This window comes from Kiloniella sp. (assembly GCF_048259265.1).
Lineage (GTDB): Bacteria > Pseudomonadota > Alphaproteobacteria > Kiloniellales > Kiloniellaceae > Kiloniella.
Map to the genome: position 1 here is coordinate 1 of NZ_JBLXHT010000013.1, position 57,671 is coordinate 57,671.

Genomic DNA, 57,671 nt, shown 5'->3' on the forward strand with positions numbered 1-57,671 from the left:
ATGTGTAGTAGTCGCGACTTGATCTGACAGTTAGCCGTTTTGTGGTGGTATCTGTCAGGTCAAATTCAATTCACGAATTTTTCCTTCCAGATTTTTTTACCCTCGATCATTGTCTCGAAGGGTGTTCTTCCGCAACACATTTTTCCCTGATGCGTACGTTGAGTATTGTAGTGATGGAGCCATTGGTCGAGATCAGTTTGCAACTCTTCTATGGACTGATAAACCTTCTTGCGGAATGTAATCTGGTAAAATTCCTGCAGAATTGTCTTGTGAAAGCGTTCGCAGATGCCATTGGTCTGCGGATGTTTGACTTTAGTTTTAGTGTGATCAATATCATTAATAGCGAGGAATAGCTGGTAATCATGCTTGTCAGGTCGACCAGAATATTCCGTGCCTCTATCCGTCAGAATACGGAGTACAGGAAGTTCATGCTCTTCCATAAAGGGTAACACTTGATCATTGAGTAAGTCAGCAGCTGTAATGGGTGTTTTGGTGGTGTAGAGCTTGGCATGAGCCACTTTACAATAGGTATCAATATATGTCTGTTGATATACGCGCCCCACACCTTTGAGTGTGCCGACATAGAAAGTGTCTTGAGACCCCAAATAGCCAGGGTGTACGGTTTCTATTTCCCCACAGGCCTCATCATCGTGTTTCTTCCTCTCAAGCGCCTGTACCTGGGTCTCTGTGAGAATAATACCTTCTTCTGCAACTTTGGCTTCCAGTGCTTTCAATCGGTTCTTAAAGTTGGCCAAATTATGACGCAACCAGATCGAACGCACGCCCGAAGGTGAGACAAATACACCCTGCTTGCGTAATTCATTGGAGGTTCGTGCTTGACCATAAGCAGGGAATTCAAGAGCAAAATCCCTTACTGCCTGTTCCGTTGTCTCATCCACTCGATTGGCTATATTCGGCTTGCGTCGAGTGCGCTCAAGTAAAGCGGTTACACCGCCTTCATCAACGGCTGACTTGTAGCGATAAAATGTATCTCGCGAATAACCCATCACCTGACAGGCTTTAGAAACGTTACCCAGTTCCTCGGCCAGGTTAAGCAGCCCTGCTTTGTGTTTGATGATCTTATCTGTAGTATTCAACATTGTGGTTTCCTTCTTTGATAGTTTGGTTCGCACCACCATCAAAACGGATAACCACACTCTCTTTCAAGAGATGCACCACCCTTAATTCACTCTGGTGAAAAGAGGGTGGTGTCAGATTAAGTCGGAACTAATTCATATTAGGTTAGTTAGAACGTGAAAGCTTTAAGGCAAGAAGATAATGAAAGTCCTTCAACTCAGGCTGTAAAACCGGCTTTACGTCTTCCTGAATTTGCTCAAGAAGTTGTTGTTCCTCCAAGTCATCAACCAGCTTTATTGTAGAGACGACATGCTGTGCTTCAACGACCCTTCATACTTCGTCAGGCTTGAGCTCTTCTGAAGTCCAGGTAATTAATGACATCCATCAAGCCTGTTATTGTTTTCATTAATTCAAGAGGGACCTGATTTAAATAGGCATTATGGCTTCTAATCCAGCTCGTTGTAGCTTTAGGATCTCCTCCGACAATCGCATCCAAACTTGTAACCAACCGAATCAATAGAGCTGCGATCTCAAAGTCTTTCTTTTCTTCTGATAGAAAGTATTCGCCCTTTTTCATGCGAGAAATAGTCGCTTCAGAAAGACCAAGAATATCGGAAATTTCTTTTTGCTTAAGACCGAGTTGATCACCGACGCGAATTACAGCTTTTGTGAGTACAGCCGACCTGTCGCTTGATTGTATCTTTACTCGTTGCATTATTTTGTCCCTTCAGCTCGTTTATATAATAGGGGTATATAATAGGGGCGGATCCATAATGCGGCTATTGTAAAAGTACTAGAGGGTTCAAGGCCGGCATTTGTTCAACGTCGACTGAAATATATCAAATTAAATAGTTCACCTTGCTAAGGGGTGCCATCCAGACATGACAACGCCATAAACAGTGTGTTAACAGTCAAGGTTTAATGGTTCTGTGAAGAATTTTTCAAGAAACTCTATATATTTATACTATAATTCATCAATAACTATATAAATGCATATAAATTCATTTTTTGTAATCGTTTTTCATGCAAAACTGAAGTTTGAATTTATAAAAACAAAATAGAATTTCATGGAAATGATGAATAATAAGCAATTTTCAGATCAAGTAAGTGTTTTTCAGGAAAGCAGGCTGCCAGAGCCTGCGCTGCCGGTTGGTTATGCCGCGTTGATTGAAGCGTATGATCTGAAAGTTCCATTGCCTTTGACGCTCTGTGCTATCGGTACTCGGCATAAAGTTTATGAAGAAGACGGATGGAGCATTTATACGCCGCGTCACGAACCGAACGCGACGCTTGAAGGGCACCTTATTTTTGCCCTTAAATATGAAGGGCTCGATTTGGCAATTTTAAAGCGCCTTTTCGAAGCTCTAGATCCATCCGATTTAGAAGTCATTATTGCCGCCAAGCCAACAAGTGCCTATATGCGCCGTGTTTGGTTTCTATATGAGTGGCTTCTAGAACAGCCACTGGCATTGAACGATGCCAAAACGGGTACTTACGCAGATATTGTAGATAATAAATTACAATGGGGCGTGAGAGGTGAGACTTCTAAACGACACAGGGTTAGAAATAACCTGCCAGGCTCTCGTAAATTTTGTCCTCTGGTTCGCCGCACTGAAAAGCTAGAACAATTTGTAGGTGCCAAACTTGATGAACAAGCCCGTAATGTTATTGGGAATATTTCAGCAGGCATTTTGGCACGCACCGCAGCATTCCTCCTTCTAAAAGACTCAAAATCCAGCTATGCCATCGAAGGAGAATCCCCCCCACATGATCGCATTCAACGATGGGGTAAGACGATAGGTGAGGCGGGCAAGCATCCTCTGGATCAAGAGGAGTTTTTGCGATTGCAGCGTATTGTTCTCGGTAAAACGCGGTTTATCAAACTTGGCTTTAGGAATGAAGGTGGATTTGTAGGGGAGCATGAACAAGGCACGCGCATGCCTTTGCCAGATCATATCAGTGCTCGGCATGAGGACTTACCTGATCTTGTTCAAGGAATGATTGATTTCGATAGCGGTTATGCAGGCGAAACTGACCCAGTAATAGCTGCTGCAATTTTAGCTTTTGGGTTTATTTATATTCATCCGTTCGAAGATGGAAATGGCAGGCTTCATCGTTATCTAATTCACCATATTTTAACAGCGCGACAATTTAATCCGACAGGGATCGTGTTCCCCGTATCCTTTGCCATTCTGGAACGGATTAATGATTATCGCCGCGTTCTTGAAAGCTATTCTTCTCGGGTTTTGCCGCTTGTTGAATGGCGACCTACAGAAAAGATGAATGTTGAAGTTCTGAATGATACCGGAGATTTTTACCGTTATTTTGACGCAACCCTACATGCAGAATTTTTGTTTGAGTGCGTTCAAAAAACTATTGAAGAAGATCTTCCAGAAGAGGCAATGTTTCTTGAACGCTATGATCATTTTAAATCGCGTGTTGAGGTAATCGAAGATATGACAGCTTCGACCATCGACTTGATGTTTAATTTCCTGAAGCAAAATGACGGAAAATTTTCAATACGTGCGCGTCAAAAAGAATTTGAATTGCTGTCTGATGATGAAGCCAGGAAGTACGAAACGCTCTATCAAGAGGTCTTTAATACTGAAGAACAATAAATTGTAGTGTGATGCGGAGAGGGGAAAGGGAGGAGTTTGGAAAAGCAATTAATGTGTTAACCTAATCTCTTTTGTATTGAATTAGTTAATCTTTCTATAAACGATCTGTAATTCTGTAATCCTTCGGGAGAAGTTATCTCAACTCATTTTGTCGGCTATTCTGAAAACCATAGAACCGTGTGGATGACATCCATCGTCGTAAAAACCGATTTAGCTACTGGAATCATTAAAACCAAAATTCATACTATTTTAGTGATAGAGCCAGCTCTAGAAGCTCCAAGATCTTCAATTGCAAACCACATTTCTACCCGTTGAATACGTGGATGCCTAAATAGAAAGCCTTTTCGAAAGAGCGGGATCGGACAAGACCAAATATTACAGCAACAACCTGGCTTTCGTCCATGGATGATTTTCAGGAAATGAATAAAGTATGGGATACCTAAGTGGATAAAGGAAATTCACCGACACGCGCGTGCGATGAATCAAAGCTTGCTACACCAGATTACACGGTTGAAATTATTGTGGTTGCAGCCATTTGAAAGAATTCTCAATCTGAAAGTTTTGGTTAGTAAATACGGAGAAAATTTTGGTGATTGGATACTCCGCAACCAATAGAAACCCGGTAACTCATTCGAGCTTCCGGGTTTCTGTGTGTGGGTATTTCGAAGTCACTATGAGGCTATTCTCTCAATAAAATTATCCAATTCTGTTTGTAATGACAGGCAATCTTGTTTTAAGGAGCTTACGGAGACAAGAACGGTGTCAGAAGATTGGTTTGTGGCTGTAGCCTGTTGCGAGACAGTTGACATATTAGACATAATTTCTCTAATCGTACTCGAAACTTGGTCTGTTCCGGCGGCAATGCCTCGGGTTGAATCGGATTGTTCTGTAACAGTACTTGATAGCAATGTTGAAAATTCTTGTATTTGATCAATTGTTTGGCCAATTCGATGTACTGAACGAGAGGCTTCTTCTGCTTGGTTTCTCATTTCACAAAGTTCTGTTTCAATCTCAGCTGTTGCTTCTCTTGTTTTTGCTGCAAGCGCTTTAACTTCGCCAGCTACAATAGCAAAACCACTACCGTGCTCTCCTGCTCGTGATGCTTCTATCGTTGCGTTCAAAGCCAACAATCTTGTCTGATCTGCAACTCCGTCAACCAGACTAAAAACAATCTCGATTTTTTTACAGACTTCGGACAGCATCAGCATATTGTTTTGAACAATATTGACTTCATCTACAGCACTCTTCGAAATTGCAGCCGCTTTGCTTGCCTGTACAGAAATTTCATCTACTGCAGTACTCAGTTTATTTGTAGAGTTGGACATGCCACTAATTCTGGTTGAAGCTTCTTGCATGTGTACAGAAGCCGTTTGGCCCAGCTGACTGGTCTTCTGGGCCGCAGAATTCATAATATTTGCGGCGCTGTGAAGTGTTTCTACTGTATTAATAATATTACCAGCAGCGGATAGAATATCGGTACGGAGCTGCTCGGCTAATTTAATCATGTCTTTACGACGTTTAGTTTCAGCTTCTCGCTCTGACTTTGCTTTGTCTTTTTCTAGGGATTGTCGTTCCCGGTTATTTTCTTTGAATACTTCTAGTGCCCTTGCCATCCCACCTAATTCATCTGTTCTGTGAGTGTGGGGGATTTCTTGTTCGTCATTACCGTCCTTCATTTCTTCCATAACACTGGTGAGGTTTTGGATTGGTTTTGTGATTGCACGGTAAATTACAAATGTGAACATACAAACCATAAAGAAAATACTGACACCGATCCCGACAAGAAGGTATAGGTTGTAGGTAACTTCTTCTTTTATCTCATTAGCACGAGAGAGAATGTTTTCACTAAACGTGGCCTCAAGACCATTTAATTTATCAAGGTAGAGAGAGGCAGTGCTATACCAAGATTGGGGGGTAATACCCATATTGTCTTCGGTAACAAAAATTTCCAACAGCGTATTTTGCATTAGCCGGAAAGCTTCAGTCTGTTGATTGGCGATTAGATCAGAAAAGGCGTCTTTAACGGTTGAGTAGGAATTAAAAGTCTGGAAATTTTTTAATTGAACAGTCTCTGCTGACATATGGCTTACAAATTGACGATGTAACGCTCCATCATAAGAAAAACTGGAGCTATATAGCGTAAATGCCAGGGGTTGTGCCTGGCTGGCGCGTTCTTTCGCGGCTATAAGGTTCTTGTATGAAAAGAGTGCAACGGCTAATTCGGCATTATTATTAAGGAGAACCATTTTTTCAACAACAGTGGTTAAGCTTCGTATTAAACGAGAGTAATGCTGATCGATAGTTGGTGCGTCTGCTTCAAAAGCAATAGTCTTGTTCCTTAAACCAGATAACTGAACAAATAATTCCTGAGCGATATCAAATTGTTTGTTAAGTTCCTGGTCGTTTAAATTGGGACTTGTCTGGCTAACTAATTCTTTAAATTTAATTTGCTGTTGATTCGTAACGGTATGAAAATTTGGGAGTTCATTTTCAAAAGCAGCACCTAAACTTGAAATGTAAACCAGACTAGCTGATCGTTCCTTTTGGAGTTCATGTACAAGTTGTCCTGCACCTTTTGCCAATTCTGCTAGTGTAACAATAGATGTAACATCATTAACTTTTTGTCGTTCATTTAAAACCTGTTCTCCTGTTTTTGTTGCTAATACAAGAAGGGGTATGGCTGCGATTAAGAAAATTAGCTTTTTTAAACTCCACATAACGAACTCCACAAGATGCTAATTCATTCCAGAAAATGTTTTATATTTGGAAATTAAAGGGTCTCTACCCGGATGAGATTAGTGCCTCCTGGTGTCCCAAATGGAACCCCGGCCGTGACGATAACCATTTCGCCAAGCTGAACTAAGTCTCTTTCTAGAAGGGTATCTTTTACAATTGTTACCATATCTGAAAAATTAGATGCATCTGGTGTCGTTAGGGGGTGAACGCCCCATACCAAATTCAAAAAACGGGCTGTATCATGGTTTGCAGTCAGCCCAAGTATTTTTGCATCAGGACGCCCCCGTGACATGGAAGTAGCCGTTAAACCACTGGTGGTAAAGGTAGCAATTGTCGCGCAATTGAGTGATTCACTCAGTTCTTTTACTGCGCGTCCTATTGCAAAAGGAACATGATTTTCCTGCGTATCAAACATAAGGCTTTTTGATGGCACGCCGTGGTTATGAATATCATCTTCTACGCATCTAATGATATTATTCATAACGGTGACTGCTTCTGTAGGGTAACGACCCGTTGCAGTTTCAGCACTTAACATGACAGCATCGACACGGGCATAAACTGAATTTGCAACATCTGATGCTTCTGCTCTGGTTGGGGTCGGTGCTGAAATCATTGATTCTAACATTTGAGTAGCCACAATTACGGGCTTACCAATCTTTCGGCAGGTGGCGATAATCTTTCTTTGGGCTATGGGAACCTGATCGGGGCTTAGCTCTACACCCAGATCCCCCCTTGCAACCATCACGGCATCAGATGCTGCGACAATCGTTTCCAAGTGATCAAGTGCGGAAGGTTTCTCTAATTTTGAGATAACAGATATTGGAACTTTAGCTAAAGTTCTTAGTACTTGAATATCTACGGCTGTTTGTACGAAGCTTAAGGCAATAATTTTGATGTCTTGCGCTAGTGCAAATTCAAGGTCGGCTTTGTCTTTTACTGTTATGGATCCTATGGACAGGGGAACATCCGGTACATTTACACCTTTGCAGCTACTGAGTTTTCCACCGACTTCGACCGTTGTCGATATTTGGCGGCTCGATGCACCCGTAACTTTTAAAGACAAGCGCCCATCGTCCAATAACAACCTGCTGCCGGGTTTTACTGACGTATAAATTTCAGGGTGAGGCAAGGTGACTTGTTTTTCAGTACCAACAATTTCACCAGGAATAAGATCAAAGCTTGTTCCTGTTCTCAATACGACATTTTCGCGAACCTTACCGATACGTAATTTGGGGCCCTGTAGGTCAGCTAACAGGGAGATTGGCCGTCCTATTTCAGCCTCAATCTCACGGATTAGAGAAATTGTTTTTCTGTGATCATTATGAGTGCCGTGACTAAAGTTGAGGCGAAAGACATCGACCCCAGCCTCTAAAAGGGCATAGATTTTGGATCGATTATGACTAGCAGGACCCAATGTTGAAATTATTTTTGTCGAACGGGCTTTGGGTGTCGTCATCGGATGGGGTGTGGCCCCATCCTCCTGACGTAATGAGTTCGTAGATATATTGTCGCTCATAAGATCAGCCCCGAACGACAACTGGGTCATTAACGGGTATCGCTAACTCGACTGCTGCGCCTTCTACATAGTGATCCTTACCACGTTGGTGAACTTCGTCGACCAGTAAATCGTGACCAGAGACATTCACATTATAGCGAACAATACCTCCCAAAAATTCACGCTCGGAGACGAAACCTTTTACGATGACCTCACCATTTTTAGGTGCTGTGTCAGTGCTGTAAAGCCTCACACTCTGTGGCCGAAAAACGATACTTGCATCCCCTGTGATCTCGGTTGTTAGGGGGAACTCAAAGTTATTGTTGCTTATGAAAATGGGGGTTCCGTTTTCAATCTTACACTTACCATCAAGAATATTTGCGGTTCCGAGGAAAGAAGCTACAAAACGGTTGTGTGGGTTGTCATATAACTCTTGAGGTGTTCCTACCTGTTGAATGATCCCATCGTTCAGTACAGCAATTCTATCTGACGTCGTATTTGCTTCTTCCTGATCGTGTGTAACAAATATGGTGGTTAACCCTAGTTTGCGTTGAAGCGTCAAGATGTCTCGACGCATTTGAACGCGAAGATTTGCATCAAGATTTGATAGGGGCTCATCCAAGAGTAAAATACGTGGTTCCACTACGATTGTTCTTGCCAAGGCAATACGTTGCTGTTGTCCTCCTGAAAGCTGGGAAGGGCGCCGGTCTGCCAGGTGTTTTAAATCCACAAGATCAAGTGCTTCTTCGACACGTCCATCGATTTCTGTCTTAGGAACTTTTCTTTCTTCTAGTCCAAAGGCAATATTTTTGCGAACGGACATGTGCGGCCAAAGAGCGTAGCTTTGGAAAACCATGCCAACATTTCGCTTCCAGGGCGGCAGTGTTGTTATGTTATCACCGCCGATCAAAATACGACCTTCTGGCGTTGGACCAAATCCAGCTATAGCACGTAGAAGTGTTGATTTTCCGGACCCAGAAGGTCCTAAAAAAGCAAAAAACTCTCCGGGGTTAATGTCTAGGTTGATGTCTTTGAGAACGTTAACATCCCCAAAACTGAGACCAACATTTTCAATTTTAATCCCAACGGATTTTGTTTCCTTTAAAGACATTTATTTTGTCCTTCATACATATCTTTTGCCCGATTAAGCAGGCTGTTTATTTATCTGGGGAAATGGCGTGTTCGCGTTTGGTCCGCTCGATAATGCGATGGGATGCATATGTCCCCAACGCAACAATCAGTACAGCAAGAATACCAAGCGCAGCACCGGGACCACGGCCAGCAGCGGATTGCATGAATACGTAGATGCCATAAGCAAGGGGGGCATCTGATTCACTTGAGACCAACATAATTGTCGCAGAGAGTTCAACGGCAGCTGTTGCAAAGCTCGTTACAAATCCTGCAAGAATACCGCCCCCCATAAGAGGGATAACAACACGTCGCACCGTACTCCATTTGGTAGCACCCAAATTCTCTGCTGCTTCTTCCAGAGAGACCGAAACCTGTTGAAGAGCCGCGACACATGCACGTAGCGCATAAGGAAGTCTGCGAACAGCAAGAGCGATGACAATTATTAGCCAAAAATTAGCCAAGGATGTATCTGTCAATGGGACGTCGACTTCGTAAAAAGTACGAAGATAACCAATACCAAGAACAACACCAGGCACCGCCAGTGCAGACATTGCCAGAAAGTCCAACGCCTTTCTTCCGGCAATCCCGGTCCGCCAAACAACATAGGCAATAGCTGTTCCAAATATCACATCGACGAGGCCGGCGATACCTGCGTACAGCAAGGTATTATTGATGTATTGACCCGCAGAATTAAAGACTTCTACGTAGTGGCTGAAAGTATAGGCATCTGGAAGAACACTGAACGACCAGATTGTGCCAAACGAAAGCAATAACAGACCAATATGCGGTGAGAGTACAATGCCTAGAATGAAAAGAATAACAGCATAACACCCTGCTTTTTCAAGAGGTCGCAGGTCGCGTTTCATCAAGCCACCGCCGCCCTTTTGGGTTGTTGCGTAATCTTTACCTTTCATTGCAAGAAAGGAAACCCAAAGTGAGAAGAGGGAGAACACAACCAGTATGACCGAAATCACATATCCCATCGGGTCAGAAATACCAACCGAGGAAATTCGGAGGTAGGCCTGTGGTGCGAGCATGTTATTTACATTTAACAGTAATGGTGTGCCAAGATCGTCAAACACCTTGAGGAAAACCAATGATGCGCCTGCGATATAGCCGGGCATGCCTAGTGGAAACACAATCCTGCGAAAAAGCCGCATGCCTGATGAACCAAGGGACAGCGCAGCTTCTTCCATTGAACGGTCAATGTTTGACAGGCTTGCTGACAGGTTGATTAGAATAAAGGGAAAATAATGGATCGATTGGACAAAAATAACGCCATTTAATCCCTCCATAAAAGGAATGGTAAATCCGAAATTTTCTTCTAACAGCAGATTAACACTACCATTTCCTCCGAACAAAAGTTGCATAGCAACTGCGCCAACAAATGGTGGCATGATCAGAGGAACAATACCCAGTGTTTGTATCAGGGCTGTGCCACCAAAATTAAATCTGGTTGTAAAGTAGGATAGAGGTAGTGCGATGCAGGTCGCAACGACAACTGAAACGGAAGCCACGTAAAAAGAGTTAAAGAAGGATTCCTGAAATAAAGAGGTATTAAAGAAATCCATAAAGTTAACGAGGGTAAAAGACCCTGTGCTTGGGTCTTGGAAGGCAACGAAAATCACCTTTGCAACAGGAACACCAAGAAAGGTTAGCAGAAAGAGGCCAATAAATGCAGCCACAATTCCGGGGCCCCATTGGCCACGCATAGCTGTAGCACGGGCCCAAGTTACCGTAGACATAAAATTCTCCTGGATAGGAAAGCTCGAGAACAAAAAGGGGCACGGGTGTTTTCACAATTAGATGGAACACCCGTGCCAGACAGGGAGACGTTTTAGTTCTTAGAGTTTAGAAAGAGCTTCTTCCGCCAACTCAATTGCCTTTGCATAGTTTGCTACGGCAAAGGCATCCCACTCTTGTTCAACTTCTGCCTGACGGCCTGTTACTTTATCAGTGGCTTTTTTGCGTTTCTTTTTGAAAATTGATGCAAAGTCGGCATCCATCGATTTTGCTTCATCTATTGGTAACGCTGCGACAAGCGCACGGGCTTCATCCACCAGTTTTTGCGCTTCTGCGTTTGGTGCCTTCGCCAAAACAATCTCAGCTTCTTGAATCGCTTTAGTTGCTTCGCGAAGATCGTCCAGACGGTAAGTAATCATTACATCAAATAATGAATTTACCAAATTGTAGCGATCTTTAGATTTAGCTAGATCAAATTTGACCGCTGCGCCGATAGAGCTGTCTTTAAAAGGATTAGGGAAATTTTCTGGTGCTTTTGCATAGGTCGCAGGGTTGACCGGAAGGCGTCTGATTTTGGGGTCTAAAAGAAGTTCTTGTCCTGATGAACTCAAAAGAAAATCAATGAACTTGCCTGCGGCTTCGGCGTTAGGCGCGTTCTTGACAATACCAATATTAGCAGGAACCAGCGTTGTCATAGATGGATATCTAAAATCGACAGGGAAGCCTGATCCTTTTGATGATAAACCAAAGAAATCGATGACAATACCAACACCGAAATTACCACTGTTAACGCCATCAGGTACACCAAAACTACGTTCCGTAACGGTTTTGAAATTCCCGGCCATTTCCTTCATCAGACCCCAACCCTGGTTCCAACCTTCACCTTGAAGTAAAGTTTCGACTGTTAGGTGAGTTGTCCCTGAACGTGACGGGGCAGACATCCCGACATGGCCATGATAAATGGGTTTGCGAAGATCACCCCATTCCTCTGGGGCTGGCAGCTTTTTGGCTTGGATATAACGAGTGTTCCACATGATACCATATCCGGCAGCCGCAAAACCTTTGTAATAACCATCTGGATCATTAATAGGGAAAGCCCCTACTTTGTCTGGAATGCCTGTGACGGAGCTTTCATACTTCTGTAAAAGTCCATCGTCTTTTAAAACTTCAAAAGCATCAGGTGCTGAAGCCCAAAACAAATCAGTTTGGTTTTTTGCCTGTGTCTCTTGAATATACTTGATGCCGGCTGTGGTCTTTTTCTTTAAGATTTCTAATTTAACGCCGGGGTTTTCTTGCTCGAACGCTGTTTTAAAAACTTTTGTAAGGTCCGATGGAAAGGATGTAACGATCGTAAGGGTGCCGTCGCTCGCCATTACAGCGAATGGTGACAGTGCGATACCTGCTGCAAGTGTCACACCTGATAGCACTTTTGAAAAATGAAGCCTCATACTCTGTTTCCTCCAATTATTTTTCTTGTTAAAGGAAGCAATTGTTTTTCAATTGCTCACCCCTTGTTTAGCAAGGAGGGTGCCAAGTTTGATTTTGATTTTATCTAGTTGATATTTAAGGGGTATTTATTTTTAATCTGAGGTTGGTATAAATGTTCGGGTCACCTTTAACTCATATGCCAGAGGGCTTTCGGGTCAAAAGGTCATCACTCGTTTGGTGCTTTAAAGTTTGTTTTATCAATGCCAAATCGTTTCATTCGCAAGTAAAGTTTTTTTCTGGGAATTCCAAGCTCTATAGCCGTTTCTGCAACCCTTCCATTGTTTCGTGCTAGTGCTGATTCAACAATCCTTTGTTCGTAGATAGCAAGCTGTTCATCCAGGCTTGACCCATTTTCTGGTGCATTTGTGCTGGTTTGGATTACATCAGTTAGGCGACGTGATATTCCAAGAACAAATCGTTCGGCAACATTCCGTAATTCCCTTACATTTCCTTCCCATTTTCGGCTTATTAAATCATCCATGTGCCGATTTTCTATTATTGGAACTTCTTTATTCAGTCGATCAGAGGCAAGCTGTACAAAGTGTGAAAAGAGAATGGGAATATCGTTGATGCGCTCTCTAAGAGGTGGAATTTCTATTTGTGCAACACTTAGTCGATAGTAAAAGTCATCACGGAATTCACCCTGTTTCGAGAGTTCAAGTAAATCACATTTAGTTGCTGCAATTACCCTTATATCGACAGGGATTGTTGCATTTCCGCCTAGTCTTTCAACAACACGCTCTTGTAAAACGCGAAGTAATTTAACTTGTAAGTGCATGGGCATACTCTCTATCTCATCAAGAAAAAGCGTGCCACTTGCAGAAAATTCAATTTTACCAATTCTTCGTTTTGTTGCCCCTGTAAAGGCGCCTGCTTCGTGTCCAAATAGTTCGCTTTCGATAACACTCTCTGGTAACGCCCCACAGTTTAACGCGACAAACTGACCGCTTTTTCTTTCGCTAAAATCATGCAGTGCACGGGCAATGAGCTCTTTTCCTGTTCCTGTTTCCCCATGAATTAAAACATCAACGTCAGCTTCTGCTAAATTATGAAGGAGCTTCCTGAGCTCGACTATTGATCCGCATGATCCGATTATGCGTCCTTCAAGTTTGCTCATAGAGGCCAAACGATCACGCAAATCCTTATTTTCCAAAATAAGGTTCTGTGTTTGCATTGCTCTTTGAACAACATCAATCAGTAGTTCTGGCGCTACGGGTTTTTCGATGAAATCATAGGCACCAGAACGAACGGCACTTAAAGCCATTGAAACATCGCCATGGCCTGTGACAAGAATAACAGGCAGGTCCGGATACCGTTTTTTCAACTTAGATAAAAGTTCCATACCATTCATACCTGGCATACGAACATCTGTAACGATAACGCCTTTCCATTCGTCATCCAGAAAAGCAATAGCAGCATCTCCGCTGCTCGCTTCGGTTACATCAAACCCTTCTAATTCCAAGGTAACTTTAGCTGCTTCTCTGACATCTTTTTCATCTTCAACAAGAAGAACTCTTTTACAAACCATCATTTCTTAACTCTTCCTGTTCAACCGCCCTAAGAGTGACACGCATAGAGCAGCCGTTATTTTCTTTACTGTCGACTTCTAATGTACCCCCAAAATCATTGGCGATTTTTTGTGTAATAGATAACCCCAAGCCGAGGCCTTCGCCGACTTCTTTGGTGGTGAAAAAGGGATCGAAAATTCTGGACTTGACCTCTGGTTTCAGGCCGGGGCCATTATCTCTGACTTCAATGGTGCACTTATCTTTCTGCCTTGACGTTTTGATGTGTAACTTTGGTTCAGGTTTCTCTTTCAGGGCATCCAATGCGTTAGAAACCAAATTCACAATCACCTGCTCTAGTCTGACGAGTTCGGCTTGTGCCCAGAGGTTATTGCTTTCTTTGTCTCTAATTATTTCAATGTCGTCCAAGCGAATACGTTCTTCAAATAAGGACAGAGCCTGATCAATGCACAAATCAATGGAAACCGGTTCAATATCTTGTGACGGTCGCCGAGCGAATACCTTTAGGTGATTTACGGTTTTCCCCATTCTCTCGGCAATCTTCCCGATTTTTTCAATAAAACGTTCGGCGTCTTCTGGTTGCCCCCTTTGTAAAAGAGTTTTTGCGTTATGTGCATTATAGGTTATGGCTGCAAGTGTCTGATTTGATTCATGGGCAATGCCCGCAGACATTTGTCCCAGAATAGCCAGTTTTGCTGCTTGAAGTAATTCTTCTTGCGCGGAAATTCGCTCTTGGATTTCATTTTTTAGTTTTATATTCGTTTCGTTTAACTCTGCAGTTCGTTCTTGAATTCGTTGCTCAAGAAACTTTCTGGCTCCACGTCTTTCTGTGGCATCTTCTAGTGTTATTAAATACTTTTTCGCTTTTCGCAGGCTGTAACTTCTCACTGCTACATCCAGAAAAAATTCTCGTCCATCACTTCGCTTACCCTTGATTTCTTTTAGGTTGGTGTCGTTGTTTTTCAGCAGGTCAGTCCAGGTTCCCTCTTGCCCAACTGCCAGGAATGCATCCACAAAAAGCAAGCCGGCAACGTCTTTTTGCTGCGTATTAAAAAGTACTTCAGCACTTGGGTTAACAAATTCGACGGAACCATTCTCATCTGTACTGATCAGACCAACGAGTGAATTGTTAATGATGGATTTTGCATTAGAGTTTTCTACTTCCTGTGCTGTATTCCGGAATACGAGCAGTGCTTCGGCCATTTCCGATATTTCATCTTTACCGGACACCTTAATGGTTACATCCAGATCTCCAGTCGCAATCGCCGCCATATTTTTACGAAGATCACTCAGCCGAGAAACAATGCGCTTGCCTACATACCCCCAACCAACAAATATGAAAATCAAGACAGATACACCGGCTGAAATAATCAGAATAAAACGTTCCTGGGATATACGATTTTCCGCTTCGAGTGTTGCCAAGACAGCTCTTTGTTCGGCAGCTAAAATTTGAGTAGATACAATCTGCTCTAGCCGTAAAAACAGATCATTATTTTCTTCAATCAAATTACGTCCTTTATTTTCAAAAAGAAGTTCTTTTTTTCTTAAGGCGAGGACATCATTACCGCCACGTGAATAGCCCAGAACCTGATTAATGGCCTGCCTGAGCGAGACACTTGAGGCGTCTGTTTCAATTAGTTCGACGGAAATTTCCAGAGTATCTGCAACTTCAGCAAGAAATTGTCGTGTAACTTCGATGTCTTCCAGGGTTCCTTGTGTCGCGCCCCGCATGATGAGGCCAACAGCCAGGTTTGTAGATGCGTTGACCCGCATAACTGCTTCGCGCATTTGGGTCATATCATTAATAGCGACCAGTTCGCTGTTCAGGTCTCGGTCCCAATTTTTTTGTACCAATCTGTCAAGGGCGCTGGCCATATTAAAGCTGGCGTCTTCAACGATAGGGTCGATTTCAGCAAGGAAATCAGCATGAGCCCATCTTAGCCGTTCAATAAGGCGTTCATTTACATTTTTTAACTTAAATCGTTGATGAACATTGTTATCGACCTGACGGAGACTTGTCGTGATTTCAGGTAAAACGGTCAGAATTTGATCGCGGTTTTTACTGTCGATCAGGTTCGGGTTTTCATCTAACAGTGCCTTTAGACGTCCAATCTGTGTTTCGATATCTTGACGAATTTTAAGACGTTCTTTTTCCGATATCGCTGTAAGTAAGCTGGGCATGTCTGCCCTGATGTCGCCCCCGATCTCGGCTATGCGCGCTGCTAAGGATGTTGCTGGCAATTGTGTGTTGGTTAAACGGGATAGGTCATCACTTAGGCGCTCGAAGGCTAAGCCAGCGATAATTGCAGAGAGAACCGTTGCACCAGCAACAACCCCGAATGCAAGAAAAAGTCGCACTCCGATTTTTCGGACTCTGTCTTTGATCCACGAAAAAAAGCCAAAGGCATCGTTTTGATCTTTAGTCATCGCGATTTTTGCCACTCTGGGCCACTTTCGTTTTTCAATTCCAGTTCATGAAGTAACAACATGGCTTTTTGAAAGGACCGTTCACTTTCATCCTGCCAGTCCTGTTCTAATCTGGTTTGTAAAATTGACTTAGAGGTGCCCGGAAAGGAATGAGAAAACTGTTTAAGAAAGGTTTGTTCCGTTGACATCATTTCACCCACAGGAACGGATACGAGTAATTTCCGAGCTTTGTCTATTGTTAGACGGTCTGATAGTTTTGAGGAGGACGCTTCTAATTTATGGAGTAGTCTCCAAGCTCTGTTTAGGGGCCTAAGACGGTAGGTAATTAATTGGTCAAACATTGAATTGACCAGCTGATATCGTTGTGAAGACAGGTTTTTATTAAAAACAACAGGGTCAATGAAATTTGATTGATCAAAAGGCCTTGGGAAGTCAGTGGGAAAGACTTCGTATGCGTCTTGCCGTATAGGTAGTCGCATTATGTCTTTGTGAGCAAGCAGCTTTTGCCCTTCGAGGGAGATGAGAAAGTCAATAAAGGTTTTTGCTTCACGAGGTGCTGAGGCTTCAGCAAGAATGGCAGCACTGGCAGGCATCAGTGTTGTATTTGGATAGTAGGCAAAATCTATTGGTTGTCCTCTTTTCTCTGCTCCCAAAGCAAAAAAATCGACAACGAGGCCTATCCCAAAACGGCCCTTTACAACACCATCACGTACCCCGTAACTTCGCGCCGTAATTGTTGATAGGTTTCCTGCCAATTCTAGTAGGTATTCCCATCCTTTTTCCCATCCATATGCTTGTAATATTGTCTCAACAATCACATGTGTTGTCCCAGATCTCATTGGGGAAGTAATTGCGATATGGCGCGAATATTCTGGTTTTAACAGATCGTTCCAATCTTTAGGAACGGTGAGATTATGGCGGGTAAGATAGTCGTTATTCCACATCGCCCCATAACCAGCTAGGGCGACGCCGAAATAATACCCATCTTTATCATCAAGAAACAGGTTATCTAGCTTGTTGGGCTTTCCTGACGCGATGCGCTTTAATTTTCCTGCTTTCTTTAAGCTTTCAAATGCGTCAACTGCGCTGGCCATAAAAATGTCTGGCATTGGTTGTCTGCCATTTAGGATGTGCGCGACCGCTGCGGGCGTTTTCTTGAATAAAAAGCGTAGACGTGTGTTAGGATATTTTTCTCGAAAGGCCTTCTCTAGGGGGTTGACGTACTGTTCTGCGTAGGAGGTCAATATGATGATTGATTGAGTATCTTCGAGTGAGTTTTTTTCTGCTGCCAATGAGTTTATAGGGCAGACAAACACAAAAAGAACAATCAAAATTCGAGCAAGATTAATCATAGGTTCTAGAGTAGGTGCCATTTGTATTTTTCAGCCTTTTAATCACTCAATATTAAAAATGGGTCAATATTGTCTGGTTATTTTTAATTAAGTGTCGTTTTTGACGCATTTTTACCAAGGTTTACGCGAACATTAATACATGTTTTTTCTTTAAAGCCCTAATCAACGGGACTCAGGCATTGGTAAGCAAACTTTTTATAGAGCTACTCTCGTCTTATTTCGCAATCATTGTGCCAACCTGATCAACAATCTTTATCTTGAGCGTTGAGTAACTCGGAGGATTTGACCTTGCAAGAAAATCTAAAAAGTACATCAGCCTTGAATCGCCTGAAGGCGGAAGAAATATTAGACTCAAAGGAATTTTTATAATGAATACTTCAACACTGGAAAATCTTACATGAAGAAATTGGAACAAGAGAACCGAATAACCCAGACCTACAACGAGGAAAGCTTGGAGAACTTAGGCAGGCCTATGACAGAGCACAATATCAACGTGTGAAAGTAATAGAAGACGCTACGGAAGAAAACAGAAGAGGAATAAAACTCTTGAAGACAAGAGCATGGAAAGGGGGAATTACAAACATGGTGGTCTTGGTGATTACATTAATCGGCACTTGGAGTTGGATGGAATATTAGACTTACAGAGCCTTAAGGCGTAAAGAGATCTTGCTCTGACACCTGATTTTACCCCATTCCGTATTAGAGTTTTTGCTCATTATCCAAAGACCGGGAGAAGACGTTAGACACGATGAAAGCCTCACGTTTAACGGACGCTCAAAAAGCGTTTATTATTAAGCAAGGAGAAAATGGCAAAGTGATTTATAACATTGAAAAAAAAGATGTTGTAAGATATGTAATGTTTAAACTTTTAAAAATCGGCTTGTTATTGAAATCGAATTATCGGTGGTTGCGTGCCCCCGCAACCAATAAAAACGCCTTAGATTGAAAAGTCTGAGGCGTTTTTTTGTCTCCGTGAAAGAGAAAAACGGAGATAAAGTAAATAATAGTCTAATTCATCATGCTTTCTGGAAAGATATAGGCTCATGGAAATCACTGTAAATTTTTTGGATAACCTTCGTCTTGAGGCTAAGTTTGATGACTTTACCGTAATAACCGACCAGCCTATTCGCTATAAAGGGGATGGAACTGCACCAAGTCCATTTGATTATTTTCTAGCATCTTCTGCGCTCTGTGCCGCTTATTTTGTAAAGGTTTATTGCCTGTCACGTGATATCCCCACTGATGATATCAGGGTTTCGCAAAATAATATTATCGATCCGGAAAACAGGTATAATCAAACCTTTCAAATTCAAATTGAATTGCCTGACGGTATTTCCGAACGAGATCGGGCTGGTATCTTAAGGTCAGCAGACCGTTGCACCGTGAAAAAAGTTATCCAGGAAGGTCCAAAGTTTAAAATTGACCCCGTGGAAAATTTGGATGATTCGTCGCTGTTAGAAAGTTATGAGAGCGAAGGAAATACGGTTATTCTGGGTAAAGACCTACCTTTGGAACAGACCATTGCCAATATGACGGCGATTTTGTCCAATATTGGTATTAAAATTGAAGCTGCGTCTTGGCGAAATATTGTTCCGAATGTCTGGTCCCTTCATATCCGCGAAGCTGCGTCGCCGATGTGTTATACCAATGGGAAAGGGGCCACGAAAGAAAGCGCCCTTTGTTCCGCATTGGGTGAATATATTGAAAGGATTAGCTGTAATTTCTTTTATAATGACTATTACTTTGGCGAAGAAATCGCGCATAGCGAGTTTGTCCATTATCCCAATGAAAAATGGTTTAAAGCCGGACCTGATGATGCTTTGCCGAAAGGTTTGATGGATGAAGTATGTCTGCAGCTTTATAACCCTGACGGTGAATTAAGATCGTCGCATTTAATTGATACAAACTCCGGGCTTGTTGATCGCGGTATTTGTGCTTTGCCCTTTATACGCAGTTCAGATCAAAAAACAGTCTATTTTCCGTCAAATCTGATTGAAAATCTATTTGTTAGTAATGGTATGAGTGCCGGCAATACGCTGTATGAAGCGCAAGTTCAATGCCTATCCGAAATATTCGAACGTGCGGTTAAACGAGAAATCATTGAGGAAGAGATTGTTCTTCCGGATGTACCAAAGGAAGTTCTTGCAAAATATCCGCATATTCTGGCCGGCATTGAAGAGCTAGAAGATAAAGGCTTCCCTATTCTGGTAAAAGATGCATCCTTGGGTGGGCGGTTCCCCGTTATGAATGTCACGTTGATGAACCCGAAAACAGGGGGTGTTTTTGCATCCTTTGGTGCACATCCCAGTTTTGAAGTGGCTTTGGAACGTTCTCTCACTGAGTTATTACAAGGCCGCAGTTTTGAAGGCTTGAATGACGTTCCACTTCCGACATTTAGCAGTCATGCGGTGAAAGAACCTGGGAACTTTGTTGAGCATTTTATTGATTCAACAGGTGTTATATCGTGGAAATTCTTTAGTAAAAAACAAGACTATGATTTCTGTGAATGGGACTTTAGTGGCACGACAGAGCAAGAAAATGAGTGCTTGATGAACATCCTCAAAGATCTGGGGAAAGAAGTTTATATTGCGACATACAATGACTTTGGTGCAACGGCATGCAGGATTTTGGTGCCAGATTACTCTGAAGTATATCCAGCAGAAGATTTGATTTGGGATAATACCAATAAAGCCCTGATATTCCGGGAAGATATTTTAAATATTCATTCCTTAACTCATTCTGAATTAGAAAGTTTGCTCGAGCGATTAGATGATTCTGAGCTGGACCCCTATACGATAATATCCAGCATGATAGGCATTGAATTTGATGAAAATACAGTTTGGGGCAAGCTGGATATACGTGAACTGAAGATATTGATTTATTTAGCTCTAAAAGAATATGAAGAAGCAAAAGACGGTATTGGTGACTTCTTAAATTTTAATGAAAACACCGTGGAGCGGGTTTTGTTTTACCGGGCAATGGATGCGGTACTTGATATTACGCTTGATGATGACTTGAATATTGATGATTTTCTTCCGAACCTGACGAGAATGTATGGCGCTGAGCTCATGGATAATGCTGTGGGTTCTGTAACCGGTGATGTAAAATTTTATGGCTTAACAAAGACAAGTATGAAGCTTGAAGGTTTGGACAAGCACCTTAGGTTAATTGAGAGCTATAAAAAGCTGCATAAAGCGCGACAAGGTAAAGTAAATTAACAGGTTTACTGGATTAATAAAAACTAACTTCACTTTTTCAAAAAAGATAGGAGGGTAGGGGGGAGGTTAATTTTGCTTTAAGGTGTGTTTTTCTAACAAGTGTTTATTTTTAAAGCTTTATATTCATAGAATAGCTTGTCTTTCGTTGACTAGCCTTGTGACATTTGTATGATCGTTTCTACCTTCCTGCCTTTTGCGCGTAATACAATCAATAAACGGTCAAATAATGAAAATTTCGCGAGCTTATTCGAAACTGCGTTATCGTACGTTCCTTTGCACTATCTGTTGCGGACTTACGGTATCACCCGTTTATAGCGCGACTATTACAACCAATTTTTCTGGTAATCTGGACGGTAGTCAAGCTTATGATCGCCCTACTCAAGTTAATGGCGTTCCGCCTTGGACGGCGAGTGGTAATACCTATAACTATTTTTCGGAAACGTTTACACCTAGTGGAAGTGGTAACTTCGATATTGAGGTTCTTGGTTCCAGTACATTAAACGATCCCGTTCTCTACCTTTATGTAGGCAGTTTTGACCCGGCTAATCCAACGGTGAACGGCGTTATCGCGAATGATGACGGTGGTGTGGGGCTATTGTCACTGATTAGTGGACAGTCTTTGGTTGGGGGCACGCAATATTTTATTGTGGCAACGTCATATAATGCTGGGGACACAGGGGTTTTTGATTTTCAATTAAGAGGACCATTCGGGGCCGCTATCGGAAGTGCATCAACGAATTATGTCGATACGGCAACAACAGTTGGTTTGGGTGGGTTTGCAAGATACTTTGACGATAATGATGGATCTGGTGAACGACAGACAGTTGCCGTGCACCTCAATAGTTTGAGCTCTGGTCAATTGGAGAGCGCATTAAAAACTCTCTATCCGCACAGTTCTACTGTTACAACTGGAGTTGCTGCTTCTGTAAATGATAAGGTGACAGTTACTCTACTTGATAAAATCGGAACTGTATTAGGTAGCTCAACGTCAACAGTTCAAGCGTTAAGTTTTGGGGATGGGTCTGCCGACCTAGGGAATTGGATTTTTGAACACAAAGAATCTGATACTGCTGAATCACAGGATATTTCGTACTCCTTAGCTTCCTCTTCTTATGAGAGCTTTACACCGGGTGATCAAGGAGCCTGGGGAGAAGTTATTGTCTCTAGAACAGATGGTGATTCTACAGATAATGCTTTGGGGTATACTGGAACGGGGCGTGGCCTGGTTACAGGTTACGAGGCAGTGTTAAGTGATGATCTATTGGTTGGTGTTCTTGGTGGTTTTTATCGGGCTGAGACAGAGTTGGATGACAATGCCGGCGAAACTGTTGCCAACATCTATAATCTAGGTATTTACGGGCAAAAGCTATATGACGGTATCAAACTCAGCGGTGTTGCTTTGTACGGATATGGCGATTATGACAGTAATCGTAACGTTGATTTAGCTGGCGTAAAGCAAACGCCGCAAGCCGATTTTGATAGCCATAGCTTAAGTGGAACTCTTGGACTTAGTAAGCTCTATCAACATGGTGACTATAATATCGAACCTTTTGTCACAGCGAGTGGTACCGTTATCAGAGTTTCCGGTTATACGGAAAGCGGTGGTGGTGAATTCAACATGTCCGTAGAAGAAGATACGGTTTCTTTTGTTGGGGCTAAAGCGGGGGTGACTTTCCAGAAAAACTGGAATTTTAAAGATGAAACAGCATTGAATTTCAAACTAAAGCCATATGTTGGACACGACTGGGAGATTGATAGCGCAGGGAGCTCTGTCAGTTTTGTAAATAGTACTGGCAGTACGATGATTGAAGGTAGAGATCTTTCTGTGTTTCAGGCCGGATTAAGCGGCGAAGTCGCTTATGACTTGTCATCAGCCACATCTTTTAAGGCTGGTTTTGATGTTTCGCACAAGGAAGATGAAGATCAGTATGTGGGTTTCTTAGGGTTAGGTGTGAAATTCTAACGGTACAAACAACTTACAAGGAAATTGACCATCCGTTTTAGATGATTGGTAAAAGAAGGACGAAGGGCTGGTTATAATCGTAAAAGCCAAGCGCCTTCTCTTATCTTGGCTTTCTTTTGCTTGCATCAACGAGCTGGCAGTGCCGCTTCATATGTGACGTTGAATATAAAATATTCATATAATCTATTCTACTCACGCTTTAAAAAGTTAAGTCTTAAAACCGTATAACCAATAGATAAAAGTGTACTGGGAGATCTAAGATTTTAATACTCTCCCAGATGCCAGCTCATGATCGAACAGGCATCCTTCGGGCACGGCTAGGCAGATAAATTTACAGAATTTTTTAGTTTGAAAGAGCCAGCGTGATGTTATGTGCTGTCTGACAAACAATGGGTGCTAATTTTTCTTCGACACTTTCCATTGTCCATGCCGGGCGCGTCACGCAAATGTTTACAGAACCAATTCCTTTGTGATCGGGGCCTAGAATAGGTGCTGCAATAGTTAACTCGCCAACAATACATTCCTGATTTGCCATGGCGTAGCCTTTGTTGAGGACGTCATCAATTTTGCGAAGGATTTCTTGCTTATCTATAATTGTGTGGCGCGTGATTGGTGTAAGATCAGAGCCATCAAGTAGGTCAGAGATTTCGTCTTGTGACAGGGTAGATAAGTAAGCGCGACCACTGGACGTACAGAACATTGGGGCGCGTCCGCCGACAATTGGATGTGCTATGTGAGAATTTGTACTGGCCAAGCGGGCGATATAAATCACATCCTGATCCATTGGTATACCAAGGTTAACGGCTTCTCCACTATTTTCCCTAGCTTGTAATAGATAGGGTGCCGCAATAGAGCTTATGGGATTTGACGCAAGATAAGAGTGAGAGAGGCCCAGTAATCGTGCTGCGGGTCGCATCCGACGACTGCTATCATCTCTTTCTAAAAAACCAAGTTCTACAAGGGTATAGCAAAAACGTTGAGCTGCTGATTTGCCGATTCCAGTAATTTCTGAAATTTCCTTGAGGCTTAAGGATTTTTTGTGCTGCCCAAAAGCCTGAAGAACAGAGAAAGCCTTTTCTACTGACCCCACAAAAAGAGGGTTATCGGTTTTTGGGTTGGCTTTTTGCATTAAAGAGCCGGGTTTTTTACTGGTGTTTTTTGCCTGAATTAATGGGCCACTGATGTTTGTCATTTTTTTTCTTTTTATAATTTTCTTTTGTTTAACTGGTAATCAAAAGAATGTCTTTGGTGCATTTAGCTATTGTTTTTCAGCTTCTTTGTACAACAAAAAAAATAAAAAACTTAATAACTTTCTTGTTCATTTCTCATTCTTTAACAAATGCTGCGACGTAATTTTCTCAAAGTACGCCATAAAAATCTTTGCAGGGATGTCATTTCTTGATACATAAGTAGTGGTATGAAGTAAATAGTATTGTTATTCAATACTTATGTGATTATCTTTGATGGCGTACAAGCCTTTGTTCTATCGGGGTTGAAGGCTGACTGAAATCAAAGGGTGAGCATTATTTTGTACATCGGTTTCGCCTTTTTAGGGCAACTGGACAGGAAGAATAAAAAAGGCCACGAAAACTGTGGACAAATTTAGAGGCTAGGGAGAAGTAGCTCATGAGAACAAAATTATTATTATCCGCTGCCCTCAGCGCGATGTTGGTGTTCCCCATTGTTTCTAGTGCAAAGACAATCAATGGCGAAAAACTAGCTGATGAACAGGTTTTTACTTATCGTTTGTTGGATGACATCAAATCATTTGATCCTCAAATTAATACCGATATAGAGGGGTCTGGTGTCATCCGTGATCTCTTTGAGGGATTAATGAATGAAGACGCCAAAGGCGAGCTTGTTCCCGGAACAGCAGAAGGTTACAGCGTCAGTGAAGATAAACTGACCTATACCTTTAACTTACGGGATGCCAAATGGTCTAACGGCGAAGCGTTAACGGCCCATGATTTTGTCTATGCCTGGCGTCGTTTGGTTGATCCAAGCACAGCATCTGAATATGCATGGTATATGGAATTGATGGGTGTCAAGAATGCGACTAAAGTCGTCAAAGGTGAGATTGCCCCAGATCAACTGGGTGTACGAGCGGTAGATGGCAAAACCTTTGAAGTGACGTTGGAAAAAGCAATTCCATATTTTGCTTCTATGACAGTGCACACATCAACTTTTCCTGTGTTGAAATCAGTTGTTGAAAAACATGGTGCAAGCTGGACCAAGCCAGAAAATATTGTTGGTAATGGCGCTTATGTTCTCAGCGAATATCGTTCTGGTGAGAAAGTCGTCCGCGAACGTAATACCAATTATTGGAATAATGAAAACACAATTATAGATAAGACCGTTGCCCTTGTTATCAATGATGAAAATCAGGCTTTGACCCGTTATCTTGCGGGAGAAGTGGACAAAACAAATATTCCGTCCGGTCAATATCCGCGTCTATCAAAAGAGTATCCAAAGCAAGCTGTATCCAATCCTTACTCCTGTTCATATATCTATTGGTTTAATGTTGGCGAGAAGGGACCTGAATCTCTAAAGGATGTTCGTGTTCGTAAGGCTTTGTCCTATGCAATTAACCGTGAAGTGATTACGGATCGTATTTTACAAGGTGGACAGTACCAGTCCTATAACTTTGCCCACCAAAAAACCGCAGGGTTCGACTTACCTGAAATCGATTATGCTGGCTGGACGCAAAAAGAGCGTGATGCAAAAGCAAAAGCCTTACTTGCCGAAGCTGGGTATGGTAAAGATAATCCCTTGAAACTGACTTTGAATTACAATACTTCAGAAACCCATAAAAAGGTGGCTATTGGGGTATCTCAGTTCTGGAAAAAGACCCTGGGTGTTGACTTGACCCTGTCAAATAACGAGTGGAAAATTCATACCACAAAACAACAGGCGGGTGAGTTTGAGGTAAGTCGCTATGCGTGGTGTGGTGATTATAACGAAGCCTCAACCTATTTGGATCTTTTGACTTCCTATTCAGGACATAATGTTTCTGGTTATTCGAACCCAGAGTACGATGAACTTATGGCGGAATCCAAAACCATGGAAAACCCAAACCCGAACTATGCCAAAGCTGAAAAGATTTTGGCCCGGGACATGCCATTCGCCCCAATTTACCAGTATACAGGTGCGATTATGCTTCAGCCAACACTGCGCGGCTGGCCTGTCGATAACTTGATGCAGACTTATTATTCCCGCAATCTTTATATTGTCGAGAAGTAATGCAATCGGGGTTCCTCATTCGGGGAACCCCTTTGTTACACCTGTCTCTGGTAACTAGTGATCATGTTGAATTTAGTACTTAAAAGGCTCGCGCTTGCGGTTCCGACGATCCTTATTCTAATCGTTTGTTCCTTCTTGCTGATGCACGCGGCACCGGGTGGCCCCTTTACAGCTGAACGGGCATTAACCCCTGAAATACTGGCAAACCTAGAAGCTAAGTATGGTTTAGACCAGCCGATCTACAAACAAATCCTTATTTATATACGGAATATCGTCTTTGACTTCGATTTCGGGCCATCCTTTATTTACAAAGATCGTACAGTAAATGAAGTCTTGGCACAGGGCTTTCCGATAACGCTTACCTATGGTTCTATTGCCTTTTTCTTTGCGGTAACAATCGGAGTTTCCCTTGGTGTTACTGCTGCGATCTACCAAAACTCACTTTTGGATTATTTTGCTGTGGGGATCACAATTGGGGCACAGGTTCTCCCGAATTTTGTGATGGCCCCCATACTTGTTTTGGTCTTTACGCTTTGGCTTGGCTGGCTGCCCGGTGGGGGATGGGATTATAGTGATCCTTCTTATCTGATAATGCCGGTAATCGCATTGGCGACAAGTTTTATGGCTTCGATTGCCCGTATAACACGCTCCTCCATGCTTGAGGTAATGAATGCCAACCACATTCGTACAGCGCGTTCCAAGGGGCTTCCCACATATCACATTGTATTGCGACATGCTTTAAAGCCAGCGATGCTTCCTGTTATTTCATATCTTGGGCCGACTTTTGTCACCATGATCACTGGGTCTGTTGTGGTGGACATGTTTTTCTCTACAGGAGGAATGGGGTTGTTCTTTGTGAACGCGGCCTTGAACAGAGATTACTCTGTGATGATGGGAATTACTATCCTTGTCGGAATTTTAACCATTTTCTTTAACTTGGTGGTCGACTTGCTTTACGCATGGATTGATCCAAAGATCCGGTTGTAGTGTGATGTTAATCAGAAAAGAAAAAATGGAAATGTTGGCCGAGACCTTGTCTGAGCAAGATGTGAAAGGCAGGTCTCTTTGGGCTGATGCACGTAAACGGTTTTTCCAGAATAAAGCGGCAGTCGCAGGGATGATTACCCTCGTTCTGGTGTTTCTTTTTGCATTTCTCGGTACTTATTTTACTAAGTTTACCAATGATGAGATTGATTTTATGGTCATTGGGCAAGTGCTCGAACTCGGTGGGCCATCCATTGAAAGTGGGCATTATTTTGGTACAGATGACCTTGGGCGTGATCTCTTTGCCCGGGTTGTTCAGGGAACGCAGATTTCGTTAATGGTCGGTGTGGTCGGGGCAGCTATCGCTGTTATTGCTGGAACGCTTTACGGTGCCACGGCTGGTTATGTCGGGGGTAAAGTAGATAACATCATGATGCGGATCGTCGATATTCTTATGGCGGTACCGTACATGTTTGTGATTATCCTGTTGTTGGTCATATTTGGCCGTTCGATCTCAATGCTTTTTGTCGGGATTGGTCTTTTATCCTGGCTGGAAATGTCCCGCATTGTGCGGGGCCAGACACTGTCTATTAAAAACAAAGAATTCATCGAAGCAGCACAGGCAACCGGTGTTCCGGGTTTCTTGATTATTGTTCGGCATATTGTTCCTAATCTCATGGGGGTTGTCGCCGTATATGCCACGCTTCTTGTACCATTAATGATTTTGACGGAAAGTTTCATATCGTTCCTTGGTCTCGGTGTTCAGGAACCTGATACATCTTGGGGAGCGTTGATTTTTGAAGGTGCAGGGACCATGCAATATGGAACCCTCTGGCAGCTTGCTTTTCCCCTGTTTTTCTTCGTTATAACGCTTTTTGCTTTCTTCTTTGTGGGCGATGGTTTGCGTGATGCTCTGGATCCAAAGGATAGATAAATGTCGTTATTAGAAGTTGAAAATCTATCCGTTAAGTTTAAGACAAATGACGGAATTGTTAGTGCTGTTAATGATGTCAGTTTCTCTATGGATGCCGGTAAAACATTGGCCATTGTTGGTGAAAGTGGCTCGGGAAAAAGCCAGACAGCCTTTTCTATATTAGGTCTGCTTGCGCCAAATGGTATATCTACTGGATCTGTAAAGTTTGCTGGCAAGCAAATTCTCAATGCGCCCCTTAAAGAATTGAATAAGGTTCGCGCAGAAGAGATTGCGATTGTCTTTCAAGATCCCATGACCTCTTTAAATCCTTATATGCGGGTTTCAGAGCAAATGGCCGAGGTATTGATCTATCATCAAGGGCTGTCAAAGGCAGAGGCTTTTAAGCAATCTGTTGCCATGCTAGATGCGGTGAAAATTCCAGATGCTAAACGTCGAGCTAGGTTGTACCCGCACGAATTTTCCGGGGGGATGCGTCAAAGGGTTATGATCGCGATGTCGCTGTTGTGTCGCCCTAAGCTTTTGATTGCGGATGAACCAACAACAGCATTAGATGTGACGGTTCAGGCCCAGATTATGGATCTTTTTGCTGATATCCAAAAAGAATTTGGGATGGGGGTCGTTCTTATTACCCATGATCTTGGTGTTGTGGCAGGTTTTTGCGAAGAAGTACTTGTTCTTTACGGAGGACGCGTAATGGAGCAGGGACCTGTCGATCCCGTCTTTGAAGAGCCATCACACCCTTATACCCAGGGGTTATTGAGGGCTATTCCAAGGATCGATAAAAAAAGTGACGCTCTGGATACCATACCTGGCAGCCCTCCAAACATGTTATTGCCACCAAAGGGGTGTCCCTTTGTCGCCCGTTGTAAACACGCGGATGATATCTGCGGAGCAATACTGCCTGACTTGTGTGAATTCACGACGGACCGCCTAAGGGCGTGCCATCAACCGATGGAGAAATTGGTATGACGGCACCATTGTTAAAAGTCGAAGATCTACGGGTAACTTTTAGGTTAAAATCAGAAGGTGATATGCCGTGGATCAAGCAAAAACGACTTCATGCTGTTGGTGGGGTAGATTTTGAGCTTAAACAAGGCGAAACATTAGGGATTGTTGGTGAGTCCGGGTGTGGGAAATCAACATTGGCACGTGCCTTAATCCGTATGGTGAATGCCCAAGGCCGTGTTGTTTGGATGGGAAAAGAAGAACTTCTGGGGTTAAGTAAGCGCCAGATGATGAAGTATCGCTCTGAAATTCAGATGGTTTTTCAAGATCCCTTGGCTTCCCTTAATCCCCGGAAAACAGTTGGAGAAATTATTGCAGAGCCTCTTAGAACTCATAATCCTTCTTTGTCAAAGAAAGAGATTGTTGCCGATGTTAAAGCGATGATGGAAAAGGTTAGTCTGTTGCCTAACCAGATCAATCGTTATCCTCATGAGTTTTCTGGTGGGCAGTGTCAAAGAATTGGAATTGCCCGGGCCCTAATCGTTAAACCTAAAATGATTATCTGTGACGAACCTGTTTCGGCACTGGATGTTTCCATTCAGGCACAGGTGATTAACCTGTTAATGGATCTACAAAAGGAAATGGGTCTATCACTGGTATTTATTGCGCATGATTTGAGCGTGGTAAAACACATCTCAAACAGAGTGATGGTACTTTATCTCGGTAAGGTAATGGAAATTGCTGATAGAGATGATTTATATGATAACCCTAAACACCCATATACACAGGCATTGATTTCAGCCGTTCCTGTTCCTGACCCCAAAATTGAACGTAACAAAGAGACGATTTTGTTGGAAGGGGACTTGCCTAGTCCGTTGGACCCACCTTCGGGTTGTGTTTTTAGGACCCGTTGTCCAAAGGCCACTGATCTCTGTGCACAAGAAATCCCGTTACTAAAGCAGGATACCGAGGGTAATTCCCATATGGTGGCGTGCCATTTCAGTGATTGAAGTTCGGGTTGTTGGTGACAAAAGATCTTTGTGTGAAGGCCTCTGGTGATGGGGAGATATCCTTATCACCAGAGCCATCAATAATAATGAATAATCTTATACTTTTTACAGATAATCTATGAGCTTGTGAGTTTCTTTATGATCTCTTCGTAAGTATCCAGCATATTCTGTAAATCCAGAGCTACCTCATTGTCTTCAACTCTAGGTAGAATGTCTTGAAGCATTTGTACGCTTTGATGATGAATGCTTTTAAGGTGAACGAGGGCTTGATCTGGGCTGGCAAGATGGGGAGAAACCTTTGCCTTGGTCATAGGTTTGTCTGAACTTTGATCCTGTCCTAGCCTGTTTATATGCTGTGAGAGCATCTGGCTGATCTTGTTTTTAGCATCAGAAATCTGTGTCAGCGAGTGATTGGACAATTGGCCGTCAGATTGCTTGGAAAGATAGGTAATGATTTTTAATCCTTCCAGTTCGTATTCTAGAAAATCATTCAAGAGAACGATTAATTCAGATTGGCTTTTATACCCTAGATACACAGGATCAACTTCGTGCATAAAGCAGGGGGGGGATGAATAGTTATCGAGGTTGTCTGTGTCAGTTGGTATTCGTTGATTTGGTTTTTTGAATATAGAGCAGCCCTTTTCTGTCACGATAGCGTCCAGGGGAATATCATGTGGTTGGGGATAGATCGTCTCTAGATGCCCAGACGAATAGCCTACGCCGATGGACAAGGGGCGTGTGCTAAGGGATGCTAGTGTACGGTCAAAGTAACCACCTCCATAGCCTAGGCGATAGCCTTCGTTATCGAACCCTACCAATGGTACAAGCGCAATTGTTGGGGTGACAAGAATACGTTCTTCGGGCATTGGAATATCCCAAATGCCACGTACCATTTTCATTCCAGGGTGCCACGCCCAAAATTCTAATGGCTGGTTTTTCTCTACAACAACGGGTAGGGCCGCTGTAGCTCCGTTTTCGAGAGAATCCCTAACCAAATCCAAAAAGTTGATTTCGCCTTCAAAGGGCCAGCAGAAACAAATACAGGCTTTCTTTAATAGTTCTGGTTTTTGTAATTCAGGGAAATTATGACGAAGGTGATCACTAACTATTTTTCTTGTGTTTGTTCTTTGGGAAACCGAGAGCTCTTTGCGTAGCGATCGCAACTCTAATCGCTTGGTTTTTCGCCAATTTTGAACTGTTTTCCAGTCATTCGTCATGATGTGTTCTCCTTTGGTTACTGAAAACGTCCGGATTTAAGGATTTACCTAAATTTTTTCACTCAGAGTCAAATCTTATTGTATCGAATGAGCGCCTTTTGATTTTACTGAAAGAGCAGCTTTTCAGATCAATCTGCGACCTATTGAAATGTTTTGTTCTATGAGAGCTTCGTATTATGATTTATTAACGTTAGGAAGACCAGATAACAGGGGGGTATCAAAGGGTTCTTGAGGAATGGGGGAGACACAATCTTCTTTTGTTTTAAATAATTTTACCTATATTACTTTTATAAGTTTTTTGTGGTTGGTTTTGGCTATGGCTCATTCATCAATAACATCAGGTAATTCAAAAGCTTTTATTGTTACTTCCGTTGATAAGCTTTATCGTTCTGAGAGCTTTCGACAAGGCTACGATGATTATCGACGCGGTCTTCCCTTTCTTTATCCAAAGAAGGGAAAAGGGCCCAACGCTGGACAAAAAAGTTCTGAACAAGCTTATGAGACCGGGCGTCAGTTTGCGGCCTGGTTGGGAGAGAGCTTTTATCAATCTAATTTAATCTGTTTGAGGACTAAATTCTCAGAAGCGATAAAGTCAAAAACTGTTGTTTTATAATTACATAAACAAAATTTCTTTTGTCTTTCATTAAGAGAGTTTAGTCCGTTTAATCTCAATTTTTTAAGTTAAAATGAACAGGGATTTGACGGGTCATTTGTGGCTCTGTAATACTCGCAGGAAATTGTGGAAAGGGAGCTGACTTTTCGATCATTTTTATCGCAGCTTGATCCAAAAGAGGAAATCCTGAACTTTTTAGTACTTGATAGCTTTCGACTTTTCCAGAGGCAAGCAAAGTAAGTTCTACGAGGGTTACGCCCTGCATTTGCCGACGTTTTGCTTTCCGTGGGTAACGTTTGTTCCGTGCCAGTCGTATTTGTACCGCTTTCCAATAATCACCCGTGGCTTTTTGTCCTGCACCACTATTACGATTTTGTTGGCTGCTGCTACCTGTATTTGCACTTTTTGTCGAAGTAATGCCTTTTTGCCCGGATGATCGTTGATTATCATTCGTGAGGCCGCTATTCGTAGCCTCGACAGCTTCTTTATCGCTTCCTGTGTCCGCCTGTTCTTTCGGCTGTGGTGTCGATGTCTTTTGGGGGGCGGGCTTTTCCTTTACTTTCTGCTTTTGTTGTGTCTGTTCTGGTTGCTTATAGACAGGGGGCTTTGGTTTAGGTTTTGGCTTTTGAGCCTTTGCAGTAATGGGGGTGGGTTCTGCTTTAGATTTCTGATCAATAACGGTCTCGGCGACGTCAGTTTGTGAAGGTACTGGTTCAGGTGGTGTTTTCGGTTCCGGTATCGTATTTGTTATCGTGTCTTTTGGTATCTCTGGTGCTTCTTTGGGCACAGGAACGATGGTTTCTGTTTGTGGTTCGGGAACGTAATCTTCTTCAACAACCTCTGTTTCTTTGGGAATATCCGGGATAAGGTCATTATGTTCAACCTTTTCGACTGGTTGCGTTATCTCTGGTGTTGTTTGAGCTTCTTTCTGATTGGTTGCTTCTGGATTATTTTTCGAGATAGTCTCTCCGAAAGCGGCGGCTTCTGCACCCGGTGCTGAAGATAGGGAGACAACGATACTGCCCCCGTCGTTACCGTCTTCGAAACCTGCGTGTTGTGTGTGGTTAACTATCAAGCCCGTAATAGTTAGCCCACATAGAAGAAATAGGCCAAAGGTGGTAAGAAGCTTTTCAAACAAGCCATTGCGTATGGTTAGCTCCACGATCGTACCTTCTTAACGTATAGTTGCCAGTGCAACCTGTTCGATTTTCATTTCTTTCAACAGGGAAAGTATTTTAATGACGTCCGTTGTGTTTGTTGATTGATCTGAACGAATGGTTATCGGACGGATGCGAGGGTGCTGCGGCGTTGTGATTTGGCCATCGTTGCGATTGTATTTTTTTTGAATAACCGTTTTCAGTTTCTCGAATTTAACTTCTTGATCCTCAACCATAATTTGGCCGAGTGCTGATATGTGGATAATTAATGGCGTTTCCTGTTTAGGGATATCGGCCTGTGCCTTTAACGGTGTGATGTTAAAAGGTAGTGTTTTTTGAAGTGAACCTGCGATCATGAAAAATATCAGCAACAGAAATACAACATTGATCATTGGCAATGTGCTTTCCGTTAATTCAGATGTATTTTCGTTTTGCCTTATTTTCATGGTTTTGCATGCTCAACCAAGGTTAGATCAAGCAGCCCCAATGCCTTGAGATCCTGAAGAAAGTCGAGAGTGTCCTGCATTTCTACCCCATCGTCGACAGAGATAAATACTTTGATTACATCTAGGGGAGAGGTTTGTGTTGTGACTAACTGATCCAAATCACTTTGGCTGATTGTTTTCGCGCCATGCTTGATCGTACCATTTTGAAGAAGAGATAGTCGGATTGTTTCTTTCGGTGCTGAAGAAGGTGGTGCTGTACTTGTTTTGTGTTCTTGGCCTTGAACACTAAGTTCTCGCCAATCCAGAAAACTGGACGCGAGCATAAAAAAGATCAGCAGGATAAAGACTACGTCAATCAAGGGGGTCAAACTGATCGCAGGCAATTTATCTGTGTTTTCAGCACTCAGGCGCATAACGTTTATTCGGCCGCAAGGTTAACAGTATTGTTAATAGTATTTGGCTTTAGACTGTGAATATGTAACCCGGTCATAACAGCTGTACCTGTTTCTTCCAGCCGACGTGTTGTTTTCTGGATAACACTGTTGAGCCAGATTTGTGCTGCAGTTGTCGGAATAGCGACCACCAGACCAATGGCAGTTGTCAATAAAGCCAACCATATACCCCCGGATAGAATAGCGGGGTCAACCTGATTACCTGCAGCTTCCATCTGCCGGAAAGCATCTATCATGCCCAATACAGTCCCAAGTAACCCCATGAGAGGGCTGAGAGCTGCAACAGCACCAATAAAGCGAATACCGGATTTAAGGCGTTCTAGGACGCCAAGAGAGAGTTGTTCCATCTCTGTTTCAAGGGTTTTGTCATTCAAACCCACAGTTTGGGCACGTTCCAGTCCCAATGTAACCAGTTGAACCGCTGGGTGGTGTAAGTTTTCCAATGTACGAATGGCTTCGGGAATTTCTCCTTCCCTTAGGTGAACACGTGCCTGTTTCAATGATTTGGTCTGCCAAAGTCCTGAGCGCCAAAAAACAATAACCTTATAGAAAGTTACAACTGCAGCTGATACTGCCATACAGGCAAGAACCCAACCCACAGCACCGGCTGCATCAATTACTTCTATTAGAGACCAAAGGGCCTCAGTTTCCGTAGTTTGCAACATGGATTTCACTCGGTTTTAAGGTTAAAAGAACTTTTGCGACTCTAAATAATAGTGATACTCATTATCACACAAGTTAATTAAAGCAATAGAATTCCTTGTTTTTCGGGAGTAAATTTTATTTTTTTTATGTCGTATGTATATGAGATAATTTCTGTAAGGCATTGATAAAGTTAACTTTAAGTGAGAAATGAAAATAATATAATAATTCTTATTTTGAAAATTTTCAAACCACAGAAAAATAAACTACAACCTCAGAGTGTTTGACATTGATATGTATTTTTTTGTAATTGAAAGTCATTCGCAATTAATGTGTGTTTTCGCTTCAGGTTAAATTTATGAGTTCTATTGTCCACCAACATGACCTGTTGCAGCTTTTTATGCTTCATCGAAAAGAATTGCTTGGTTATGCAAATTCGATTGTTGGGGAACGGCATGCTGCAGAAGATGTGGTGCAAGATGCTTATTTTCGTGTGATTGGGGTGGAAAAAAGAAAACAGGATGATGTGATACGGAAAGAGCCGGTTGGGTACCTTTATCAAATTATCCGAAATTTATGTTTGGATATCTTGCGTAAAAAAACACGAGAAAATTCGTATATTCGAGAAGAAGATTTATCAATTATTTTACCCAACACAGGGGAAATTTCACCTGAACAACATGCCGGCGCACGTCAAGAGTTGGTCGTTCTGCGTCTGGCGTTAAATGAACTACCAGAAAAAACAAGACTTGCCTTTGAGCTCCATCGCTTTTCTGGCCTAAAGCTGGCGGATATTGCTGACCAACTTGAAGTCTCGTTGGGCACGGCTCATTCCATGGTGGCGAGCGCTTTAGAGCACTGTAAAGAAAGCATAAAAAGACAAACAGAATAAAAGTAATAAAAAGAAAATTTGAAAAAACAATGCGTTAATGCGTTGTATCTATAAGGCCTTATACAGCCATAGCAGATCAAGAGAGAGCATGACAGACGAACTACTGATTCCCAACAAAGCAAGCGAGTGGATCGTATTATTGAATGACGATCCCGATAACCTGTCTTTGCAACGGGATTTTCAGTCATGGCATGAAAAAGATATAAAGCACCGAGAAGATTGGAAAGAGGTTTCGCAAACATGGCATTTATTGGGAATTGTTGGGCCTTCTTTTGAACTGAAATCGCCTGCTAAAAAGGTTTCCCAATCAGATTCCCTTATAAACCAGAAACTTAGTAAGAGAGCTACAATTTCTTCTTCTTCTTCTGGTCATTTGCCATATTCTGCGAAAGCTGGTTTCGCGCGCAGAGTTACCCGTGCCGTAGGTTTTATGACCCTGGCTTTGGTTATCGTTTTTTCACTTCCGCAATTTTCGTATCACGTTAAATACTTTGGGGCTGATTTCGTAAACAGTAAGCCAGAAGTACGAGTGCTGGATTTGGAGGATGGTAGTCGTGTTACTCTTGCCCCAGAAACGGCAATCGATGTAAAGCTTAGCGAGAAAGAAAGACGGATCACCATTTTATCCGGGGCTGCTTTTTTTGAGGTAAGTAAAAATAAAACCCGTCCCTTTATTGTGGAAAAAGAGAACATACAGACAAAGGTTCTTGGAACGGCATTTCTTGTTGATGAACAGGATACGGGGGTTCGTGTGGCTGTCACCGAAGGACTGGTCCAGGTCAATCACATGAAGCAGGATACTGTTTCTGTTCAGCTAAAGCCTGGTGAGAGTGTCGCGTTTTTAAGTAGCCATGATTATAAGCTTTCTAAGCGTCCTATAGATGATATTGCGGCATGGCGAGCAGGGTACTTGAAAGTCCGTGACCAACCGCTCGGTTCTGTGGTTGATCAGATTGATCACTTTTTCAACGGGCATATATTTATTTCTAATACCGACGTTCGCGAGAAGCGTTTGACTGGTGTTTTTAAATTAGATCAGCCACGTAAAAGCCTTCGTGGAATTGCTAGTTTACACGGGCTGGAAGTAACCGAGGTTTCCCCCTGGGTAATTATTTTATCAAAAAAATAAAAAAAATTTGAAAAATGAACGAGCTCTATCGTTGTTGAAGTATAAGTGATGAAAATGCGACTTGTTCGCATCTGAGGTTTCGGCTCAGGCTCTCAACGAAAAAATAGTGGAGACCGCTCAATGAGTGAGGTTCAAGAAATCCGTAAGACTAAAGTCTTGCGCCGTTATGTAATGATGATGACAACTGCGTTGGCTACGTCATTATTAACAATAAATAGTGGTTTTGCCCAAACGACTAATCACCAGGCTTCTAATCAAAAACCTTTAGATGAAATCGCGCAGAATGTTTCGGGGGAGCAGCAGCAAAATTTACGTTTTCAGATTGCACCACAATCGTTAGCTGATTCAGTTTTACTTTTTGGCCAGCAAGCTAATGTTCAGATTTTAGCTGATAGTGCAGCACTGGAAAATCTAAGGACCTCAGGTGTGCACGGTGTTATGTCCTTAGAACGTGGCCTGATTGTCTTGCTGAACGGGACAGGGTTGAATTACATCATTTCTGACGATGGTACTGTTACAATCGGAAAATTTGATCCAAAAGGAAACCAGGAAAACAGTCGCTTAGCACCGATTGTGATTGAGGCAGAAAGTGATGACACGCTTGTTCAGGATGGTTATGTGCCGCTGGTCAGCCAAATTGGTACCAAAAAAGATACACCGTTGATTGAAGTACCTCAGAATATTTCGGTTGTAACTGAACGACAATTAGATGATAGGGCGCCAAAAACCCTGAATGAAGCGCTTGCCTATACACCGGGTATTGTGACCAGTGCCTTTGGTTTTGATAATCGTTATGATTCTTTCACTATTCGTGGTTTTGATGGGGTTTATAACGGCGTGTTTCGTGATGGCCTTCGTCAGTTCAGTGGCTCTTCAGCCGTATATCGTGCAGAACCCTATGGTGTTGAGGGAATTGAAATTCTCAAGGGTCCTTCTTCTACGCTTTATGGGGCCAGTTCATCCGGTGGTTTTGCGAACATCGTAACGAAACGCCCCACTAAAGATCGCCTGAGAGAAGTTGAATTTATTGTAGGTAATAATGAGCATTTTCAGGGGAATTTTGATTTTTCCGATGCCATCGATGATGACGAAACAATCAAATATCGTCTGACGGGTGTTGTTCGCGATAGTGAAACCGATCTGCCGGGCTATAACGATAATCGTACATATATTGCCCCTGTTATTGAATGGAAGCCAACCGAAGATACCAAGCTGACTGTTTTGACAGAATATATGGACTCTCAGACGGGGGGGACAGCGTTCTTCTACAATGATGCAAATGGCATTACAGATCTTTATACCGGACATGAAGATTGGAATGATTTTGATCACGAACAATACCGTCTGGGTTATGAGTTCGAACACCGTTTCAATGATACCTTTACCTTCCGTCAAAATACCCGCTATGCCAATGTTGATATCAACCTAGAATATGCTTATCGACAAGGGGCTGGGGGATCAATCCAGAACGCTGGGTTAGCCGTTGAAGAACAAGAGACATTTGTTATCGATAATCACCTGATAACATCCGTTGAAACAGGAACTGTTAAGCACACGCTGGTTACAGGCTTTGATTACGGTACGAACGAGTACGAACAGCGTCAGGGGTTTGGGGCTATTGGTGGTGCAATCACGATGAACCCCTCGCTTGATGTTGATCAAGAACAGGATCAAATCGGTATCTACATGCATGATTCACTCGCCTGGCGTCAGTGGCGGTTGAATGCAGGTGTTCGGTATGATTTTCTGGATGCTGAAACAAAAAATAACACTGGTACGATTAAGCAAGACGAAGAAGAAATGTCATGGCAACTAGGTTTGTCATATGTGACCGATTTTGGTTTGGTACCTTTCGCAAACTATTCAACGTCTTTCACCCCTAACGTTGGTAACCTCGTTGGGGGGACGCCGGCTGCACCGACTGTTGGTGAACAGATGGAAGCTGGCTTGAAATATGAGTTCCTGAACCAGAACGCTGTCATTCAAGCTTCCGTCTTTCAAATTGATCAAGAAGACGGGATTGTCTTTGATTCTTCATCTGGTTTGAATGTTTAGGTTCAGCAGGATATGCGTTCTCGCGGTTTTGAACTCGAAGCCGTAGCAAGCTTAACCGAAGGTCTTAGCCTGAATGCGGCCTATGCCTATACGGATGTTGAAATTAAAGATGGTCCAACAGGCACTGTAGGCAAGCAGGTTTCTGGTATTCCGCTCCATACTTTATCAACCTATGTTGATTATCAGTTCCAGAATAGTTCTCTTCGGGGATTGGGTGTATCTGGCGGGGTACGTTACTTCGGTGAGAGCGAAGGTAATGATACGAATACCATAAATAATGATGCACGATATTTCTTTGATGCTGCATTACGTTATGACCTGGGCGAAATAAGTAACAAGCTCGAAGGGGCTGAATTCAAGATTAATGCCAACAACCTTTTTGATAAAGATGGGCAGATTTGTGCTTCAGGAAGTTGTTACAAGGACGAGGGGCGAACTGTTCAGGCCAGCCTTCGTTATCGTTTCTGATGACATTACTTAACACTGTCCTTCTAACAGAAAGACAGCCTGTTCTCACCAGTCGGGAATTATCGTTCACGGCTGGTGCGGCGTCTATTCTGAAACCTGTCAGTCTGGATCTACAGGCAGGAGTTGTTTGTGGACTGTTGGGGCACAACGGTTCCGGTAAATCAACATTGGTTAAACTCCTTGCCCATCAGGTAATTCCATCTACGGGTATTCTAGAGCTAGAAGGGAAGGAGTTTTCAACTTGGAAGCAAAAGGAATTTGCTTGTCGTGTTGCTTACTTGCCGCAACACATGCCTTCTGCACAGGGGTTGTTAGTTGAAGAGCTCGTTTCACATGGTCGCTATCCGTGGCATGGCGCGTTTCGCCGTTTTACAGATATTGATCGGCAAAAGGTCGATGAAGCTCTGGAGCTAACCCATACAGATATTCTACGTCATCGGCAGGTTGATAATTTGTCAGGCGGAGAGCGTCAGCGTGTATGGATTGCAATGTTAATTGCACAGGACGCAAAGTGTCTGTTACTGGATGAACCAATTTCAGCGTTGGATGTTTCTCATCAAGTCGAGATATTGAGTCTGATACGTGACCTTGCGCACAAGAAAAACATCTCTGTTCTTATGGTGCTGCATGACATCAATATGGCTGGCCGTTTTTGTGACCGCCTTTTGGCATTGCGCAATGGTGAATTAATCGCAGATGGGGCACCCGCGCATATTCTGCAACGGGAAACCCTTGCAAAGATTTTCGGGGTGGAAATGGGGGTTTTGCCGCATCCCTATGGGGCTGGAGCAATAACCTATGTTGTTTAATCCCAAGAATGAGTGTGATGAAAAACGACAAAAAAGTTGCCCTAATTATCGATATTTTCAGGATCGACGGACACTCTTGAAGATGGGAGCGACCGCATCGACGGTGCCGTTCTTATCTATTTTTTCTTCAGTCCAAGCATCTCAAGGTAAAAATCCCCCACGTCGAATTGTCTGTCTTGATTATGGTTCTGCGACCACCTTGCTGGAATTAGGGATTCCCCCTGTAGGGGTTGTTGCAGCCCAACACTGGGATTATTGGGTCGGCGCACCAAAGCTACCTTCTTCGGTGGCCGATATAGGGCAAGATCTGGTCATTAATCTAGAGGCAATATCACGCTTAAATGCGGACCTTATCCTTATGACACCCTATACGGCCAGTCATAAGCCTGTGTTGGAAAAGATTGCGCCGATTGAAATTATCCCGCTTTTTGATGGAAAGCGCCAACCCTTACAGGCTTCGCGCGAGATAACAGAAAATCTGGGTGTTTTATTGGGGATTGAAAAAGAAGCAGAATCATATCTGAAGGCTTTTAATGTTCAGCTAGCCAAAGCTCGGGATCTTGTTGCAAAAAGAAATTACCCACCCTTGACGTTACTTAATTTCATGGATGGGCGGCACGCTAGAGTATATGGCGAAAATAGCCTTTATCAAAATGTGATGGACGAGGTTGGTTTAACAAATGCATGGACAGAGGAAACAAATTATTGGGGGTTTCAGACGATAGGGTTGGAACGATTGGCCTTAACAGCAACAAAGGAAATGGAGCTTGTTGTTTTTGAACCTTTAATGGATGACATAAAGCCAACTCTGGAAAATAGCCCTTTGTGGAAACATTTACCCGCTGTGAAAAACGACCGCTTTGCGCTTATGCCACCTGTTCTGATGTTCGGGATGTTGCCATCGGCTAAACGGTTTTTGTCGTTAATCCTGTCTTATCTGGAAAGCCGTTATTCATGAGTGAAGTGCAACGCAATTATAATCCGGCGCTGTTTTGTATGATTTTGTGTGTCGCACTCGTTTTATCATGGATACTCATGGGGCAGGATATTCAGAACATTCTTGTCCATGGGGTAGATAGCAATGAATACCATGTTCGGCAGATGCTATTCCTTTTTTCAGGTTTACCCCGATTGAGCGTCGCGATCCTCTGTGGTTTGGCATTGGGGTTTTCTGGTGCAGTATTGCAATTGGCTCTGCGTAATCCATTGGCATCTCCGACAACAATGGGCGTGTCTGCAGGTGCTTATCTGGCGCTGGTTATTGCAGGGTTATTTTTCCCGGTAACCTTGGTATATGGCCGTGAAGTTATTGCGCTTGTCGGTGCTGGTGTAGCTGCGGCTCTAGTTTTTGGGCTTATGGCTCGACGTGATTTCTCTCCTATTTCTCTTGTTCTTACTGGCTTGATTGTTAGTCTTTATTTCGGTGCATTGGCTTCATTGTTAGTTTTGCTAAATGACCGCTATCTAGCTAGTTTATTTATTTGGGGGGCTGGGTCTTTATCCCAACAAAGTTGGGATGTAGCGAGCGCTCTTGCCCCCCAACTTTTAGTCCTGTTTGGTCTATCCATGATAATGGTGCGCCCTTTTTCCTTGTTGGTACTGGGGGATGGGAGTGCATCATCGCTTGGTGTTTCCCCCGGAATGATCAGGTTTTGTGCCGTATCTATCGCCATTGCTATGGCGGCTTTTGTGACCAGTGCTGTCGGGGTTATCGGGTTTATTGGTTTGGTTGCTCCAATGATTGTCAGGCTCTGTGGTGCACGTAAAGTCCTATCTCAACTGATATGGAGTGCATTGATTGGCGCGACATTGTTATGGATGACAGATGCTGTTATTCAAATTTTGGCAGGAAGTTTGCGCGAATTTGTACCAACAGGGGCTGTGACAGCTCTATTAGGGTCGCCACTTTTATTGTTTCTTATCCCGAGAATGAAGTTTGAAACCGTGGTGCAAACAAGTGATGCACCAATTGTTTGGCGACAAGTCGCTGGACTTAGGTTGTTGATGATCATGTCGGTGGTTTCAATCAGTGTCGTTATTTTGGCAGTAACCTTTGGTAGAGACGCAGATATTGGATGGGCTTTTGATTTTTCAGGAAACTGGGATACGGTCTATCAATGGCGCGTACCAAGGGTAATTGCAGCTTTTGGCGCTGGAATTATGCTGGCTTTGGCTGGGATGATACTTCAGCGTTTGACCGGGAATATTATGGCAAGCCCCGAAGTCTTGGGAATTAATGCCGGGGCTATGATGGGCATCGGTGTCTGTATCTATCTTGTTGTCGGTGTTGGCCCCGAAACAATGGCGATTGGGGCACTCTTTGGGGCAAGTATTGTCCTTGCAGCGCTTTTTGCTTTTGGAAAAAAAAGCGGGTTTCAGCCCGAAAGGATGATTTTGATCGGTGTTGCCCTCGGCGCTTTAATCGACGCCCTGATTGGTGCTTTGGCGGCCACAGGAGATCTTCGTTCCGTTCATTTGCTTCGTATTATGGCTGGTTCTACTTATGGGGTTAGTCTGGAATCGGCCTGTGGTGCGCTCTTTCTTGGGTGTGCTTTGATGGTACCTCTTCTGATTGGCTCACGGGCGCTGGATGTCATGAACCTTGGTGAGAGAGTTTCCCTTGGGCTTGGTCTAAACGTACGTAAATCACGCTTTGTTCTTTTTACTGTGGCGTCCTGCTTAACGGCGGGGGCAACGGTTCTTGTTGGTCCGCTCAGTTTTGTCGGGTTGATGGCACCACATATCGCAAGGTCATTAGGGGTTCATCAAGCTCGTTTGCAAATGATTATTGCGGCGCTTGCCGGGGGATCATTGATGGTTGTTGCTGATTGGATTGGCCGTGTCATTGATTATCCTTATGAAATGCCAGCGGGATTGCTTTCCGCGCTTGTCGGAACACCATTGTTGTTAATTTTGATGAGCCGCCAAAACACCTTTGCAAAAGGCAACGGCACATAAAATCAGACCTAATTTAATTTTTGTAATATTACGAGTGAGCTATGTTTCAATCTTCCTTAAGCCTTCCTATCCGCGATGCAGACCAACATCTTGAAGCGCAAGTTCGTCATATCGAACAGCATGAATTAAAGGCTGAAAAACATAGCGATAATAGTTTCTCTATAAAAAGTGAATATGGAGTGTTGCGTCTTTCAGCAACAGAGGAACAAATGAATTTAATTGTTGAGACCGAAAGAGATGACGGGCTCGACATTATGCGTGATTTTGTGGCTGACTATTTAACGGGTCATATGCCTGGATTGGAGTTATCCGACTTGATCTGGAGTGGGCAAAACCTTGATGAAGGTTCACCTGCCAACTTTAGAAAAATGACTGTTGTCAAACGAGTTATTCTAAACGAGGGAATGTTACGTATAACTTTAGCTGGCGATGATCTGGCTATTTTTAACGAAGGAGGGCTGCATTTCAGGCTGTTATTACCCAAATTGCCAAATCGAAAACCAGTTTGGCCAATTCGGCTGAAATCTGGAAAAGTACAATTTCCCGAAGGTGAAGATGAATTGCATAACCGGGTTTATACTGCGCGTTATGTCAGACCGGAACAGGGGGAATTGGATTTTGATGTGGTACGGCACAAAGGTGGTGTTGCCTCAGGTTGGGCCGAAAGTGTTCCAGAGGGCGCTACTATTGGTGTTATGGGCCCAGGTGGCGGCGGTTATCTTAATCAAAGCTGGCTATTAATGGGGGGAGATGAAACTGCTTTACCTGCGATTTCCCGTATTCTGGAAAACTGTTCTTCCAATACGCAGGGTAAAGTTTATCTTTCAACACGAAAAACAGATTATCAAACAGTCTTTAACAAACCTGCTGGGGTGGATGTTTGCTGGTTGTCCGAACGCGACAGACAGTTGACTGCATCAATGGTCGAAGTCAATTTACCACAGCATGATGATCTTTATGTCTGGTTCGCTGGCGAACAAACAGACGCCAGAGAAATTAGGAAGATCTTGAAAACGGAGTGGAAGCTAAAAGCACACCAATATTATTGTGCAGCCTATTGGACTAAAGACAATTAGATTATGCGGAGCACTTATTCTCAAGCGGGAATATTCTGGGGGATCAAAGTTTTTATTTCTGAGGATAATCAAAACAATTATTTGAGTAAGTATTCTCTTCTTTGAAAAAAATTCTATTGTGTATAATAAAGATATACGAAAACTAGGGTGTGGACTCAATTGATCCAACATCTTATGGAGAATAGGAATAGCATGTTTAGAAAATTTGTTCCCTTTTTCTCAAATCTTGGTGCCAGCCACCGTATATCCTTCATTTTACAAAAGAAACGCTCAACAATATTTCTCATTGCATAAAGGTTCAATAACCAACCATTCTGCGTCGCTTAAATCAAAACGCACCATCTAAAACTCCCTAAGTGGAAGTTATGAATCACAAAAAGCCATACACAGCAAGATATTGAATTGGGTTCTCCCCTAGTTAAATATATTCAGTCTGTTAATTATATTGACTTGCGACAAGCTGTCATATTGTAAAAAGCTAGGATCACTCTATTAAGCCTTATAATATGTATAAAATAAAAACGATGAAAATAGACGTTTAAGCCGTGTTTAACCAAACAAAGGTATGTAACAGGCTTAAACTTGTGCCAGTACTCTTCTGGTTAGCCCTGCAGATGGTAATGTCAGGCGGGGGGCTAGCCAGTACCAACGCTGATACTGAAGCGTCTCCATTTAAAGACGTTTTTATTTGTAGCTCAATAAATTTTAATAATACTTCCTTAGACAAAAATACTAAAAATAATAATAAAGATGTTGGAATAGATTTACCATGTAAGTGGTGCACGAGCTTTACTAAAATAGAGTTTTCTTGCTTCTATTTAATGAGTGATGTTTGTGGTCCGCAAAGAAACTCAAGGGTTAAATGGTTTCAACATCAAAGATTTGTATTAAGTAATTATTTTAATTCCTTTTTCTCCATTCGTGCTCCGCCTTTTGATAGCAAGCTTAATATGAGTGTTCTCTATATATAAAAGTAGTTATCTTAAGGAAAAAAAATGTATCGCAAACTTGCAAACGGTATTATCGCCGTTGCTATAAACGTGTCTCTTTGTATTTCTTTGGCTCAGGCTGAGAATGTCACCATCATAGATACAGAAGGTAGAAGTGTCGAAGCTCCTATGGGAGCAAAAAGAATTTTACTTGGGTTCTATTTTGAAGATTTTTATGCGATTGGTGGTCCTGACGCCTATGAAAATGTTGTCGCGATTTCCCGAGCAGTATGGCAAGGCTGGCGTCAGTCACAATGGAAACAATATAGTAAAAAAGATTCCCGTCTGGAAAAATTGATTGATGTTGGAGAAGTTGACTCTGGTACGTTTTCCGTTGAAACAGCAATCGCGGCTAAACCAGATGTGGCTATCTTTGCTGCTTGGCAATTTCGCTCTTTAGGTAACAGTATTGATAAGCTAGAAGAATCTGGTATTCCCGTTGTTGTCATTGATTATAACGCCCAAACCCTCGAAAAACATGTTACTTCAACGCAGATTTTGGGGAAAATCACAAATAATGAAAAGCGCGCTGAACAGTTGGCCTCAGAATATTCAAATGCTGTTCAAGATGTTTGGCAGCGTGTGAAAAAGGCAGGCGGTGACCCAAAAAGAGTTTATGTTGAACTTGGAAACAAAGGGTCGCAAGAATATGGCAATACATATTCAAATACAATGTGGGCAGGGGTTGTTCAACAAGCTGGTGGAAAAAATATTGGAGACGGGCAAGTTGAAAAATGGGGGCCGTTAAACCCTGAATATGTAATTGCATCAAATCCACAAGCTATTTTTATTGCGGGCTCAGATTGGGTTGGCAAAAGTAAGGCCGTTCTTATGGGCTTTGATGAAAAACCGGAAGTAACAAGAGCTCGATTGCAGCCCTATGTTGAACGTGCTGGCTGGAATAACTTTGAAGGTGTAAAAAATGGTGAAGTTCATGCTCTTTACCATGGGGGTGCTAGAACACTATATGATTATACCTTCTTGCAATACATCGCTAAAGTACTGCACCCAGAAGCATTTTCAGATGTAGATCCTGTCGAAAATCATCGTCAGTTTTACGAAAAATACTTACCAATTGATGCGAATGGCGTCTTCATGATCAAGCTGGAAAAGTAGATCCTTTTGGGGTGTGGAAAACAAGAGGAATACATAATTTGTGAAGCTTTCTACACCCCGTAAATGGGCTAAATACCTTTCTCTAAAGTGTATTGGTGAGAAATTCGATGTCTCAAAATATCATAAAATACCAGTCAAAAAGCTTAGGTGAATCTTCTTATCCGCAATTAATCAAGAAGCGTTTATATTGGGTATGTACATCATTTTTAATATTAATGACTTTGTTGGTTGTTGATATCCTTGTTGGACCAGCATTTTTAAATATTTTTGATGTTCTAAGTGCCTTGGCATTACCACAGGAACAGTCAGACCCAACTGTTTATGTTATTGTACATTCCATACGTTTACCCATGACACTAATGGCCTTGACTGTTGGTGTGTCATTGGGGGTTGCTGGTGTGCAAATGCAAACAATTCTAGGTAATCCACTTGCATCTCCCTATACGTTAGGATTTTCCGCTGCGGCTGGCTTTGGGGCTGCGATAACAATTTTAATTGGCATAGAACTCCCCTTTATACCTGAATTTACTGTTCCGTTTGTCGCTTTCCTCATGTCTGGCTTGGCTTGCAGTATTGTTTACGGTATCGCGCATATTCGTGGGGTGACAGCTGAGATAATGATTTTAGCTGGTATTGCGACACTGTTTCTTTTTCAGTCTTTACAATCTCTTGTTCAATACATGGCTTCGCCTGAGGTGTTACAGGAAATTGTATTTTGGCTTTTTGGAAGCATGCTCAAGGCATCATGGTTTTCTGTAATGGTCTCTGGGGGGATACTTGTTGTCTCAATAACTTTTCTTGCGAAACATAATTGGCAGCTGACAGCGTTACGAATGGGCGATGAGAGAGCAATAAGCCTTGGTGTTAATGTTAAACATCTTCGTATCAAGGTTTTTGCCGTTGTTTCTCTGTTGACTGCTGGTGCTGTCGCTTTTGTTGGGACAATTGGTTTTATTGGCTTGGTTGCACCTCATATCGCCCGAATATTGGTTGGCGAAGAACATCGAATGCTAATGCCTCTTTCTGGCATTATAGGTGGTTTACTGATGATTGGCGCCTCTATCACATCGAAAATAATATCGCCTGGATATGTCGTCCCAATCGGAATTGTCACGGCTGTGATTGGTGTCCCATTTCTTTTCGCCTTAATTTTTACTCATAAAAAAAGGCATTGGTAGATGCTTACAATCCAAGATATGACCGTCACTTATCGGGAAAAAAGGGTCTTAGAAAAAGTTAGTTTCTCTCTTCGACCATGCGAATTTACAATTGTTTTAGGGGCAAATGGAACTGGAAAATCAAGTTTATTGAAGGCTGTTTCAGGCTTGATCCCTTCACTGGGATCCATTCGCTGGGATGATGGTGCCGAACAAAGTCGAAACCCGTCCATTGCTTATATGCCGCAAGATACAGGAGGCACATCTTCATTAACAGTTATGGAAGTTATATTGCTTGGCCGATTACAATCTCTTGGCTTAAGTATTCCTAAGGATCTTCTTGATGAAGCTTATAACAATCTGAAAACCTTTGGCTTGGAAAGTTTATCAATAAGAACGTTGGATGAGCTGAGTGGTGGGCAAAGACAGCTTGTATATTTAGCTCAAGCTCTTTTTCGTTTACCCGAAGTCCTTTTGCTTGATGAACCCACAGCAGCCTTGGATTTACGGCATCAATTAATCGTTTTAGATAAAGTTTCTAAGTATTGTAAAAACAATAAAACAATAACGGTTGCTGCGATGCACGATATTTCTTTAGCCGGTAGATATGCAGATCGTTTAATCTGTCTGAAAAACGGTAAAATAATTGCAGACGGTTCGCCGAAAAAAGTATTGTCACAATCGTTAATTCAGGACTTGTATGGAGTGCAAGCTGATTTAATGGATGGGGGTAACGGAACACTTCATATTACACCTTTATACGCAGTCTGATTATTTTTATAGGGTAAACGATCAATAGTTTATCCTTCAGATGAGTTCGCGATATTAATACTCCCGATTATGTGTTTTGGGGCGGGAAATGTAAAAGTCAACCTGGACCAAGTGCAGCAGGAAAAGTCTCGGTATTTGGGCTTTAGAAGCGTGGAGGCAAAGTCTATATAAAAATTACATCTGATGATTTTCAACAGGATCATTATTCCCTCTCACAGAAAGGAAAGGGATTTCCGATAGCATTGTTTATTCTGACTGTTGGAAGGGTGTAAGGTGCAGGATGTATCCGACACTTCAGAGAACCGTAACCGCCACAAATCACCAGATGCTTTATATCCTGTTATGAGGCTATAAAGCGTTTCTGTCGGAAGGGCTAGCCCTTCCGAAGAGTGGGGGGGGGATCGGCCATCGCAGAGACTAACTACCAAAATTGATCTGCGGCTCTTTTTTCACAAAGGTATCAGGCCGCTGTATGATCTTTTTCTTTTTTATCAAAACTAATGACAGGTTCCATACGCTCAAGAATATCATCCGCGAGATGACACTTTATTTGATGTACGCCGCTCAAGGTTTTGATTTCTGGCACTTCTTTGGCACAGAGATCACCGGAAACTTCAGCAACATGCGGGCAACGGGTGTGGAATGGGCAACCAGAAGGCGGGCTCATGGCCGAAGGAATATCTCCATCAAGAACGATGTGTTTTTTCTCAACCGATGTGTCCGCAATGGGAATAGCCGAGAGTAGGGCCTCTGTATAGGGATGATAAGGCGGCGCAAAAATCTGGTCTGTCGTTCCTTGTTCAACAATATGGCCGAGATACATAACGATCACACGATCAGCGATATATCGTACGACAGAAAGGTCATGGGAAATAAACAACATAGTTGTTTTGGCTTCTCGCTGAATATCCATAAGAAGCTCTGTAACTGCGGCCTGAACAGAGACGTCCAGTGCTGAGACAGGTTCATCCGCAACTACAATTTTGGGATGTCCGGCAAAACAGCGTGCGACGCCAATGCGTTGTTTTTGGCCGCCAGAAAGCTGTCGTGGCATACGTGATGCAAAAGCCCTGGGAAGTTTAACCAGATCAAGTAGCTCGAGCATACGGCTCTCACGTTCTTTCTGGTTCGCCCCAATATTAAATTTTTCGAGAGTTCGAATAATTTGTGACCCGACAGAATGGCTTGGGTTAAGAGTATCGAACGGGTTCTGAAATACCATCTGAAGGGAAGCAATGGTTTCCGGTGTACGATTATTAACTTCAACCGCTTCTATTTTCAGGCCATCCATTGTCACTGAACCATCAGTGGCTGTTTCCAATCCTAACAAGACTTTGGCTAGGGTTGATTTACCACAACCAGATTCACCCACAATTGCCGTTGTTTCGGACTCTCTAGCCGTAAAGGACAAGGTTTCATTGGCTTTGACAGTACGTGTGTCTGATCCGCCAAATATGGCGTTTGCTGCTACATGGTAGTGCTTTTTCAGGTTTTCAACTTTGAGTACCTCCCGACCGGGCTGAATAGCCTCATGCTGTTGGAGGTTTTCCGGTAACGCTTTCCAATCTATTTCTTCAAAGCGTAAACAGCGGCTCGTATGCCCTTCTTCATTTGCCACGGGCATCATACTGATATGGCCTGCATTACAAACTTCTTCGACATAGTGATGACAGCGTGGTCCAAAGTTACAGCCGCGGGGGCGTTGATTGGGCAGTGGTAACTGCCCGGGGATAGCGACAAGAGGGTGGGTGTTTTTATCTGCACCGGGTAAGGGAATAGATCGAAACAGTCCCTGAGTATAAGGGTGCTGCATACGATCAAAAACATCGTTGACGGTGCCACTTTCGACCGCTTCACCAGAATACATAATGGTGATGCGATCACAGGTCTCTAAGATCAGTCCCAAGTTGTGAGAGATAAAGAGAATGGACGTTCCGAAGCGTTTCCCCAGATCCTTCACCAGATCAATAATACCGGCCTCTACGGTAACATCTAAGGCTGTTGTCGGTTCATCAAGCAGAAGCAACTTCGGCTTTGAAAGCAAGGCCATGGCAATGACAATGCGTTGTTGTTGACCGCCAGATAACTGATGCGGGTAAGAGCGCATCATGCGTTCCGGATCTGGCAACTTAACAGCCTCTAACATTTCCAACGACCGGGCATAGGCCGCATCTTTGGAAACCTTTTCATGAATAATCGGAACTTCCATAAGCTGTTTTCCGATTTTCATGGCGGGGTTAAGGCTGGCCATTGGTTCTTGATAAACCATCGAGATCTTTGATCCACGAATGTCTTGCAATTCAGCCTCGGACATTTCCCCCATGTCCTTGCCCATAAATTTAATCGTACCCTCGGTTATCTTCCCTATATTGGATAGATCCCGCATGATACCAAGTGCAACAGTGGATTTGCCACAACCTGATTCCCCCACTAGTCCCATGGCTTCGCCGGGCATTACTTTGCAAGAAAAATCCATAACCGCGGGAATTTCACCCGTGCGGACAAAGAAGGATATCGAAAGGTTGTTAATCTCAAGAATTGGTGTGTCTTCAGTCATCGTCATCTCCCTTAATCCTTCCTCTAATCTTTCATGGACTCTTCACGAAGTGAGTCAGCCAATAAGTTCAAACCAAGAACAAATGACATCAGAGCCGCAGCAGGAAAGAGTGCGGGGTGTACATAAAGGCGAAGCAGGCGTGAGCCCTCCTTGATAGCAGTGCCCCAATCGGGGCTTTCAGGGGCCATACCCAATCCGAAATAACCAAGAGTGCCGAGGAGAATGGTCGTGTAACCAATGCGCAGGCAGGCATCAACAATCAAAGGTCCTCGCGCATTGGGAAGGATTTCCCAAAGCATAATATACCAAGGTGTCTCGCCCCTTGTCTGGGCCGCTGCGATGTAGTCACGGGTTTTTATATCCATGACCAAGCCGCGCACAATACGGAAAACAGCCGGACTGGTTGCAAAAACAACGGCGACAAAAATATTAAGCTCGTTCGGATCAATGGAAATGATGCCAAGCGGATCAGCATCGAAAACAAGCCCTGCATAGATCCAACCACCAAGGACCAATGTTATTGTCAACTGTATCCATAGAACCTCTATTCTTTTTTTGTAGCGCGAATAGAACAGGGTCACAAAAAAGACGATAGGGAAGAGGAAAAACAGCCCGGCCATAGTGTAGGGGATTGGTGTCTCTGTAATTCCCGGTGTGACCAAGAGGTAGAAAAGCAAAATAACCGGGAACGCCAAAACGAGGTTGGCAAGGAATGAAAGGATAGTATCTGTCTTTCCACCGTAATATCCAGCAGGTAACCCAAGGGAGATACCAACCATTAGTGCAAAGATTGTTGCTGCCGGGGCGATAATAAGAACAATCTGACTGCCGTAAACAACACGGCTGAACACATCCCGTGCAAGCTTGTCTCCGCCAAACAAAAAGGCTTCACCACTGCCCGGTTCTATGGCACCGGGGAGTTTGTTTTTCATGACAACGATTTGGTCAAGCGGATCAAAAGGGGCGATGATGTCTGCAAAGATCGCCGTGAAGATCCAGAATGCGACGATGAGAACGCCAACGATACCAACACCACTATCAAATAACCTGCCATAAAGACCGAGTTGGTTTTGAAAAGCAAAACTTGCGGCAACCAATATGATCAGCGCAAGCCAAGTGGGCCATAATTGTATGAACGTCGTGGTGATAATGTCGAATGTTGATAAATATTCCATCGTAGCCCCCTTATTTCACACGAATTCGAGGGTTGAGGTAGGCATAGCCTAGATCTGATATGAGCTGGGTTACCAGCACAACAATCACAGAAACAAGTGAGCAAGCCAACAAGAGATCAATATCATTATTCCCTGCTGCCTGGACGAGGGTAAAACCAAAACCCTGGTATCTGAACATGATTTCAACAATGACAACACCAGTTAGAAGCCATGGGAATTGAAGCATAATGACGGTAAAGGGCGCTATTAGCGCATTGCGAAGAGCATGTTTGATAATGACGGCGTAAAAGCCCATGCCCTTAAGCCGAGCGGTTCGAATATACTGTGCTGTCATAACCTCTACCATTGAAGCACGTGTCATCCGGGCGATATAACCCATGCCGTAAATAGCCATTGTCATAACGGGGAGGGCGAAGTTGTAAAAGGTTATTCCTTTTGACGTTGCTGTTGCTGCTGAACCGTTTAACCATCCCAGCCACGAAGCAAATATGACGGTAAAAAAGATACCGGATACATATTCTGGCGTTGCTGTGGATGTGATGGACACAATGGATAGGCTACGGTCCATGCGCGATCCTTCGCGCATACCGGCAAGAATACCGATCACCAGGGCAGAGGGAATCATGACGGCCATAACCCAAAACATCAGCCAACCTGTTGATTGCAGGGCAGGGACCAGTTTATCAGCAACCTTTTTCTTAAACTTTGTAGAGCATCCAAAGTCTCCTTGAATAACACCGGAAAAGGTTGGGGCCGTGGGATCATCACAATATTTGAAACGCGATACTGCTTCGCCTGTTTTTTGATCTATATTAGGTTGTTTGGGCCAGAGACCTAGCCATGATCCGTATCGTTCAATAAAGGGGTCTCGGTAACCATTGTTTACCAACCAGGATTCAATCTCAACATCTGTTGCTCTCATATTCGTTTGAGAAATAGAAAGCTTACGAAGATTGGGATCTAGATTAACAAGTGAAAAGACAACAATCGTTAGGCATAACATGGTTAATACCATGACGCCCAAGCGTTTCAAAAAAAATGTAACCATATCTGCCCCGTTGTTTGAACGCATAATTTTTTATGTTTTTGGTAAACCAAAGGAGCTTCGGGGGCCGAAACTCCTTTGGTTGTTCCAAGAATACAATTATGCGTCGTCGAGCCAGACTTTTTCGAAATGGAATTCGAAAAGCGGATGCATGCCGTGATTACGGACGCTGGGTGCCGCATGATTAAAGAGATAACGCCAATATGGCTGGATTATGTGTCCGGAATCTTGCAAGATCTGTTCAAGATCTTTCATGATTTCCCGGCGTTTATCAGCATCCGCAACCGCAAGCGCCTGTTCCATTTTTGCATCAAATTCTGGGTTGCTATGTGCGGTTTCGTTCCAGGCTTCTCCTGATCGGTAAGCGAGCGCCATGATTTGAACACCCAGCGGGCGCATATTCCAGTTGGTGATAGAGAAAGGATACTTGGTCCAGTCATTCCAGAAGGTTGATCCGGGCAGTACTGTACGTTTGACTTTGAACCCGGCTTCACGGATTTGCGCGGCTACGGCATCAGCCGTATTTTTACGATAATCGTCATCAATTGAGATAAGTTCATGCTCATAATCACTTTGACCAGCTTCTGCCATGAGCTTCTTCGCGCCTTCAATATCACGCTCTTGTTTCGGCAGCTCGTAATATTCCGGGTGAAGAGGGGCCACATGGTGGTTTTCGGCAATGGTACCTGCTCCTCCGTTGCCGAGTTGAAGGACGGTTTCATTGTCCACAGCCATCTGCAGGGCTTTACGAACACGTTGATCATCATAGGGTTTGTGAGTTGCATTGGTTCTAAGAACAACCGTGGCTGATGTTACTACCTCTGATCTGGTTAGGCCCAAACTGTCCATAATTTCAATGAAATCGGCTGTCGTTTCGTAGTTGGTATGTACTTCTCCAGATTCAAACGCAGCAACTTCGGCAGAAGGATCTGTGCCGTAGTCGATGAACTCAATACCATCCAGATAGACGTCGCCGTCCCACCATTTTCCATTTGTCCGACGTTTAACAGATGCGGAAGTACCAACTTCATATGATTCAAATTCGAATGGGCCTGTACCGATTGGATTAGAAGGAAGATCACTCCCCATTTTCTCGAAGTCACGATGCACTACCAAGGCTGGGTAATCACTCATTCCCGGAATAATAGTGATGTCTGATTTTGGCAGATTTAGGCGAACGGTATGGCTGTCAATTTTTTCAATAGCACCTTCAATGGCTTTACCCGTATTTTCGTCGATAAGTGTCGCCATGCGACCTGCCATAGAGTTACCTTCGACAGCTTTGTCACACCAACGCGTCATATTAAAAACGACATCATCAGCATTAAAGTCATCGCCATTATTCCATTTAACACCCTTGCGTACTTTTAGGGTATACACAGTGGCATCATCGTTGATTTCCCAACCTTCGAGCAGACGTCCTTCAAACGTAAAATCGCGGTTATAACGAACAAGTGGTTCAAGGAACTGGCGGGCAAGGTTGCCCATTTCAGACCAGTCAAATGTACGTGGATCTTTGAGTTCGCGTACATTTGTGGATACTTTTAGGATGCCACCTTTTTTGCCTTCAGCAGCGATTGCCTCTGATGGTGCAGCAATACCGAGCATGCCGTAAGCGGTTGCTGCGGTCGCGCCAAATACGCTTGCAATTGCAAGAAACTCACGGCGATCCATATTGCCGGATTTTGTTTCTTCTGCCATTTTGACAGTATGAGATGGCATTGGTGAGCCATTGCGCTTGAAGAATTTCATTTATAGTGCCTCCCGGTTGTGTGTCGTTTATTTTTTAATTTCTGTCTGTTGCCTTTAAGTGTTTATTGTATCGTTATTATTGTCAAATTTTTGCGAACAAAAATAATTAAATTTCTATGAATTTGTGCATAAACAACAGTTGTGTGAATTTATTGTTTCGTTACGTTTTATATGCATGGTGGTTGTGTAGAATAATGTGTTGTTTTATTACTTCTCTGTTCGTGTTTTTTACTTATTTTATTGTTGGGTGTTCGTTTTTTATTTGTATTTTTACATCTTAATTATTATTCATGTAGCTAAAGGTCGCAAGATCGAGACTTCAAATAACATTATATTGCCTTATAGCGACGATAGCGCATGTCGCTATTTGAATAAAGTGTGTGACGTTATTTTATTTTATTTAAAAATGTTTGGATTTGTTTTTCAGCTCGATCCGGGCCGACGGTAGCGAGGCGGATTAACCGATCAAAATGTTGCGTTAGGGCTTTGATATGATCGACAGAGTTCACCAATAAATACATATTACCAAGATAAACAGCAGCTCGTAGAGGGCCAAACAAGGTATAGGGTGCAGAATAAACAGCTTTCTGATCAAAAAAGAAAAGCCTGAAAGTTGGATAAAACTCGCCGACAAGTTTTAACATGTGTTCCAGCTGTTTTTGTCGTACATCCTTTGAAAGATCCTTCCATATACCTTCGCCCTTGGCAAAGAGTTCTAGTGTCTGTATTGGCATGCAGACTTCCATGTCGGTATCTGGTTTTTCCGTTTTAATAAGATGTTGTTTTGCCTGTTGGTCCTGTGCTTTTCGAATAAAGAGGTGGTTGTATTTAAATTCGAATTCACTGACTTCATCAATTCGCATGATGTCCGGCAGGGTATTGGGGACGTACCTTATTTTATAGCCAATTGATTCTCTGTGCCATTCTTCCAGCTTACGGGTGGCTTGTTCCTCGTTCATTTGCATGATTTCTATAGAAGGTACAATCTCATCACTGTTACCGTCATTGGCAATCAAACCCATAAGCCAATCAAGTGAAACACCACAGGCTCTTGAAATAGCACAAAGTGTCTCAGCTCTGGGAAGTCTGGTTGAATCCGGTGCCAGAAACTGACTTAACGCAGAGCGATCTATACCGATTGATTTTGAAAATTGACTTAAATTATTACCACTTTGTGAAATCAGCAGCGCCATTCTCTCTCGAAAGACGTGGGCAACATCACGTTTATCCGAACTATTTAAATTTGATTGCTGTGAATTCACATCATTATTCCATAATAGTTACAAAATGCACGATTAGTATCTAATTATTATTATAATGATTGTATTGTATTATTGTCGATAATATTTTTCTGCCGCATCGTTATTAAGTTAAATGACGGAGGTTGAAAGTGTTGTTGCGTGATCGTGCTGAATGGCGAACTTTGTTACTTATTATTTCGTGCTATTCCTTGTTAGGTTTGATGGTTTTTAATCCCCTTGGTCTGCCATTGTATCTGCAGATGCTTATTCTTATTCCATTAATTACTTTGCATTCTTCTCTACAGCATGAATGTATCCATGGTCACCCCTTTGTGTCGCAACAGTTGAACGATGCCCTGATAGTTATGCCGGTCGGATTATTAGTTCCTTATTTTCGGTTCAAAGAAACACATATAAAACATCACCAAAACGCGAGTATCAGCGATCCTTTTGAAGATCCTGAGAGCGCATATCAAGATTTAGAAACTTGGGAAAAACGTTCGGGGTGGGTACAAGCAGTGTTTGAGTTTAACAACACGTTGTTTGGGCGAATGTTGATCGGCCCAGCCCTTAGTTCTATCGGTTTCGCTATATCTGAAATAATCAATGGAAATCAAAAAATCATTCTCACATGGGGGGTGCATTATGTGATGAGTGTATTGGTTGTCATGGTTATCTATACTTTTAGTGATATGCCTGTCTGGGCCTATCTTGTTTGTAGTTATTTTGCGTATTCTTTATTGATGGTACGTACGTTTTTGGAACATCAAGCTCATGAGTCCATGCGTGCCAGAACGGTTATTGTTGAAGATAAAGGTTTTTTCAGTTTTCTCTTTTTAAACAATAATCTGCATGTGGTTCATCATGCCTATCCAACCGTTTCTTGGTATAAGTTACCTGGTGTTTTCAAGAAAAATAGACAGCGTTTTTTGGAAATGAACCGAGGTTACAGTTTCAAAAGTTACAGTGAAATTTTCAAACGATTTACTTTTTCAAAAAAAGAGCCTGTCGCGTATCCCTTCACACCGAAAAGGCCTAAAGCTATAATTGCCAAGTTGCCTGTTAATGCCAGAGCTAAAACATCCGCTAAAATAGCAAACGTTAATTAGGGATGATGAGATGAGTGAAGCGATTGTCTCTCTTCCGATGTATGACTGGCCGGAAATTCAGGTTTACAATGATCAATTTTATAAAGAGATTCGTACAAGTCTTGCCGATCAGGGCTTTATCGCTCCCCCAGTTCTGGATAGAACAAATGCCCCGATGGAGCAGTGGTTAAACTGTAATTTACTTCTGTCCCAAACCTGTGGCTTGCCTTTTAAAATAGTTTTGAAAGATAAGGTATCTTTAGTCGGGACCCCCGCTTATGGCATAAACTGCGGGGCAGGTTCCTATTACAGTGTCATCGTTGTTCATCAAGAGACTTCAATCGATACATTGGATGACTTAAAAGGATTGACCTTTGCTTATAATGATAAGGGGTCTCAATCTGGCTATGCAGCACTTTTATACACGCTAAGATCCGTCGGAAATATAGATGACTTTGGTTCTTCTGTTGAGAGTGGTAGCCATCGTGCGTCTATTCAGGCAGTTGCTATGGGACAGGCCGATTTTGCGGCCATTGATGCCCTTAGTTGGGAGTTGGCACTACGTCATGAGCCCGCAGCCCAAAAGCTAAGGGTTATAGCCACAAGTGAACCGACGCCAACACTTCCCTTTATAACGGCGCGGCGCTCTCGAAAAGAGATTGATCGACTGCATATGGCGGTGGTCGATGCGATGGTTTCCCTTGATGAAACAACACGTGAAGCCCTTCTTCTTATTGGATTTTCCCCTTTGAAAGAGCGCGATTATGACGTGATTGAAACGCGGATGAATATTGTGGCACAGGCGTTTGGGTTGGAATGTGAAGCTTAAGAACGATTAGGTTTGCTTTAGGTATTTAGTTCTGTATTGGGAGACGCGAACATGTTGCAAAGATCCGGGCGTAAAAGGAATAAAAGGCCTCATGTCGCGGCATCAGGGATTCAACAGTTACCTTGGTCTCAAGTGCAAACGTCCTATCGC

At 42.9% G+C, this 57,671-nt stretch carries 44 protein-coding genes and 1 pseudogene (1 of these 45 running past the window's edge); 24 read left to right on the forward strand and 21 right to left on the reverse strand.

Going from position 1 to position 57,671, the window contains the following annotated elements; all coding sequences use genetic code 11:
- Window positions 1-65: 65 nt before the first annotated feature.
- Both ACN0QW_RS17135 and ACN0QW_RS17140 read right to left on the reverse strand, forming a co-directional pair.
- Entirely contained in the window at window positions 66-1,100 is a 1,035-nt protein-coding gene (locus ACN0QW_RS17135; RefSeq protein WP_417433158.1) for an IS481 family transposase, read from the reverse strand.
- 317 nt (window positions 1,101-1,417) lie between these two features.
- Window positions 1,418-1,792: an MbcA/ParS/Xre antitoxin family protein gene (locus ACN0QW_RS17140; protein ID WP_417433160.1), complete on the reverse strand. Its 375-nt coding sequence runs from the start codon at window positions 1,790-1,792 to the stop codon at window positions 1,418-1,420.
- A 358-nt stretch (window positions 1,793-2,150) separates the two neighbouring features.
- Here ACN0QW_RS17140 and ACN0QW_RS17145 point away from each other — a divergent pair, with 358 nt between their 5' ends.
- Window positions 2,151-3,695 (forward strand): Fic family protein, encoded by a 1,545-nt coding sequence (locus ACN0QW_RS17145; protein WP_417433162.1) that lies wholly within the window; start codon window positions 2,151-2,153, stop codon window positions 3,693-3,695.
- A gap of 671 nt (window positions 3,696-4,366) precedes the next feature.
- Here ACN0QW_RS17145 and ACN0QW_RS17150 read toward each other — a convergent pair.
- The 8 genes from ACN0QW_RS17150 to ACN0QW_RS17185 all read right to left on the reverse strand — a co-directional run bounded on the left by ACN0QW_RS17150 (window position 4,367) and on the right by ACN0QW_RS17185 (window position 17,614).
- Complete coding sequence (locus tag ACN0QW_RS17150) at window positions 4,367-6,412, reverse strand: methyl-accepting chemotaxis protein (protein ID WP_417433164.1); 2,046 nt, start codon at window positions 6,410-6,412, stop codon at window positions 4,367-4,369.
- Window positions 6,413-6,465: 53 nt separating this feature from the next.
- Window positions 6,466-7,947 (reverse strand): pyruvate kinase, encoded by a 1,482-nt coding sequence (gene pyk, locus ACN0QW_RS17155; RefSeq protein ID WP_417433166.1) that lies wholly within the window; start codon window positions 7,945-7,947, stop codon window positions 6,466-6,468.
- 4 nt (window positions 7,948-7,951) lie between these two features.
- A complete protein-coding gene (locus ACN0QW_RS17160; protein WP_417433168.1) occupies window positions 7,952-9,037 on the reverse strand; it encodes an ABC transporter ATP-binding protein in 1,086 nt (361 codons plus the stop codon).
- A 46-nt stretch (window positions 9,038-9,083) separates the two neighbouring features.
- Window positions 9,084-10,802 (reverse strand): ABC transporter permease, encoded by a 1,719-nt coding sequence (locus ACN0QW_RS17165; RefSeq protein WP_417433170.1) that lies wholly within the window; start codon window positions 10,800-10,802, stop codon window positions 9,084-9,086.
- Window positions 10,803-10,901: 99 nt separating this feature from the next.
- On the reverse strand, window positions 10,902-12,248 hold the full coding sequence (locus tag ACN0QW_RS17170; protein WP_417433171.1) for an ABC transporter substrate-binding protein: 1,347 nt from the start codon (window positions 12,246-12,248) through the stop codon (window positions 10,902-10,904).
- A 206-nt stretch (window positions 12,249-12,454) separates the two neighbouring features.
- The gene (locus tag ACN0QW_RS17175; protein WP_417433173.1) at window positions 12,455-13,819 is read right to left on the reverse strand and encodes a sigma-54-dependent transcriptional regulator; all 1,365 of its coding nucleotides are present in this window, start codon (window positions 13,817-13,819) and stop codon (window positions 12,455-12,457) included.
- Complete coding sequence (locus ACN0QW_RS17180; RefSeq protein WP_417433175.1) at window positions 13,806-16,256, reverse strand: ATP-binding protein; 2,451 nt, start codon at window positions 16,254-16,256, stop codon at window positions 13,806-13,808. Before ACN0QW_RS17180 ends, ACN0QW_RS17175 begins: the two co-directional genes overlap by 14 nt.
- Window positions 16,238-17,614, reverse strand: coding sequence for an ABC transporter substrate-binding protein (locus ACN0QW_RS17185; RefSeq protein WP_417433177.1), 1,377 nt, complete (start codon window positions 17,612-17,614; stop codon window positions 16,238-16,240). Before ACN0QW_RS17185 ends, ACN0QW_RS17180 begins: the two co-directional genes overlap by 19 nt.
- 727 nt (window positions 17,615-18,341) lie before the next feature.
- On the opposite strand from ACN0QW_RS17185, the gene ACN0QW_RS17190 reads away from it, so the two are divergent.
- The 3 genes from ACN0QW_RS17190 to ACN0QW_RS17200 all read left to right on the forward strand — a co-directional run bounded on the left by ACN0QW_RS17190 (window position 18,342) and on the right by ACN0QW_RS17200 (window position 22,774).
- Entirely contained in the window at window positions 18,342-18,539 is a 198-nt protein-coding gene (locus tag ACN0QW_RS17190; RefSeq protein ID WP_417433179.1) for a hypothetical protein, read from the forward strand.
- 97 nt (window positions 18,540-18,636) lie between these two features.
- Complete coding sequence (locus ACN0QW_RS17195) at window positions 18,637-20,811, forward strand: OsmC domain/YcaO domain-containing protein (RefSeq protein WP_417433181.1); 2,175 nt, start codon at window positions 18,637-18,639, stop codon at window positions 20,809-20,811.
- A 226-nt stretch (window positions 20,812-21,037) separates the two neighbouring features.
- A complete protein-coding gene (locus ACN0QW_RS17200) occupies window positions 21,038-22,774 on the forward strand; it encodes an autotransporter outer membrane beta-barrel domain-containing protein (protein WP_417433183.1) in 1,737 nt (578 codons plus the stop codon).
- A 343-nt stretch (window positions 22,775-23,117) separates the two neighbouring features.
- Here the strand turns inward: ACN0QW_RS17200 and ACN0QW_RS17205 are convergent, their stop codons facing one another.
- Entirely contained in the window at window positions 23,118-23,966 is an 849-nt protein-coding gene (locus ACN0QW_RS17205; protein ID WP_417433185.1) for an IclR family transcriptional regulator, read from the reverse strand.
- Between the two features lie 434 nt (window positions 23,967-24,400).
- Here ACN0QW_RS17205 and ACN0QW_RS17210 point away from each other — a divergent pair, with 434 nt between their 5' ends.
- The 5 genes from ACN0QW_RS17210 to ACN0QW_RS17230 all read left to right on the forward strand — a co-directional run bounded on the left by ACN0QW_RS17210 (window position 24,401) and on the right by ACN0QW_RS17230 (window position 29,887).
- Window positions 24,401-26,014 (forward strand): peptide ABC transporter substrate-binding protein, encoded by a 1,614-nt coding sequence (locus tag ACN0QW_RS17210; RefSeq protein WP_417433187.1) that lies wholly within the window; start codon window positions 24,401-24,403, stop codon window positions 26,012-26,014.
- Between the two features lie 63 nt (window positions 26,015-26,077).
- Entirely contained in the window at window positions 26,078-27,001 is a 924-nt protein-coding gene (gene oppB / locus ACN0QW_RS17215) for an oligopeptide ABC transporter permease OppB (protein WP_299376594.1), read from the forward strand.
- A 4-nt stretch (window positions 27,002-27,005) separates the two neighbouring features.
- Window positions 27,006-27,932 carry an ABC transporter permease subunit gene (locus tag ACN0QW_RS17220; protein WP_417433189.1) on the forward strand — a complete coding sequence of 309 codons (927 nt, stop codon included), beginning with the start codon at window positions 27,006-27,008 and terminating at the stop codon, window positions 27,930-27,932.
- Window positions 27,933-28,901 (forward strand): oligopeptide/dipeptide ABC transporter ATP-binding protein, encoded by a 969-nt coding sequence (locus ACN0QW_RS17225; RefSeq protein WP_417433191.1) that lies wholly within the window; start codon window positions 27,933-27,935, stop codon window positions 28,899-28,901.
- Complete coding sequence (locus tag ACN0QW_RS17230; RefSeq protein ID WP_417433193.1) at window positions 28,898-29,887, forward strand: oligopeptide/dipeptide ABC transporter ATP-binding protein; 990 nt, start codon at window positions 28,898-28,900, stop codon at window positions 29,885-29,887. The genes ACN0QW_RS17225 and ACN0QW_RS17230 overlap by 4 nt, the downstream gene beginning before the upstream one ends.
- Before the next feature lie 116 nt (window positions 29,888-30,003).
- On the opposite strand, the gene ACN0QW_RS17235 is transcribed toward ACN0QW_RS17230, so the two are convergent.
- Window positions 30,004-31,104, reverse strand: a complete 1,101-nt coding sequence (locus ACN0QW_RS17235) for a 5-formyltetrahydrofolate cyclo-ligase (RefSeq protein WP_299377417.1) — start codon at window positions 31,102-31,104, stop codon at window positions 30,004-30,006.
- 316 nt (window positions 31,105-31,420) lie between these two features.
- Here ACN0QW_RS17235 and ACN0QW_RS17240 point away from each other — a divergent pair, with 316 nt between their 5' ends.
- Window positions 31,421-31,717: a hypothetical protein gene (locus ACN0QW_RS17240; protein ID WP_417433195.1), complete on the forward strand. Its 297-nt coding sequence runs from the start codon at window positions 31,421-31,423 to the stop codon at window positions 31,715-31,717.
- 55 nt (window positions 31,718-31,772) lie between these two features.
- On the opposite strand, the gene ACN0QW_RS17245 is transcribed toward ACN0QW_RS17240, so the two are convergent.
- Genes ACN0QW_RS17245 through ACN0QW_RS17260 form a run of 4 tightly spaced genes read right to left on the reverse strand, consistent with a single transcriptional unit; the run spans window position 31,773 to window position 34,437 of the window.
- Window positions 31,773-32,879 carry a TonB family protein gene (locus ACN0QW_RS17245; protein ID WP_417433196.1) on the reverse strand — a complete coding sequence of 369 codons (1,107 nt, stop codon included), beginning with the start codon at window positions 32,877-32,879 and terminating at the stop codon, window positions 31,773-31,775.
- A 12-nt stretch (window positions 32,880-32,891) separates the two neighbouring features.
- Window positions 32,892-33,320, reverse strand: coding sequence for an ExbD/TolR family protein (locus ACN0QW_RS17250; protein WP_417433198.1), 429 nt, complete (start codon window positions 33,318-33,320; stop codon window positions 32,892-32,894).
- Entirely contained in the window at window positions 33,317-33,733 is a 417-nt protein-coding gene (locus ACN0QW_RS17255) for an ExbD/TolR family protein (RefSeq protein WP_417433200.1), read from the reverse strand. Before ACN0QW_RS17255 ends, ACN0QW_RS17250 begins: the two co-directional genes overlap by 4 nt.
- Before the next feature lie 5 nt (window positions 33,734-33,738).
- Entirely contained in the window at window positions 33,739-34,437 is a 699-nt protein-coding gene (locus tag ACN0QW_RS17260; RefSeq protein WP_417433202.1) for a MotA/TolQ/ExbB proton channel family protein, read from the reverse strand.
- Window positions 34,438-34,772: 335 nt separating this feature from the next.
- Between ACN0QW_RS17260 and ACN0QW_RS17265 the strand changes: the two genes are divergently transcribed.
- The 11 genes and pseudogenes from ACN0QW_RS17265 to ACN0QW_RS17315 all read left to right on the forward strand — a co-directional run bounded on the left by ACN0QW_RS17265 (window position 34,773) and on the right by ACN0QW_RS17315 (window position 47,834).
- The gene (locus ACN0QW_RS17265) at window positions 34,773-35,306 is read left to right on the forward strand and encodes a sigma-70 family RNA polymerase sigma factor (protein WP_417433204.1); all 534 of its coding nucleotides are present in this window, start codon (window positions 34,773-34,775) and stop codon (window positions 35,304-35,306) included.
- 88 nt (window positions 35,307-35,394) lie between these two features.
- Window positions 35,395-36,435 (forward strand): FecR family protein, encoded by a 1,041-nt coding sequence (locus ACN0QW_RS17270; protein ID WP_417433206.1) that lies wholly within the window; start codon window positions 35,395-35,397, stop codon window positions 36,433-36,435.
- Window positions 36,436-36,612: 177 nt separating this feature from the next.
- Window positions 36,613-38,958, forward strand: a pseudogene (locus tag ACN0QW_RS17275) (TonB-dependent siderophore receptor).
- Window positions 38,958-39,767 carry an ABC transporter ATP-binding protein gene (locus ACN0QW_RS17280; RefSeq protein WP_299378285.1) on the forward strand — a complete coding sequence of 270 codons (810 nt, stop codon included), beginning with the start codon at window positions 38,958-38,960 and terminating at the stop codon, window positions 39,765-39,767. The pseudogene ACN0QW_RS17275 and the gene ACN0QW_RS17280 overlap by 1 nt, the downstream one beginning before the upstream one ends.
- A complete protein-coding gene (locus ACN0QW_RS17285; RefSeq protein ID WP_417433208.1) occupies window positions 39,757-40,725 on the forward strand; it encodes an ABC transporter substrate-binding protein in 969 nt (322 codons plus the stop codon). Before ACN0QW_RS17280 ends, ACN0QW_RS17285 begins: the two co-directional genes overlap by 11 nt.
- On the forward strand, window positions 40,722-42,725 hold the full coding sequence (gene fhuB / locus ACN0QW_RS17290) for a Fe(3+)-hydroxamate ABC transporter permease FhuB (protein ID WP_417433210.1): 2,004 nt from the start codon (window positions 40,722-40,724) through the stop codon (window positions 42,723-42,725). Before ACN0QW_RS17285 ends, fhuB begins: the two co-directional genes overlap by 4 nt.
- Before the next feature lie 41 nt (window positions 42,726-42,766).
- Window positions 42,767-43,801 (forward strand): siderophore-interacting protein, encoded by a 1,035-nt coding sequence (locus ACN0QW_RS17295; RefSeq protein ID WP_417433212.1) that lies wholly within the window; start codon window positions 42,767-42,769, stop codon window positions 43,799-43,801.
- A gap of 584 nt (window positions 43,802-44,385) precedes the next feature.
- A complete protein-coding gene (locus ACN0QW_RS17300) occupies window positions 44,386-44,772 on the forward strand; it encodes a hypothetical protein (protein WP_417433214.1) in 387 nt (128 codons plus the stop codon).
- A gap of 24 nt (window positions 44,773-44,796) precedes the next feature.
- Complete coding sequence (locus tag ACN0QW_RS17305) at window positions 44,797-45,906, forward strand: ABC transporter substrate-binding protein (protein ID WP_417433216.1); 1,110 nt, start codon at window positions 44,797-44,799, stop codon at window positions 45,904-45,906.
- Window positions 45,907-46,013: 107 nt separating this feature from the next.
- Window positions 46,014-47,084, forward strand: a complete 1,071-nt coding sequence (locus ACN0QW_RS17310) for a FecCD family ABC transporter permease (RefSeq protein WP_417433218.1) — start codon at window positions 46,014-46,016, stop codon at window positions 47,082-47,084.
- Window positions 47,085-47,834, forward strand: coding sequence for an ABC transporter ATP-binding protein (locus tag ACN0QW_RS17315; RefSeq protein WP_417433220.1), 750 nt, complete (start codon window positions 47,085-47,087; stop codon window positions 47,832-47,834). It abuts the gene before it with no gap.
- Between the two features lie 460 nt (window positions 47,835-48,294).
- Here the strand turns inward: ACN0QW_RS17315 and ACN0QW_RS17320 are convergent, their stop codons facing one another.
- From ACN0QW_RS17320 to ACN0QW_RS17340, 5 genes are all read right to left on the reverse strand, one after another.
- Complete coding sequence (locus ACN0QW_RS17320) at window positions 48,295-50,391, reverse strand: dipeptide ABC transporter ATP-binding protein (RefSeq protein ID WP_417433221.1); 2,097 nt, start codon at window positions 50,389-50,391, stop codon at window positions 48,295-48,297.
- 23 nt (window positions 50,392-50,414) lie between these two features.
- Window positions 50,415-51,566: an ABC transporter permease gene (locus ACN0QW_RS17325; RefSeq protein WP_417433223.1), complete on the reverse strand. Its 1,152-nt coding sequence runs from the start codon at window positions 51,564-51,566 to the stop codon at window positions 50,415-50,417.
- A gap of 10 nt (window positions 51,567-51,576) precedes the next feature.
- A complete protein-coding gene (locus ACN0QW_RS17330) occupies window positions 51,577-52,614 on the reverse strand; it encodes an ABC transporter permease (protein WP_417433225.1) in 1,038 nt (345 codons plus the stop codon).
- A 96-nt stretch (window positions 52,615-52,710) separates the two neighbouring features.
- On the reverse strand, window positions 52,711-54,363 hold the full coding sequence (locus ACN0QW_RS17335) for an ABC transporter substrate-binding protein (protein ID WP_417433227.1): 1,653 nt from the start codon (window positions 54,361-54,363) through the stop codon (window positions 52,711-52,713).
- A gap of 386 nt (window positions 54,364-54,749) precedes the next feature.
- The gene (locus tag ACN0QW_RS17340) at window positions 54,750-55,625 is read right to left on the reverse strand and encodes a helix-turn-helix domain-containing protein (protein ID WP_417433229.1); all 876 of its coding nucleotides are present in this window, start codon (window positions 55,623-55,625) and stop codon (window positions 54,750-54,752) included.
- A gap of 239 nt (window positions 55,626-55,864) precedes the next feature.
- On the opposite strand from ACN0QW_RS17340, the gene ACN0QW_RS17345 reads away from it, so the two are divergent.
- The 3 genes in view from ACN0QW_RS17345 to ACN0QW_RS17355 are tightly spaced (at most 51 nt apart) and all read left to right on the forward strand, a layout consistent with a single transcriptional unit that may run on beyond the window.
- The gene (locus ACN0QW_RS17345; protein WP_417433231.1) at window positions 55,865-56,713 is read left to right on the forward strand and encodes a fatty acid desaturase; all 849 of its coding nucleotides are present in this window, start codon (window positions 55,865-55,867) and stop codon (window positions 56,711-56,713) included.
- Window positions 56,714-56,723: 10 nt separating this feature from the next.
- Window positions 56,724-57,521: a phosphate/phosphite/phosphonate ABC transporter substrate-binding protein gene (locus ACN0QW_RS17350; protein ID WP_417433233.1), complete on the forward strand. Its 798-nt coding sequence runs from the start codon at window positions 56,724-56,726 to the stop codon at window positions 57,519-57,521.
- 51 nt (window positions 57,522-57,572) lie between these two features.
- A protein-coding gene (locus tag ACN0QW_RS17355; RefSeq protein ID WP_417433235.1) for a trimethylamine methyltransferase family protein crosses the window boundary here: on the forward strand, window positions 57,573-57,671 show its start. Its footprint extends 1,443 nt past the window's final position; the window shows 99 of its 1,542 coding nt (coding positions 1-99); it begins with the start codon at window positions 57,573-57,575; the stop codon falls past the right edge of the window.

Coding starts and splice junctions, on each gene's coding strand:
- ACN0QW_RS17135 (WP_417433158.1), bottom strand. CDS start 1,100: ATGTTGAATACTACAGATAAGATCATCAAACACAAAGCAGGGCTGCTT.
- ACN0QW_RS17140 (WP_417433160.1), bottom strand. CDS start 1,792: ATGCAACGAGTAAAGATACAATCAAGCGACAGGTCGGCTGTACTCACA.
- ACN0QW_RS17145 (WP_417433162.1), top strand. CDS start 2,151: ATGATGAATAATAAGCAATTTTCAGATCAAGTAAGTGTTTTTCAGGAA.
- ACN0QW_RS17150 (WP_417433164.1), bottom strand. CDS start 6,412: ATGTGGAGTTTAAAAAAGCTAATTTTCTTAATCGCAGCCATACCCCTT.
- pyk (WP_417433166.1), bottom strand. CDS start 7,947: ATGAGCGACAATATATCTACGAACTCATTACGTCAGGAGGATGGGGCC.
- ACN0QW_RS17160 (WP_417433168.1), bottom strand. CDS start 9,037: ATGTCTTTAAAGGAAACAAAATCCGTTGGGATTAAAATTGAAAATGTT.
- ACN0QW_RS17165 (WP_417433170.1), bottom strand. CDS start 10,802: ATGTCTACGGTAACTTGGGCCCGTGCTACAGCTATGCGTGGCCAATGG.
- ACN0QW_RS17170 (WP_417433171.1), bottom strand. CDS start 12,248: ATGAGGCTTCATTTTTCAAAAGTGCTATCAGGTGTGACACTTGCAGCA.
- ACN0QW_RS17175 (WP_417433173.1), bottom strand. CDS start 13,819: ATGATGGTTTGTAAAAGAGTTCTTCTTGTTGAAGATGAAAAAGATGTC.
- ACN0QW_RS17185 (WP_417433177.1), bottom strand. CDS start 17,614: ATGGCACCTACTCTAGAACCTATGATTAATCTTGCTCGAATTTTGATT.
- ACN0QW_RS17190 (WP_417433179.1), top strand. CDS start 18,342: ATGAAAGCCTCACGTTTAACGGACGCTCAAAAAGCGTTTATTATTAAG.
- ACN0QW_RS17195 (WP_417433181.1), top strand. CDS start 18,637: ATGGAAATCACTGTAAATTTTTTGGATAACCTTCGTCTTGAGGCTAAG.
- ACN0QW_RS17200 (WP_417433183.1), top strand. CDS start 21,038: ATGAAAATTTCGCGAGCTTATTCGAAACTGCGTTATCGTACGTTCCTT.
- ACN0QW_RS17205 (WP_417433185.1), bottom strand. CDS start 23,966: ATGACAAACATCAGTGGCCCATTAATTCAGGCAAAAAACACCAGTAAA.
- ACN0QW_RS17210 (WP_417433187.1), top strand. CDS start 24,401: ATGAGAACAAAATTATTATTATCCGCTGCCCTCAGCGCGATGTTGGTG.
- oppB (WP_299376594.1), top strand. CDS start 26,078: ATGTTGAATTTAGTACTTAAAAGGCTCGCGCTTGCGGTTCCGACGATC.
- ACN0QW_RS17220 (WP_417433189.1), top strand. CDS start 27,006: ATGTTAATCAGAAAAGAAAAAATGGAAATGTTGGCCGAGACCTTGTCT.
- ACN0QW_RS17225 (WP_417433191.1), top strand. CDS start 27,933: ATGTCGTTATTAGAAGTTGAAAATCTATCCGTTAAGTTTAAGACAAAT.
- ACN0QW_RS17230 (WP_417433193.1), top strand. CDS start 28,898: ATGACGGCACCATTGTTAAAAGTCGAAGATCTACGGGTAACTTTTAGG.
- ACN0QW_RS17235 (WP_299377417.1), bottom strand. CDS start 31,104: ATGACGAATGACTGGAAAACAGTTCAAAATTGGCGAAAAACCAAGCGA.
- ACN0QW_RS17240 (WP_417433195.1), top strand. CDS start 31,421: ATGGCTCATTCATCAATAACATCAGGTAATTCAAAAGCTTTTATTGTT.
- ACN0QW_RS17250 (WP_417433198.1), bottom strand. CDS start 33,320: ATGAAAATAAGGCAAAACGAAAATACATCTGAATTAACGGAAAGCACA.
- ACN0QW_RS17255 (WP_417433200.1), bottom strand. CDS start 33,733: ATGCGCCTGAGTGCTGAAAACACAGATAAATTGCCTGCGATCAGTTTG.
- ACN0QW_RS17260 (WP_417433202.1), bottom strand. CDS start 34,437: ATGTTGCAAACTACGGAAACTGAGGCCCTTTGGTCTCTAATAGAAGTA.
- ACN0QW_RS17265 (WP_417433204.1), top strand. CDS start 34,773: ATGAGTTCTATTGTCCACCAACATGACCTGTTGCAGCTTTTTATGCTT.
- ACN0QW_RS17270 (WP_417433206.1), top strand. CDS start 35,395: ATGACAGACGAACTACTGATTCCCAACAAAGCAAGCGAGTGGATCGTA.
- ACN0QW_RS17280 (WP_299378285.1), top strand. CDS start 38,958: ATGACATTACTTAACACTGTCCTTCTAACAGAAAGACAGCCTGTTCTC.
- ACN0QW_RS17285 (WP_417433208.1), top strand. CDS start 39,757: ATGTTGTTTAATCCCAAGAATGAGTGTGATGAAAAACGACAAAAAAGT.
- fhuB (WP_417433210.1), top strand. CDS start 40,722: ATGAGTGAAGTGCAACGCAATTATAATCCGGCGCTGTTTTGTATGATT.
- ACN0QW_RS17295 (WP_417433212.1), top strand. CDS start 42,767: ATGTTTCAATCTTCCTTAAGCCTTCCTATCCGCGATGCAGACCAACAT.
- ACN0QW_RS17305 (WP_417433216.1), top strand. CDS start 44,797: ATGTATCGCAAACTTGCAAACGGTATTATCGCCGTTGCTATAAACGTG.
- ACN0QW_RS17310 (WP_417433218.1), top strand. CDS start 46,014: ATGTCTCAAAATATCATAAAATACCAGTCAAAAAGCTTAGGTGAATCT.
- ACN0QW_RS17315 (WP_417433220.1), top strand. CDS start 47,085: ATGCTTACAATCCAAGATATGACCGTCACTTATCGGGAAAAAAGGGTC.
- ACN0QW_RS17320 (WP_417433221.1), bottom strand. CDS start 50,391: ATGACTGAAGACACACCAATTCTTGAGATTAACAACCTTTCGATATCC.
- ACN0QW_RS17325 (WP_417433223.1), bottom strand. CDS start 51,566: ATGGAATATTTATCAACATTCGACATTATCACCACGACGTTCATACAA.
- ACN0QW_RS17330 (WP_417433225.1), bottom strand. CDS start 52,614: ATGGTTACATTTTTTTTGAAACGCTTGGGCGTCATGGTATTAACCATG.
- ACN0QW_RS17335 (WP_417433227.1), bottom strand. CDS start 54,363: ATGAAATTCTTCAAGCGCAATGGCTCACCAATGCCATCTCATACTGTC.
- ACN0QW_RS17345 (WP_417433231.1), top strand. CDS start 55,865: ATGCTTATTCTTATTCCATTAATTACTTTGCATTCTTCTCTACAGCAT.
- ACN0QW_RS17350 (WP_417433233.1), top strand. CDS start 56,724: ATGAGTGAAGCGATTGTCTCTCTTCCGATGTATGACTGGCCGGAAATT.